This is a genomic window from Pyxidicoccus sp. MSG2, from assembly GCF_026626705.1.
Classification (GTDB): Bacteria; Myxococcota; Myxococcia; order Myxococcales; family Myxococcaceae; genus Myxococcus.
Map to the genome: position 1 here is coordinate 2,063,570 of NZ_JAPNKC010000001.1, position 57,671 is coordinate 2,121,240.

A 57,671-nucleotide genomic window follows, 5' to 3' on the forward strand; every position below is an offset into this window, starting at 1 on the left:
TCATCCACCCGCCCTCGGACTTCGCGCTCGGCGTGGAGGACCTGTCCGCGATGCCGGAATCCGAGCGCTGGGAAGAGGCTCAGCGCCGTGCGCTGAGGGAAGCGGCGATTCCCTTCTCGCTCGGAGCCGGCCCACTGCTGCGCGCCACGCTGCTGCGGCTGGCGCCCGAGGCGCACGTGCTGGTGCTGGTGATGCACCACATCGTCTCCGATGGCTGGTCCATGGGCGTGCTCGTGCGCGACATGGAAGCGCTGTACTCGGCGCTCGCGGAAGGCCGACCGCCCTCGTTGCCAGCGCTACCGGTGCAGTACGCGGATTACGCCGTCTGGCAGCGCCAGTGGCTGAGCGGTGAGACGCTGGAAGCGCAGCTGGGCTGGTGGAAGCAGCAACTGACCGAAGCGCCGTCGCACCTGGAGCTGCCCACGGACAGGCCCCGGCCCGCGGTGCTCTCGAACCAGGGCGGCACGGTGCCGGTGCGGCTGTCGCGGGAGCTCGGCACGTCGCTGGCGGCCCTGGCGCAGCGGGAGGGGGCCACGCCCTTCATGGTCCTGCTCGCGGCCTTCCAGGTGTTGCTGTCGCGCTACTCGGGCCAGAAGGACGTCCTGGTGGGCTCGCCCATCGCGGGCCGCCGGTACGCGGAGACCGAGGGGCTCATCGGCTTCTTCGTCAACACGTTGGTACTGCGCAGCCGCGTGAATGCGAGCGCGTCATTCCGGACGCTGCTGGCCCAGGTGAGGGAGACCACGCTGGGCAGCTACGCCCACCAGGACGTGCCCTTCGAGAAGCTGGTGGAAGAGCTGCGGCTGGAGCGAGACCTCGGCCGGCCCGCGCTCTTCCAGGTCCTCTTCGCCCTGCAGAACACGACCCGGGTGACGCCGCGGAAGTCCTCTCTGGGCCTGCGGCCGGTGGAGCTGGAGAACCCCACCAATCGGTTCGAGCTGGAGCTCAACCTCGCGCAGTCGGAGCAGGGCTACGAGGGTGTGCTCGGCTACAACACGGGCCTGTTCGAGGCCGGTACCGCTCAGCGGATGGCGGAGCACTTCGGCCTGCTGGTGGACGCGCTCGTGGCCCGGCCCGAAGCGCCCCTCGCGTCCGTGTCCATGCTGTCGGAAGCGGAGCGGCGACAGGTGCTGGTGGAGTGGAATGCCACCGCCTCCGAGTACCCGCGCGGCTCCACCCTGCCCGAGGTCTTCTCGCAGGTCGTGGCTCGCTTCCCGGACAAGGTCGCCGTCGAGTTCGGTGACTCGCGCCTCACGTATCGGCAATTGGATGAACGGGCGAACCCGCTCGCCTGGCACCTGCGGGGCCTGGGTGTGTCCACCGACTCGCGCGTGGCGCTTACCCTGGACCGCTCGCTGGAGCTGATTGTCTCCCTCGTCGCCATCCTCAAGGCTGGCGGCGCCTACGTCCCGCTCGACCCGAGCTACCCGCGTGAGCGCCTCGCCGCCATGGTGGAGGACGCGCGCCCCACCGTGCTCATCACTTCTCGCGCGTTGCTCGCGAAGGTGCCCACGGAAGGCCTGTCCACCGTGGTGCTGGAGGATGTGTCACTGGAGGCGCAGCCGACTTCGACGCCTCCGATGGCCGCGCTGCCTCAGAGCCTCGCGTACATCGACTTCACCTCCGGCTCCACGGGCCGTCCCAAGGGCGTCGGCACTCCGCAGGCCGCCGTGCTCCGCACCGTCTTCGGCAACGACTACGCGCACCTCGGTCCGGACGAGACGTTCCTCCTCATCGCGCCCGTCTCCTTCGATGCCTCCACCCTCGAGCTGTGGGGGCCGTTGCTCCATGGCGCGCGCCTCGTCGTCTTCCCGCCACACTCGCCTTCCGACCTCAAGGAACTGGAGTCGGTCCTGGTGAAGCACGGCGTCACCACGCTGCACCTCACCGCCGGCCTCTTCACCCAGGTGGTCGACAACCAGCCCTCCGCCCTTCGCCACGTGAAGCAACTGCTCACCGGAGGTGACGTCGTCAGCGCTCCCCACGTGCGGCGCGTGCTGGAAGGAATGTTCATTCCGGTGACGGCCTGCTACGGCCCCACCGAGACGACGCTCTTCGCCTCGTGCCACCGCATGACGGAGGTGGCCCAGGTGGGCACCTCCGTGCCCATTGGTCGCCCCATCGGCAACACGCGCGTGTACCTGCTCGACGCTTCCGGGCAGCCCGTGCCCGTCGGCGTCGTCGGTGAGCTGTTCGTCGGTGGCGACGGTGTGGCCCGTGGCTATGTCGGCCAGCCTTCCCTCACCGCCGAGCGCTTCGTCCCCGACTCCTTCTCTGGTGTTCCGGGTGCTCGCCTCTACCGCACGGGCGACCTGGCCCGCTGGCGGGGTGACGGCGTGCTGGATTTCCTCGGCCGCGCCGATGCCCAGGTGAAGGTGCGCGGCTACCGCATCGAGCTCGCAGAAGTCGAAGCCGCACTGCTCGCCTTCGACAACGTCGGCCAGGCCGTGGCCCTGGTGCGTGAAGACGTCCCTGGCGACAAGCGCCTCGTCGGCTACGTCGCTGCTCCCGAGTCGCTCGATACAGCCGCCCTACGTGCGGCGCTCAAGGAGCGGCTACCCGAGTACATGGTGCCCTCCGCCCTCGTGCGTCTGGACACCCTGCCCCTCACAGCCAACGCCAAGGTCGACCGCAAGGCCCTTCCTCCTCCGGATGCCGCGCTGACCTCCACCGAGGACTTCGTTGCTCCGCGCACTCCCACCGAGGAAAAGCTGGCAGAGCTGTTCGCGGGAGTCCTCCGGCTCTCCAGGGTAGGCGTCACCGGCAACTTCTTCGAGCTGGGTGGTCACTCCCTGCTGGCCACGCAGGTCATCTCGCGCATCCGCTCCCAGCTTGGCGTGGAACTGCCGCTGCGCGCCCTCTTCGAGGCCCCCACCGTGGCGGCCCTCGCCACGCGCATCGAGTCCGCACGGCAGTCCGCGCCCGGCACCCAGGCGCCCGCCATCGTCCCCGTTCCCCGCACCGGGCCGCTACCGCTGTCCTTCGCCCAGCAGCGCCTGTGGTTCATCGACCAGCTCCAGCCCGGCAGCGCCTCCTACAACATGCCCACCTTCGTGCGCATGGACGGGCCGCTCGACGTGGGCGCCTTGCAGCGCGGCTTCGATGCGCTGGTCCACCGGCATGAAGCCCTGCGCACCACCTTCATCCAGGAGGAGGGCCAGCCCCTCCAACGCATCTCGTCCACGGGCGAGCTGCCGCTTCAGACAGTGGACCTGAGCGACCTGGAGCCCCAGGCCGCCCGCGCCGAGCTGGAGCGGCTCCTGCGCGAGGAACTGCTGCGGCCCTTCAACCTCGCCACCGGTCCGCTGGTGCGTGCGCAGTTGTTGAGGTTGAGCGCCACCGAGCACGTGCTCGCGCTCGACATGCACCACATCGTCTCGGACGGCTGGTCCATGGGCGTGCTGGTGCGTGAAGTCGTCGCCCTCTACGAGGCCTTCTCGCAGGGTCGGCCTTCCCCCCTGCCGCCCCTGGTCATCCAGTACGCCGACTACGCGGTCTGGCAGCGGCAGTGGCTCCAAGGAGCGGTGCTGGAGGAGCAGCTCGGCTGGTGGCGTCAGCAGCTCTCGGGCAGCTCCACCCTGGAGCTGCCCACCGACAAGGCCCGCCCGCCAGTGCAGACCTTCCGCGGCGCGCAGGTGCCAGTCGTCCTGTCACCCTCCACGTCCGAGGCCCTCAAGGCACTGTGCCAGCGGGAGGGCGCCACGCCCTTCATGGCGCTGCTCGCCGCCTTCCAGGTCTTGCTGTCGCGCTACTCCGGGCAGCAGGACATCACCGTCGGCTCGCCCATCGCCGGCCGCCAGCAAGGAACGACGGAGGGCCTCATCGGCTTCTTCGTCAACACCCTGGTGCTGCGCTCCCAGGTGGACCCGAGCGCCTCGTTCGCTCACCTGTTGCGGCAGGTACGGGAGACGGCGCTCGGCGCGTATGCCCGCCAGGACGTGCCCTTCGAGCGGCTCGTCGAGGAGTTGCAGCCCACGCGAGACCTGAGCCGCGGCCCGCTCTTCCAGGTGTTCTTCGCCTTGCAGAACGCGTCCATGCCCTCGGTCGGCACGAACGGGCTGACGCTGCGCCCGGTCGAGGTGGACAACCCCTCGGCCCGGTTCGAGCTGGAGCTGAACCTGGGCGAGACCTCCGACGGCTACCAGGGCTCGTTGGGCTACAACGCCGACCTGTTCGAGGCCGGCACGGCACAGCGCATGGCGGAGCACTTCCGCGTGCTGGTCGAGGCTCTCGTCTCGAAGCCGAAGTCGTCCCTGGCATCCCTGGCCATGCTGTCCGAGGCCGAGCGCCGGCAGGTGTTGGTGGAATGGAATGCCACCGCCTCCGAGTACCCGCGCGGCTCCACCCTGCCCGAGGTCTTCTCGCAGGTCGTGGCGCGGTACGCGGACAAGGTCGCCGTCGAGTTCGGTGAGGAGAAGCTCACCTACCGGCAGCTCGACGCGCGCGCGAACCAGCTTGCGCATCATCTGCGCGGCCTGGGCGTGTCCACCGACTCCCGCGTGGCCATTGCCCTGGACCGCTCGCTAGAGCTGATTGTCTCCCTCCTCGCCATTCTCAAGGCTGGCGGCGCCTACGTCCCGTTGGACCCGTCGTATCCGCGCGAGCGCATCGCCGCCATGGTGGAGGACTCGCGTCCTCGCGTGCTCATCACCTCGAATGAGCTGAGGGCGAAGCTGCCCACCGAGGGCCTGTCCACCGTGGTGCTGGGGGAGGTGTCCCTGGAGGCCCAGCCGACGTCGGCGCCTCCGATGGCCTCGCGGCCCCAGAGTCTGGCGTACATCGACTTCACCTCCGGCTCCACCGGCCGGCCCAAGGGCGTTGGCACTCCGCAGTCCGCCGTGCTTCGCACCCTCTTCGGCAACGACTACGCGCATCTCGGGCCGGATGAGACCTTCCTCCTCATCGCGCCGGTCTCCTTCGATGCGTCCACCCTGGAGCTGTGGGGTCCGCTGCTCCATGGCGCGCGGCTCGTCGTCTTCCCGCCGCACTCGCCTTCCGACCTGAAGGAACTGGAGGCCATCCTCACGAAGCATGGCGTGACGACGCTGCACCTCACCGCCGGCCTCTTCACCCAGGTCGTGGACAACAACTTCCCCGCCCTGCGCAACGTGAAGCAGTTGCTCACCGGGGGTGACGTGGTCAGCGCGCCGCACGTCCGCCGCGTGCTGGAAGAGCTCCGCATCCCCGTCACGGCCTGCTACGGCCCCACGGAAACCACCCTCTTCGCCTCTACCCACCGCATGACGTCGGTGGAGCACGTGGGCTCCTCCGTGCCCATTGGCCGTCCCATCGGCAATACGCAGGTGTACGTGCTGGATGCGCACGGCCAGCCGGTGCCTGCTGGAGTCGTCGGTGAGCTGTTCGTCGGCGGCGACGGCGTAGCCCGGGGCTACGTGGAGCAGCCCGCCCTCACCGCCGAGCGCTTCGTCCCTGACGCCTTCTCCAGTGTCCCGGGTGCTCGCCTCTACCGCACGGGAGACCTGGCTCGTCGGCGGAATGATGGCGTGCTGGAGTTCCTCGGCCGCGCCGATGCCCAGGTGAAGGTGCGCGGCTACCGCATCGAGCTCGCGGAAGTCGAAGCCGCACTGCTCGCCTTCCCCGACGTGGCCCAGGCCGTGGCCCTGGTGCGCGAGGACGTCCCCGGCGACAAGCGCCTCGTCGGCTACGTCGCCGCTCCCGAGTCGCTCGACATGGCCGCCCTGCGTGCGGCGCTCAAGGAGCAACTGCCCGAGTACATGGTGCCCTCCGCCCTCGTGCGTCTGGACACCCTGCCCCTCACCGCCAACGCCAAGGTCGACCGCAAGGCCCTGCCCGCTCCCGACTCGGTCAGCAGCTCGGCGGACGACTCCTACCTGGCGCCGAGGACTCCCACCGAACAGCGGTTGGCCGAGGTCTTCGTCCAGGTGCTGCGCGTGCAGCGCGTGGGCCTCCACGACAACTTCTTCGAGCGGGGTGGCCACTCCCTGCTGGCCACGCAGGTCGTCTCCCGCATCCGCGCCGTCTCAGCGTGGAGCTGCCCCTGCGCGCCCTCTTCGAGGCGCCCACCGTGGCCGCGCTCACCGCGCGCATCGACGCCGTCCACGCACACGGCGTCCAGGCTCCGCCCCTGGTGGCCGTGCCCCGCACGGGCCTGCTGCCACTGTCCTTCGCGCAGCAGCGACTGTGGGTCATCGACCAGCTCGAGCCTGGCAACGCCGCCTACAACATGCCCACCGCGCTGCGGCTGCGGGGCCCGCTGGACGTGGCCGCGCTGGAGAAGTCCTTCGCTGCGCTCGTCGAGCGGCACGAGTCGCTGCGCACCACCTTCGGCCTGCACGACGGCCAGCCCATCCAGGTCATCCACCCCCCACCGCGATTCCCGCTGCCCGTGGTGGACCTGGGCGCGCTGCCCGCCGACGAGCGCGATGCTGAAGCCCGGCGACAGACGCTGCTCGAAACGCAGCGTCCCTTCGACCTGGCGCGTGGCCCCCTCTTCCGCGCCGTGCTCCTGCGCATGGACGCGCAGGACCACCTGCTCATCGGGACGATGCACCACATCGTCTCCGACGGCTGGTCCATGGGCGTCCTGGTGCGCGAGCTGGCGACGTTCTACGCGGCGCACGCCACGGGCCAGCAGGCCCGCCTGCCCGCCCTGCCGGTGCAGTACGCGGACTTCGCCGCGTGGCAGCGCTCGTGGCTGCGAGGCGAGGCGCTGGAACGGCAACTGGGGTACTGGCGCCAGCAGCTCTCTGGCGCGCCTCCCGTGCTGGAGCTGCCCACCGACAAGCCCGTGCCCTCCGTCCAGTCCTCCCGAGGCGCCTGGGTTCCCGTGCAGCTGCCTCGGGAGCTGACCGAGCGGCTGCTGGCCCTGTGCCAGCACGAGGGCACCACGCCCTTCATGGCCCTGCTCGCCGTGTGGCAGGTGTTGCTCTCCCGCTACTCGGGGCAGGACGACATCTCCGTCGGCTCGCCCATCGCGGGCCGCACCCGCGCGGAGACCGAGGGGGTCATCGGATTCTTCGTCAACACGCTCGTGTTCCGCACCCGGGTGGACCCTCGTGCCACGTTCCGCGAGCTGCTTGCCCGCGTCCGCGCCACCACGCTCGGCGCCTATGAGCATCAGGACGCCCCCTTCGAGAAGCTCGTCGAGGCGCTGCAGCCCCGGCGCAGCCTCAGTCATTCGCCCCTGTTCCAGGTGATGCTCGTCCTGCAGAACTCGCCCTCGGCGTCCATGGAGGTGGCCGGCGGCGCGGGAAGCACGTCACCCCTGAAGCTGAACGCGGTGGACATCGACCTGCCGGGCACCAAGTCCGACCTGACGCTGTCGCTGGAGCAGACGCCGGAAGGCCTGTCCGGCACGCTGGGCTACCGGACGGACCTGTTCGAGCGGCCCACCGTCTCGCGCATGGTGAAGCACCTCGCCACCCTGCTGGAGGCCGCGGTGTCCTCGCCGGAGACCCTCGTCGGAGAACTGGCCCTGCTGCGCGACACCGAGCGCCACCAGGTGCTGGAGGCCTTCAACGCCTCTCCGACCTCCTTCGCGGTCGACGGCCCCCTGCACGCGCTCATCGAGGAACAGGCCTCGCGCCACCCGTCGAAGCCCGCGGTGGCCTGCGAGGGACAGGTGCTCACCTACGGGGAGCTGGACACCCGCGCCAACCAACTGGCGTGGCACCTGCGCTCGCTGGGCGTGGGCCCCGACACGTGCGTGGCCCTGTGCCTGGAGCGCTCCGTGGAGACGGTGGTGGCGCTGCTGGGCATCTGGAAGGCGGGAGGCGCCTACGTCCCGTTGGATCCATCCCAGCCCGCCCTGCGCCTCCTGGCACTGGTGGGAGAAGTCGCCGCCCCGGTGGTGGTGACGGAGTCGCGGCACGCGGCGTCCTTCGCGGCGTCTGCCGTCCAGCAGGTGCTGATGGACACGGAAGCCGGGCGGCTCGCGAGCGCACGCAAGGACGCGCCGCCTCGCGAGGTGTCCGCGGGCAACCTGGCCTACGTCCTCTTCACCTCGGGCACCACCGGTCGGCCCAAGGGCGTGGCCGTGCCCCATGCGCAGCTCGTCCACTACGTGCGCGCGGCCACCGAGCGCCTGGGCCTGGCTGACTGCGCGAGCTTCGCCCTGGTGTCCACCTTCGTCGCCGACCTGGGCAACACCGTGCTCTTCCCCGCCCTGTGCACCGGCGGACTGCTGCATGTCCTCACCCAGGAGCGCGCCGGCAGCCCGGCGGGCGTGGCCGAGTACTTCCAGCGCCACCCGGTGGACTGCGTGAAGCTCGTCCCCTCGCACCTGTCCGCGTTGCTGACAGCGGCCGACCCCCGGCACGTGCTGCCTCGCAAGAAGCTGGTGCTGGGCGGCGAGTCCTCCACGTGGGCCCTGATGGACACGGTGCGCGAGCTGGCGCCTGACTGCGAGGTGTTCAACCACTACGGCCCCACGGAGACGACGGTGGGTGTGCTCGCGGGCCCGGTTGAGACGCCGGCCCCGGGCTCCGCGCCGGTGGCGGTGCCGCTGGGCCGGCCGTTGGCCCATACACGGCTGTACGTCCTGGACGAAGCCCTGCGGCCGGTGCCCGTGGGCGTGCCCGGAGAGCTGTACATCGGCGGAGCACAGGTGACGCGCGGCTACCTGCACCGGCCGGAGTTGACGGCGGAGCGCTACCTGCCCGACCTCTACGCTCCGGTGCCGGGCGCGCGCATGTACCGCAGCGGGGACAGGGTGCGTTGGCGCGAAGACGGACGCGTGGAGTTCATCGGCCGCGCCGACTTCCAGGTGAAGGTGCGCGGCTTCCGCGTGGAGCCGGGGGAAGTCGCCACCGTGCTGCGCGAGCACCCCGAGGTGCGCGACGCGGTGGTGCTGGCCCGCGAGGACGTCCCCGGCGACAAGCGCCTGGTGGCCTACGTCGTCCCCGCCCTGGAGGTCTCGGGCCTGCGCGCCTGGATGCGCGAGCGGCTGCCCGAGTACATGGTGCCCTCCGCTCTCGTCCCTCTGGAGGCGCTGCCGCTGACGGCCAATGGCAAGGTGGACCGCAAGGCCCTGCCCGTCCCGGAGGCCCCCGCCAGCGGGGCCAGCTACGTCGCTCCGCGCACGCCCACCGAGGTGGCCCTCGCCACCATCTGGGCCGCGCTGCTGCGCGTGGAGAAGGTCGGCGTGGAAGAGGACTTCTTCGCGCTGGGGGGCCACTCACTGCTGGCCACGCAGGTGGTGGCCCGGGTGCGAAAGACCTTCCGCGTGGAGCTGCCCATGCGGGCCCTCTTCGAGGCGCCCACCATCGCCGCGCTCGCCGCGCGCATCGACTCCGTCCGCGCGTCCGACGAGGCGGGCGGCGGGCTCGCCATCGCTCCCGTCCCGCGTGACGGCGCGCTGCCACTGTCGTTCGCCCAGCAACGCCTGTGGTTCATCGATCAGCTCGAACCCGGCAGCGCCGCCTACAACATGCCCACCTTCGTGCGCATGGAGGGGCCGCTGGATGTGACCGCGCTCCAGCACGGGCTCTCGGAATTGGTGCGGCGTCACGAGGCCCTGCGCACCACCTTCACCTGGCAGGACGGCCAGCCCGTCCAGGTCATCGCGCCGCACGTCGAGGTGCCGCTGAAGCAGGTGGACCTCAGTGGCATGCAGCCCCAGGCCGCCCGCGCCGAGCTGGAGCGGCTGCTGCGCGAGGAGTTGTTGCGGCCTTTCGACCTCGTCACCGGTCCCCTGGTGCGCTCGCGGCTGCTGAAGCTGGGCTCCGCCGAGCACGTGTTCGTGCTCAACCTGCATCACATCGTCTCGGACGGCTGGTCCATGGGCGTGCTGGTGCAGGAGGTCGTGGCGCTCTACGAGGCCTTCTCGCGGGGACGGCCTTCGCCCCTTGTTCCCCTGCCCATCCAGTACGCCGACTACGCCGTCTGGCAGCGCCAGTGGCTCCAGGGCGCGGTGCTCGACGCACAGCTCGGCTACTGGAAGCAGCAGCTCGCCGGTGCCTCCACGCTGGAGCTACCCACGGACAAGCCGCGTCCGCCCGTGCAGACACTCCGGGGCGCCAGGGTCTCCGTCGGCCTCTCGCGGCCGGTGTCCGACGCGCTCCGGGCGCTGTGCCAGCAGGAGGGCGCCACGCCTTTCATGGCGCTGCTCGCCGCCTTCCAGGTGTTGCTCTCCCGCTACTCCGGGCAGGAGGACATCTCCGTCGGCACGCCCATCGCCGGGCGCAACCGGAGCGAGCTGGAAGGACTCATCGGCTTCTTCGTCAACACGCTGGTGCTGCGCGTCCGCGTAAGCCCGAGCGCCTCATTCCTTCACCTGCTGCGTCAGGCGCGCGAGTCGGCGCTGGGCGCGTATGCCCACCAGGACGTGCCCTTCGAGCGGCTGGTCGAAGAGCTTCAGCCCACGCGAGACCTGAGCCGCGGCCCGCTCTTCCAGGTGATGTTCGCCTTGCAGAACGCCCCGAGGGCTTCGGCGGGCTCGCACGGGCTGAAGCTGCGCCCGGTGGAGCTGGAGAACACCACCCTCAAGTTCGACCTGGAGCTGACCCTGGGAGAGACGGCGGAGGGCATCCAGGGCACCCTGGGCTACAACATCGGCCTCTTCGAGCCCGCCACGGCCGAGCGCATGGCGGAGCACTTCCGCATGTTGGTGGAAGCCCTGGTGGCCCGGCCCGAGGCACCGCTAAGTGCGGCCTCCCTGCTCACGGAAGCCGAGCGCCGGCAGGTGCTGGTGGAGTGGAATGCCACCGCCTCCGAGTACCCGCGCGGCTCCACCCTGCCCGAGGTCTTCTCGCAGGTCGTCGCACGGTACGCGGACAGGGTCGCCGTCGAGTTCGGCGAGGAGAAGCTCACCTACCGGCAGCTCGACGCGCGTGCGAACCGGCTGGCCTGGCAGCTGCGCGGGATTGGCGTGTCCACCGATTCGCGCGTGGCCATTGCCCTGGACCGCTCGCTGGAGCTCATCGTCTCCCTCGTCGCCATCCTCAAGGCCGGCGGCGCCTACGTCCCGTTGGACCCGGCGTACCCGCTCGAGCGGCTCTCCGCGATGGTGGAGGATGCGCGCCCCGCCGTGCTCATCACTTCGCGCGCGCTGCTCGCGAAGCTGCCCACGGGAGGCCTGTCCACCGTGGTGCTGGAAGACGTGTCACTGGAGGGCCAGCCGACATCGGCACCTCCGGCGGCCGCGCTGCCCCAGAGTCTCGCGTACATCGACTTCACCTCCGGCTCCACCGGCCGGCCCAAGGGTGTCGGGACTCCGCAGGCCGCCGTGCTGCGCACCCTCTTCGGCGTCGACTACGCGCACTTCGGACCGGACGAGACGTTCCTCCTCATCGCCCCCGTCTCCTTCGATGCCTCCACGCTGGAGCTGTGGGGCCCGCTGCTCCATGGCGCACGGCTCGTGGTGTTCCCGCCGCACTCGCCTTCCGACGTGCTCGAGCTGGAGTCCGTGCTGGTGAAGCACGGCGTGACGACGCTGCACCTCACCTCGGGTCTCTTCACGCAGGTGGTGGACCATCACCTCTCCGGCCTGCGCTCCGTAAGGCAACTGCTCACCGGTGGTGACGTGGTGAGCGCGCCGCACGTGCGCCGCGTCCTCGAAGAACTGCGCATCCCCGTCACGGCCTGCTACGGCCCCACCGAAGCAACGCTCTTCACCTCATGTCACCGCATGACGGACGCGGCCTGGCCGGGCACCTCCGTGCCCATTGGCCGCCCCATCGGGAACACATACGTGTACGTGCTGGACGCCGCCGGTCAGCCGGTGCCTCCCGGCCTCATGGGCGAGCTGTTCATCGGCGGCGATGGCCTGGCCCGCGGCTACGTGGAGCAGCCGGCCCTCACCGCCGAGCGCTTCGTCCCGGACGCCTTCTCAGGTGTCCCCGGTGCCCGCCTCTACCGCACGGGCGACCTCGCCCGCTGGCGCAAGGATGGCGTGCTGGAGTTCCTCGGCCGTGCCGATGCGCAGGTGAAGCTGCGCGGCTACCGCATCGAACTGGCCGAAGTGGAAGCGGCCCTGCGCGCCCATGCCGACGTGGGCGAGGCGCTCGCGCTGGTGCGCGAGGACGTGCCCGGCGACAAGCGCCTGGTCGCCTACGTCGTGCCCTCCGCGAAGGCGGATGAGGCGGCTTCCGTGGAGACCGTGCAGCTCCGCGCGTTCCTCGCTGAACGGCTGCCCGAGTACATGGTGCCTTCCGCCATCGTCGTCCTGACCGCCCTCCCCCTCACCGCCAACGCCAAGGTGGACCGCAAGGCCCTGCCCGCTCCCGAGGCACCTGTCGCCGCGCACGCCTACGTCGCCCCGCGCACCCCCATGGAGCAGACGCTGGCGGCGCTGTGGGCCGAGGTGCTTCGCTTGGAGAGGGTCGGCGTCACGGACAACTTCTTCGCCCTCGGTGGCCACTCACTGCTCGCCGTGCGCCTCATGGCCCGGCTGCGCGAGCACACGGGCCTGACGCCGCCACTGTCCGCCCTGTTCCAGGCGCCCACGGTGGAGGGGCTGGCGAAGTGGGCGGAGCAGCGCAAGGCCGGCGCCGTCTCGACACCCAACCTCGTGCCACTGGCCGCGGGCACGTCCACGCGCCGGCCTCTCTTCCTCGTCCACGGTGGCGGTGGCAGCGCGCTGGCCTACACCGAGCTCGCTCGCCAGCTCGGCGGCGACAGGCCCATCCATGGACTGTCCGCTTCCGGTATCGACGGAGGCGAGCTGCCCGCCGCCTCCGTCGAGGCACTGGCCCGCGACTACCTCGCGCAGGTCCGCGCCGTGCAGCCCCGGGGGCCCTACCTCCTGGGCGGCTGGTCCTTCGGTGGACTCGTGGCCTACGAGATGGCCCGCCTGCTCCAGGCAGCGGGCGAGCGCGTGGAGGCGCTCGCCATCATCGACAGCCCCGCGCCCACGGGCCAGCCGCACCCCGAGCCGGACACCCTCACGCGTCTGGCGGGCTTCGGCCGGGTGCTCGGGCTGTCCTGGCAGGCGCTGCCGCTGGACGTGGAGCACCTGCGGCGCCTGGACGTCCGGAGCGCGCTGGCCTCCGTGCTGGAGCAGGCGCGGCGCGCTCCCTCGGGCGCGCCCGTGCTGGACCTCGACGTGGCCGAGCGCCTCCTGGGCGTCCACGAGCGGCTCCACGACGCGCAACGGCACTACGTCCCGGGCGGCACCTACACGGGCCCCACCTGGCTCTTCAAGGCCGCCACGGCCCTGGAGGGACACGCACTCCCCGCGGACCTGGGCTGGGGGCCCTGGCTCACCGAGCCGCCCCAGGTCCACGAAGTGCCGGGCGACCACTATGCCCTGATGCGCGCGCCCCACGTCCGCGCGCTGGCACAGACGCTGGCCGGCCTCCTGGCCGACCTGGAGCGCGACGGCACATGAGCCCCACGATTGGAGGGGCCCGGCGCCACCCCGGGCGAGGCTGCTATCCTCGCGCGGGCCAGGGGCCGGGCCGCCGCACTCCGGGACTTCCCACCCTGCTGGAGCATGCATCGTGATCGTCAACATCGAGGACCTCCGTCAGCGCGCGCGCAAGCGGCTCCCCAAGGCCGTGTTCGACTACGTAGAGGGCGCCGCCGAGGACGGCTTCACGGTGGGCGCCAACCGGCGTGGCTTCGACCGCTACCTCTTCCGGGCGCGCTCGCTGGTGGACGTGAGCGTGGTGGACCGCTCCACCACCGTGCTCGGAGAGAAGCTGGCGACGCCGCTCATCCTCGGCCCCACGGGCCTGGCGGGACTGCTGGCGCCCCGGGGCGAGGAGCTGGCCGCGAAGGGCGCGGCGAGCCGCGGGGCCCTGTTCACGCTGAGCACCATGTCCATCGGCACCATTGAGGAGGTGGCCGCCGCGGCGCCGTCGCCGCTGTGGTTCCAGCTCTACGTGTGGAGGGACCGCGGCGTCACGCGCTCGCTGGTGGAGCGGGCGAAGGCGGCGGGCTACCGCGCGCTGTGCCTCACGGTGGACGTGCCGGCCATGGGCAACCGGGAGAATGACAGGCGCAACGGCTTCACCATTCCTCCGCGCATCACCTTCACCAACCTGCTGGACGTGTTCCGGCATCTGGGGTGGGTGCTGCGGATGTCGTCCAGCCCGCGCGCCACGTTCGGCAACTTCGTGGACCTGCCGGAGCTGAAGCGCACGGATGCGGTCTCCGTGGCGCAGTTCACCAACAGCCAGTTCGACGCGTCCGTGACGTGGAAGGACGTGGAGTGGCTGCGCTCGGTGTGGCCGGGGCCGCTGGTGCTCAAGGGCATCTCGTGTGCCGAGGACGCGCGACGCGCGGTGGAGCTGGGCGTGGAGGCGATCATCGTCTCCAACCATGGAGGGAGACAGCTCGACTTCCTCCCCGGCGCCGTGGACGTGCTGCCGGAGGTGGTGGACGCGGTGGAGGGGCGCAGCGAGGTCATCCTCGATGGCGGCATCCGCCGGGGCTCGGACGTGGTGAAGGCGATTGCCATGGGGGCGCGGGCCTGCATGATTGGCCGGCCGTTCCTGTACGGGCTCGCGGCCAACGGACAGGCGGGGGTGGAGCTGGCGCTGGACATCCTGTCGAAGGAAATCGACAAGACGCTGGCGCTGCTCGGCCGGCCGCGGCTGGCGGACCTGGACCGCTCGGCGCTCCGTGTGGATGCGCCCGCGCTTCTCGACGCTCCGGCCTCGACTCTGCGGTTGGTGGAAGGGGCTCGCCGGCTTCCGGCGGATGACACCCAGGCGGGCTGAAGGGTTGCTTCCCGCCGCGACCCGGGACAACCTTCCAGGGTGGTAACAGCCGTGCCACCCTGGCACGTCAGACCCGGTTGATATGCCGTCCCCATGGAACCGGAGATGGGCGGCGGGGAACATGGAGCGGTCATGGAACGGAAAGCGGCCACGTATGCAGATCTGGTGGCACTTCCCGATCGATTCATCGGGGAGCTGATTGGCGGAGTGCTGCATGCCAGCCCGAGGCCGGCTGCAGCGGTCGCAATCGCTGCTTTCAACCTGTGCGCCGCAGTGGGGATGCCGTTCTCTGCGGGCAAGGGTGGACCCGGCGGCTGGGTCATCCTGAACAAGCCAGAGCTCCACCTGGGCGAGGACGTGCTGGTCCCCGACGTGGCCGGCTGGCATCGCGAGCGGATGCCCCACCCGCGAGAAGTCGTGGCGTTCACGGTGGTGCCGGACTGGGTCTGCGAGGTGCTCTCTCCCTCCACGAAGGCGCTGGACCGCAAGGAGAAGCTGCCCATCTACGCACGCGAGGGCGTGCGGCACGTCTGGCTGGTGGACCCGAGGGCCCGAGCGCTGGAAGTGTTCCGGCTGGAGGGCGCGGACTATTCGCTGCTCGCCACGCACTCCGGTGGAGGACACGTTCGCGCCGAGCCCTTCGATGCAATCGAGCTGAATCTGGCGTTTGTCTGGGGCGAGACGTAGTCGGTGGCGGTCGTTTCGCCCTGGTAGGGTTCAGGCATGAGCACGACCCGCATCAGCCGCCATGTGAATGCGCCTCGCGCGAGCGTCTATCGCGCGCTTCTCGATGCCCGTGCGGTGCAGACGTGGATGGTGCCGGACGGCATGACCAGCCACGTGCATGCGTTCGAGCCGCGCGAAGGAGGCTCGTTCCGCATCTCGCTCACGTATGACGCGCCGACAAGCACCGGCAAGACGACCGCGCACACCGACACGCACCATGGCCGCTTCGTGAAGCTCGTGCCGGACGAGCAGGTGGTCCAGGTGGTCGAGTTCGAGACGGACGACCCCGCGATGCGCGGCGAGATGACGATTACGTACACCCTCACCAATGCGGACGGCGGCACCGATATCCACGCCGTGCACGAGGGGCTCCCGCGCGGCGTGTCCCCCGCGGACAACGAGCTCGGCTGGCAGATGTCACTCGGGAAGCTCGCGGCGCTCGTCGAGGGCAGCTCGCCGTAGAAGTCCGGCGTTCTCGTTCCGACAGTGAGAACCCACGTCAGCGCGGTGCTCCCCTGGCCAGCCACTCCTGGAGCTCGGCCCTGAGGCGAGCGAGGCGCGCGCCGAACCACTGACGGAAGTCGACGGACGCGTCGTACAGCGCATCGGGCTCATCGTGGAAGCGCATGAACACGGGGGCTTCACCGGAAGCGGCTCGCTGCGCACAGAGGGCGAAGACCGCCTCCCCGTTCCTGTCGTCGGACACGTGCAGCAGCCGCCGAGGCGAGCGCGGGTCCAGCGTCACGCCTTCACGCTTCGCGACCTGAACGAACCGCTCGGCGGTCAAGGCGACATCGGCGTCGAGCGAAGCGCTCGCGGCCACCAGCCGATCCACGGGCGTCGTGGCGTCACGCCATGGGCCAAGAAAGGAGACGGAGCCCAGTTCGAGGAGAAAGGCCGCGAAGGACGGAGGAAGGGTGAAGCCCAGCGCATGTTCAGCGGCACTCACCTCTGCCCGTGTCGCCGGTGAACCCTCGAGGGCCACGGCCTGGGTCCGCTCGCCCGTCATCCGCGCGGCGAGGCCCGGCTCACGCTGGAGCCGCTCGGCGAACCACGCGTTGACCGGGGCAAGCTGCTCCCGATAGCTGCCCGTGCCTTCGGCAGAGGCTCCGTCGAGGCCTAGCGAAGCGCGGTAGGTCGCCGGGTCACGCGCCCGCTTCTCGGCATCGACGCGCTCGGCCTGTTCCTTCGTGGCGAGGCCCGCCTTCTGGAAGGCCGCTGCGAGGCCTCCGAGCGCTGGCTTCTTGTCCTTTCCACCCATGACCTGCTCCCGCGACGCCTGTCTTCGGTTCAACGATGTTGTAGCCGGGTGGCGTCACATCAAACCGGATTCTTGCACATCACGCCCCATGGGCTTGCATGACGACGACTCAGGATACAACCTCCCAGGGAGTACGAAGACGAACCACCCTGACACGTCGGACCCGGCCGTCATGCCCTCCCCATTGAATTGGAGACGGGCGGCGGGGAATAGGGGCAGCGATGGAACGGAAACCGGCCACATATGCGGACCTGGAGGCACTTCCCGACAATGTCATCGGAGAGCTGATCGGCGGCGTGCTGCACGCCAGCCCGAGGCTAGCAGGGCAACATACGCTCGCCGCTTCCCGGCTGGGAATCGAGCTGGGAGGTCCGTTCGACCGGGGAAGGAATGGGCCTGGAGGATGGATCCTCCTCGTAAAGCCGGAGCTGCACCTGAGCAAGGACGTGCTAGTGCCGGACCAGGCCTGCTGGCACCGCGAACGGCTGCCGAATGCGCGAGAGGTGGTGGCGTTCACGGTGGTGCCGGACTGGGTCTGCGAAGTGCTCTCGCCCTCCACGGAGGCCCTGGACCGGAAGGTGAAACTGCCCGTGTACGCGCGCGAGGGCGTGCGGCACGTCTGGCTGATGGACCCCGAAGCGCGCACGCTGGAGGTGTTCCGATTGGAGGGTACGGAGTATTCGCTGCTCGCCACGCACTCAGGCCCGGCCGTCATTCGCGCCGAGCCCTTCGAGGTCGTCGAGTTGGAGCTCGCATACCTCTGGGACGAGATGTAGCTGTGCCAAGGCGCCAGCGTCAGCGTCCCATCCGACTTCGTCCGGAGCACCCCTCCCCTGCAATTCAGACGACTGCGGATGCAAGCGCATCCTCGCGACGCAAGCTGAATGAATTCGCCACGTGCGTCCGCGCTCCCCAGGCCCCTTCGCCAGAGGAATCAGCTGCCTGTTGCCCCTGGCCGGACCGGCAGCGGTAAGCGGAGCCCCTCGGCGAGTTGGAGCAACTCGGCGCGGATGGACTGCCAGGGCCTGTCGAGGTCCAACGAACGCGCACGCAGCTCGTAGGCACCCAGCCGGTAACGCAGGTCGAAGTGCTCACCCGTCGAGGCGTACAGGAGGACAGCGGCATGGGCCTCCCGCTCACTCTGTCCCTCCAGGTTCTTCAGATAGGCCAGCATCTGGTAGAGGTGCGCTTCGCGCAGCTTCTTGCGGCCATCCCGACCGACACGCAGTGGGGACTGGTAGAACTTCGTGTCGACGATGACCTTCCTTCCCGGCGCCACCAGGGAGAGGTCGGTTCGCATCACGGGAAGAAGCGATTCGGTCCCCTCGACCACCGGCTCCACCTTCCACCGGATGGTCTCGACTTCGACCCTGAAGTGGCGCTGTTCGCGCTTGAGGAAGTTTCGGACGAAGCCTTCGAACAGGGCCCCCATCTCCTGCTCGTTGGCCCGGAAGTCGTTGAAGCGGTAGCCCTTTCCCTGCGCGTCGGGAACGAGGCACCGCACCGCCAGCTCACACACATGAAGCAGAAACCGGTAGTGGCCGTTGTTGCGGTGGAGCTGAACGCGCTGAAAGAGCGCGGGCGTGGGCTCGATGTCCATCACGCCACGCATGCGCCGCGCCGCCAGCAGCAGCTCACGCGAGCGGCCAGGGGAGACTCCGGCGGAAGCCAGCCGCACCAGGGACGCGCGCAGCAATCGGTTATGCAGGACGTCCGAGTCGAGCTCGTCAAAGGTGCAGGCAGCTCGCCCTGTCCGCTCCAGGCCCCGCTTCATGCTCGAAGCGAGGTCGAGCTTTCCACGCGGGGAGCGCAGCTCTTCCCGGCACTCTACATAGGCGCGGTCGAGTCCCCGTCGCAGCAACCCGGTGACGCCCGAGCTGAGCACGTGCGCCAGCAGGTCCTCGACCCGTTCACAGGCGAGTGCCCCGACGTCGGTGGCCGTGGAGTCGTCAAGGTGCTCCCAGGCGTAGCAGAGCAGGTAGTAGACGTTCTGGAGGGGAACCACCGGGTTCAGTCCTCCGCGAGGAGTAGCTCCACTGCCTCATCGGCACGCGCGGGCCGGTCGAACCAATACTCCCTGAGTAGCGGCTCGACTTCGTAATCGATGATCTGCTTGTACCAGGCGTCGTCACAGGTGCTCTCTTTTGACGCGCAGAAGTAGCTGTGGCCAACCAGGTAGCCCCGCCCCAGGCTCGGATCGCCCTCGATATGTTCGTTGAGCGTCCGCACCCGGTTCCGGATGCGCTCGATGAGCGCGGGCGAGGCGCCACGCAATGTCAGGTGCCGATGGAACGACGGCTCCTCGGTGGCAGGGCCGATATCGATGAACGCAAAGCGCCGCCTCAGCGCGTAGTCGACCATGGCGAGAGAGCGGTCGGCCGTGTTCATGGTTCCGATGATGTACAGGTTCGGAGGAACGTAGAACGGCGCGTCCTTCTCTTCTGCATAGGCGAGCGAGACACCCCACCGCGACTCTCGCTTGTCGGGCTCGATGAGCATCATCAGCTCACCGAAGATCTTGCTGAGGTTGCCCCGGTTGATTTCATCGATGATGAGGACGTAATCGTCCTCCGGGTCCTGCAGCGCTCGGTCGCAGAAGCGGAGAAAGGGTCCGTCCTTCAGCTCGAAGCCACCCGCCTTCGCGGGGCGATAGCCCTGGACGAAGTCCTCGTAGGCGTAGGACTGGTGGAATTGGACGAAGCAGACATGGTCGGGGGCATGCCGCTCGAGGATGAGGTTCGCCAGACGCGAGGCAACGAAGGTCTTGCCCACTCCTGGCGGGCCCTGGAGGACGACGTTCTTGCGGTGGCGCACCAGGGTGACGAGGTGCTCCAGCTCCGAACGAGGCAGGAAGATTTCCGCCATGGCATCGTCCAACGTGTAAGGCGGCTCGGGTGGCTTCGGCGGAGGCAGTTTGGGAATCGAGGCTCCCGCCCCCTGGCCGTCACTCCCACCCACCTCCACGGCGGCTTCCAGTTCCGCAACCAGCCCCGCATAGGCCGTGACGTTCGTCAGCGTCTTCGTCACCAGCGGCCGCTCACGGGGCTGCTTCTCACCGGACCACAGCCACTTCACCTTCCTCACGCTGTTGTAGTCGCGGCGAGTGGTGTCGTAACGATAGTCGGACTCCACCACGCCGTATCCCACGATGAGATGACGGCCCTTCTTGGCGAAGACGACATCCCCGGGCCGTATCACCTGCGCGAACTCCCAGCAGGCCAGCGCGTCGTGCCGTGGCTCGACGGCGTCGTCTCCACCCTTCTTGCGAAGCGCATCCTTGATGGAATCCAAATCCGGGTACCTGCGGAGATCTCCCAGGTCGTCCCACCCGATCGCCACGATGCCGTCGCGATAGAACTCCTCCCAATGGTCGGCACGCGGCCCCGGGGCGATGAGCCATACCTGCCGCCCGGTCGGCTGCGGCGCGGGAGCCGGAACCACGGCCCCGGGTACCATCGCGGCCTCCTCCCACTCACACACATGCTCCAACTCCCACGGGCTGATTCGGAGGGCAGCCTGGAGCTCCCGCACCTGAGCGGTGAAGCGGAAATAGGAATCGACCGCGTCTTCACTCCGCTCGAACAAGCCCTCCTCTGCGAGGCGCGTCCGCATCGATTCGTAATAGATGGGCCACTGCTCGGGCGCCTCCATGTGCCAGGCCGCGCTGACAAAGAAGGGAGTCCGCGTCGGCTGGACCGCCCTGCGGGTCGTTACCCCCTGGGCAATCAGCTCCACGAGACGGTCATGGAAGCCCATCATCCGGCTACGTGCCTCTTCATCTGACGACGGCAGGGGCAGGACCGAGCGCAGACGCACTTCGATGTCTCGCGCATATGCGGGCAGGTGCTTAACCAGGGTGTTCAGGAACATGGCCCCGGACAGGCCCTTGAGCCCGAACACGTCCCACTCGTTCCGGGTGTTCACGTCGAACGTGGAGCGGAGCGCCTCCAAGCCCACACTGCCTGCCCTGAATGCGCTGAACAGGGCGCGGATTTCCTCGCGAACCTTCTTGCGAGCCACATCCCGGTCGGCCTGGGCCTCCATGTAGGCCAGGTCATTCCGCATGGCATCGAGCCGCTGCTTCCATCGTCCAACGACCGCGTCACTCAGCATGGCTTCAAACGTTAGGCGGGAAAGGGAGCGAGAAATCAGTGGGTAGGAGACACTCCGACGCGAGGGCCTGAGCGCCCCCCTCGCAGGGCAGGTTGACGCCGGACCCCGACCGCCGTTACTTTGGAAATTCCTCCGTTACGTTGGATGCCCAGGTTGACGCCCTCCACCCCGACCGCCGCGCTGTTCCGCTGCCGCTGCTGTCGGTCGTGTGCCTGTTGTGCCCTGTCGGGCCTGGGCTGTTGACGCGCGCACCGGACCTCTTCTGAGTCCACGCGTTTCCTCCCGGCCCGGCCTCCTCTCGAAGGAGCCGGGCCGCTCGCTTTTCCGCCTCCTGCTCTCCCACCGCAGCTCCCGCGTCTCATGCCTTCCACTGCTTCCCGCTCCGCTCCGAAGTCCCTCGCGCTGACCGCCGCGAGCGGAGCGTCGTGGGCCCGGGGCGTGTGCGGCGCGTGCTGTCTGGCGTGTGCGTGTCCCGTGTGTCCGCCTCCCGGCGGGTGCCGAGCAGCGAGGAGTGGCTAGCAGTCCCTTCTCGACCTTCCCTGCTCGCGCGGCCCGCCCTCGAAAGAGGCGCGGGCCGTTTTCGTTTCCACCCTCGGAGTCCTCCATGTCGCCCCCGCTGTCCGCCACCTCCCTCGCAGTCTCCACCCCGGCCCCCCTCGACGAGGCGCGCGCATTGAAGGACGCGCCCGTGGAGGAGGTGCTCGCCTGGGTGGAGCGGCGGTTCGGCGCGCGCGCGGCCCTCGCCTCCAGCTTCGGCGTGGAGGACATGGTCCTCATCGACCTGGCGCGCAAACACGCGCCGAGTCTCCGCGTCTTCACTCTCGACACCGGCCGTCTCCCGCCAGAGACGTACGAGCTCATCGAGGTGACTCGCAACCGCTACGGCATCGCCGTGGAGACCTTCTTCCCCGAGCGCACGCGCGTGGAGGCGATGGAGTCCACGCTGGGCTACTTCTCCTTCCGCAAGAACCTCGAGGCGCGCAAGGAGTGCTGCGCCATCCGCAAGGTGGAGCCGCTGCGGCGCGCGCTCGCTGGCCGCGAGGCGTGGGTGACGGGCCTGCGCCGCGAGCAGTCCGTCACCCGCACCGCCGTCGACATCGCCGAGGTCGACGCCGAACACGGAGGCCTCCTCAAGCTCAGCCCGCTGGCCGCGTGGACCCGCCAGGACGTGTGGGCCTACGTGAAGGCCAACGCCGTCCCCTACAACGCGCTCCATGACCGCGGCTACCCGTCCATCGGCTGCGCGCCCTGCACCCGCGCGGTGAAGCCGTACGAGGACGAGCGCGCCGGCCGCTGGTGGTGGGAAGCGCGCGAGCACAGCGAGTGCGGCCTGCACCCGGTCCGCTGAGCGCGCCATGAGCCACCCCATCGACTACCCCGTCTGCCTCCGCCTGGAGGGGCGCCGCGTCCTCCTCGTGGGAGGCGGCACCATCGCCGAGGGCCGCGCCCTCGCCGCGCTCGAGGCCGGCGCCCGGCTGCGCGTCGTCGCCCCCGAGGCCACCGCCACGCTGCGCACCCTGGCCACCGAGGGCCGCCTCGAATGGCTCGCCCGCCCCTATGCCTCCGGCGACGTACGCGGGCACGACCTCGTCCTCGCCGCCGCGGACGACACGAGCGTGGGCCCTCGCGTGGCGGCGGAGGCGCGGGCGCTCGGCATCTGGGTGAACACGGCGGACGTGCCAGCGCTGTGCGACTTCACGCTGCCCTCCGTGGGACGCCGGGGCCCCATCACCTTGGCCATCTCCACCGCCGGCCAGGCGCCCGCCGTGGCCCGGCTGCTGCGCCGCGAGCTGACGGCGCGGGTGGCACCGCACCACGTGTGGCTGGCGCGGCTCAGCGGGTGGCTGCGCCGCCGCCTGCCCGCGGGCGTGGAGCGCCAGCGGCTCTTGAAGGGGCTGGTGGAGGGAGACATCGGCGCGCTGCTGGCACGGGGCGAGCGCAAGGCCGCGGGAGTCCGACTCCGCGCGGCGCTGAAGACCTTGAAGTCATCGGGAGAGACGACATGAGAGAGCAGGTGCAGGGACGCGTGTTCCTGGTGGGAGCAGGCCCGGGAGACCCGGAGCTGCTCACGCTGCGCGCGGCGCGGTTGCTGAGAGAAGCGGACACGGTGGTGCATGACAGGCTCGTCCATCCCGCGGTGCTGGAGCACGCGCGTCCCCGCGCGCGCCTCATCTACGTGGGCAAGGAAGGCGGCGGCGAGTCCGTGCGGCAGGAGGACATCCACTCCGTGCTCATCACCCAGGCCCTGCTGGGCCGTCAGGTGGTGCGCCTCAAGGGCGGAGACCCGTTCGTCTTCGGCCGCGGCGCGGAAGAAGCCCTCGCGCTGGAGAAGGCCGGCATTCCCTACGAGGTGGTGCCCGGCCTGTCCGCGGGCATCGCCGCGACGGCCTCGGCGGCCATCCCCGTCACCCACCGGGACGTGTCCGGAGAGGTGACGTTCGCCACCGCGCACCGCGTGGGCGGCGCGCCGGACTGGGACTTCCTCGCGAGGGCCCAGACGCTGGTGCTCTTCATGGCGGGAGACCGACTGGAAGCGACGGTGCGCGCCCTGGTGACGGCGGGCCGGGCCGCTTCGACGCCTGCGGCAATGGTGGAGGCGGGCACGTGGGAGCACCAGCGGGTGGTGGAGGCCACGCTGGGCAACATCGCCCTCGAGGCGCGGCGGGCCGCCATCGGCTCCCCGGCGCTGCTGGTGGTGGGCGAGGTGGTGGCGCTGCGCTCGCGGCTGCCGTCGCTGGTGGCACGCGGTTCAACGATGAATGGGCACCCGGTGCCCCTGAAGGCGGAGGGTGGCCATGAGTGAGAACACGCTGGCGAGGACCACGCACCTGGCGGAACTGGAGGCGGAGAGCATCCACATCCTGCGCGAGACGGTGGCCGAGTTCGCCAACCCGGTGATGCTCTACAGCATCGGCAAGGACTCGCAGGTGCTGCTGCACCTGGCGCGCAAGGCCTTCCACCCCGCGCCCCTGCCCTTCCCGCTCCTCCACGTGGACACCACCTGGAAGTTCCGGGACATGTACACCTTCCGCGACGCCTTCGTGGCCCGGCACGGGCTGAAACTCCTCGTGCACCAGAACCGCCGCGCGCTCGCCGAGGGCATCAACCCCTTCGACCACGGCAGCCAGAAGTACACCCACGCCATGAAGACGCAGGCGCTGCTGGAGGCGCTGGCGCAGCACGGCTTCGACGCGGCCTTCGGCGGTGCGCGCCGCGACGAGGAGAAGTCCCGCGCGAAGGAGCGCGTGTTCTCCTTCCGCGACAGGCACGGCCAGTGGGACCCGCGCCGGCAGCGGCCGGAGCTGTGGAACCTCTACAACGGCCGCGTGGACGCCGGGGAGAGCATGCGCGTCTTCCCCCTCTCCAACTGGACCGAGCTGGACGTGTGGCACTACGTGCTGCGCGAGCGCATTCCGGTGGTGCCGCTCTACTTCGCCGCCGAGCGCCCCGTCATCGACCGCAACGGCACGCTGCTGATGGTGGACGACGAGCGCATGCGCCTGCGCCCGGGCGAGAAGCCCTCGCTGAGGCGGGTGCGCTTCCGCACGCTCGGCTGCTACCCGCTGAGCGGCGCCATCGAGTCCTCCGCCACCACGGTGGAGGCCGTCATCCACGAGATGGTCAACGCCCGCCAGTCCGAGCGCCAGGGCCGTCTCATCGACCACGACGAAGAGGGCTCCATGGAGCTCAAGAAGCGCGAGGGCTACTTCTAATGGATACCGCACTGCAGACACCTCCCCAGCCCGACGTGCAACGGCTCCTCGATGAGCACTCCAGCCGCGAGCTGCTGCGGCTCGTCGTCGTGGGCTCCGTGGACGACGGGAAGTCCACGCTCATCGGCCGGCTCCTCTACGAGTGCGACGGCCTCTTCGAGGACCAGATTTCCGCCGTGAAGAAGGCCAGCGCCAAGCGCGCCGCCGCTCGCACCGAGGTGCCCCCGGAGGTGCTCGCCCAGGGCCTCAGGGCGGCAGCCGGAGCCGAGGACGAGGAGCTGGACTTCTCCCTCTTCACCGACGGCCTGAAGGCCGAGCGCGAGCAGGGCATCACCATCGACGTGGCCTACCGCTACCTGTCCACGGGCAAGCGCAAGGTCATCATCGCGGACACGCCGGGACACATCCAATACACGCGCAACATGGCCACCGGCGCCTCCACGGCGGATGCGGCGGTCATCCTGGTAGACGCGCGCCTGGGCGTGCTTCCGCAGACGCGCCGGCACGCGTACATCGCCTCGCTGCTGGGCATCCCCTACCTGGCCGTCGCGGTGAACAAGATGGACCTGGTCGGCTTCGACCGCGCCACCTTCGAGCGCATCGGCCAGGAGCTGGCGGACTTCGCGTACACGCTCGGCTTCGAGGGCGTGCGCCTCTTCCCCGTCAGCGCGAGCCGGGGCGACAACATCACCCGGCCCAGTGCGAGGACGCCGTGGAACGAGGGCGGCACGCTGCTCGGGTGGCTGGAGTCGCTGCCCCACCAGCGCCGGCTCGACAACGCCGCCTTCCGCTTCCCCGTGCAGTACGTGCTCCGGCCGCACCAGGACTACCGCGGGCTGGCCGGCCAGGTGGCCTCCGGCACCGTGCGCGTGGGTGACGAGGTGCAGGTGCTCCCCTCCGGGCGCCGCACGCGCGTGGCGGGCATCGACACCTTCGACGGACCACTCGAGGAGGCGTCCGCGCCGGCTTCCGTGACGCTGCGGCTGGCGGACGAGGTGGACGCCAGCCGGGGTGACTTGCTGTCCCACGTGGACGAGCCGCCGCTCGCGCTCCACCAGCTCGACGCGATGCTGGTGTGGTTCGGGGAGCAGCCGTTGGACGTCTCGCGCCGCTACCTGGTGAAGCAGGCCACGCGCACCGCGCCCGCGCAGGTGGAGCGCATCCTCTGGCGCAAGGAGCTGGAGGACCTGTCCGAGGTACCCGCGGAGGCGCTGTCCCTCAACGACATCGGCAAGGTGCGGCTGGTGTGCCGCCGGCCACTGCTGGCCGACCCGTACCGCGACAACCGGCGCACCGGTGCCTTCATCATCATCGACGCCCTCACGCACGACACGGTGGGCGCGGGCATGGTGCTGGGGCCGGCGGACACGGGGACTCGGGGCGCGGTGGAGGCGTCCCTCGTCTCCTCGGCCGAGCGGCGCGCGCGGCTGGGGCAGCCTGGGGCCATCGTCCTCCTGCCGTCCTCGCCGGGGGCTGCGTCGCGTGCCTTCGAGCTGGAACGGAGCCTGTTCGACCAGGGCCGGCACGTAGCCACCGTCGCGGGTGACGTGGAGGTGGCGCTCGGGCTGGCCGGCGCGGGGCTGGTGGCGCTGGTGCACACCGAGGCGCCACAGACGCGGCGAGTCCTCCGCGCGGAGGCTCGCGACGCGGGCGTGGCGTGGCTGGAACTGGATGCGTCCGAGGACGCGAAGCAGCACGTGGAGCGCGTCCTGGCGCTCGGGGAGAACGTGAAGTGAGTCCGTCGTCGGCAGGAGGGGCCTCGCGCCCCGTGGCGCCACCCTTCGTCACCCCGCTGCTGGGTGACGAGAAGGGCGCGCTGCTGCTCAAGCTGGTGGAGGGCCTGGATGCGGCGGCCCTGCACTGGCTGAGCGGCTATGCGGCGGGACTGGCCTCGCGGCCCGGTTCCGCTCCGGTCTCCGTGGCGGCGCCCGTGTCCGCCACGCCCGCGGCCGCTCCGGCGGTGCCGCTCACCATCGTCTACGGGACGCAGACGGGGAACAGCCGGCTGCTGGCGGAGCGGCTCAAGCACCAGGTGGAGTCCGCCGGGCTGCCAGCTCGACTCTTCCGCGCCAGTGACTACCCCCTGCGGGAGCTGGCGAAGGAGAAGCTGCTCTGCGTGGTCATCAGCACGCAGGGGGATGGAGACCCGCCGGACGACTCGCGCGGCTTCTGCGAACACGTGCTGGGCAAGCGGGCCCCGAAGCTGGAGGGGCTGCGCTTCGCGGTGCTGGGACTGGGCGACTCCAGCTACCCGAAGTTCTGCGAGGTGGGCCGCGCGCTCGACGCGCGCTTCACGGAACTGGGCGCCACCCGGCTGCTGGAGCGCGCCGACTGCGACGTGGACTTCGAGCCCGTGGCCACGGGGTGGCTCGACCAGGCCTTCGCCCGGGCCCGCGAGGCGCTGGAGCCCCAGGCCCCCCCCATCGCGGCCGTCGTCCCCCTGCGCGGCGCGGCTGCCACGCCGACGTCCAGCAAGGAAGCGCCCTTCGCCGCCGAGGTGCTGGTCAACCAGCGCATCACCGGCCGGGGCGCGCTCAAGGACGTGCGGCACGTGGAAGTGTCGCTCGAAGGCTCGGGCCTGGAGTACGCGCCGGGCGATGCACTCGGCGTGTGGCCGCACAACCCGCCCGAGTTGGTGGACGCGTTCCTGTCCGAGCTGAAGCTGGACGGGGACACGGAGGTGAAGCGGGACGGGCGCACGCTACCGCTGGCGAAGTGGCTGGGCGAGGAACTGGAGCTGACGAAGCTCAACCGGCCCTTCCTGGAGCGCCACGCAGCGCTGGCGGGCAGCGCGGAGCTGAAGCGGTTGCTGGAGCCATCCGGCGCGGAGGGTTTCCGTGCGCTGCTGGCCAGCCACCAGGTCATCGACCTGCTGCGCGCGCACCGGGCGCCGTGGGGTGCGGCGGAGCTCGTCGCGGCGCTGCGCAAGCTGGCGCCGCGGCTGTACTCGATTGCCTCCAGCCCGAAGCGCGTGGGCGCGGAGGCGCACCTGACGGTGTCGGTGGTGGACTACACGGCCTTCGGCACGCGGCACCTCGGCGCCGCGTCGTCCTACCTCGCCGCGCGGGCGGCCGGGACGGACAAGGTCCGCGTCTTCATCGAACCCAACGAGCGCTTCCGCCTGCCGGAGGATGGCGACAAGGACGTGCTGATGATTGGCCCGGGCACGGGCGTGGCGCCCTTCCGCGCCTTCGTGCAGGAGCGCGCGGAGCTGGGCGCGCGCGGCCGCAACTGGCTCTTCTTCGGCGAGCAGCACTTCCGCACGCAGTTCCTCTACCAGGTGGAGTGGCAGGAGGCCCTGAAGAAGAAGACGCTGCATCGGCTGTCCCTCGCCTTCTCGAGAGATCGCGCGGAGAAGGTCTACGTACAGCACCGCCTGCGCGAGGCCGGGCGCGAGGTCTACGAATGGCTGGACGGCGGCGCCTCCCTCTATGTCTGCGGTGACGCCCAGCGCATGGCCCCGGACGTCCACGCGGCGCTGCTGGACATCGTCTCCACCCACGGCGGGAAGAGCCGTGAGGACGCGGAGGCCTGGCTCCAGGGTCTGCGCGAGCAGCGGCGCTACCTGCGCGACGTCTACTGACCCTTTCCCTTCGTGAGCGACGACATGAGTCACCAGTCCAAGCCTCTGTCCGAGGTGGAGCACATCAAGACGCAGAGCCGCCTCTTGCGCGGCACGCTGGCGGAGAGCCTGGTGGACCCGGTGACGGGCGCCATCGCCACGCCGGACACCAGCCTCATCAAGTTCCACGGCAGCTATCAGCAAGACGACCGGGACATCCGCGAGGAGCGCCGGCAGCAGAAGCTGGAGCCGGCCTACAGCTTCATGCTCCGCACGCGTCTGCCCGGCGGCGTGTGCACGCCGGCCCAGTGGCTGGCCATGGACGCGCTGGCGAGGGAGTTCGCCAACCACACCCTGCGCATCACCACGCGGCAGGCGTTCCAGCTCCATGGCGTCATCAAGGACGACCTCAAGCCCACCATCGCCCGCATCAACCAGGCGTTGATGGACACGCTGGCCGCCTGCGGCGACGTGAATCGCAACGTGCTGTGCAACCCGAACCCGGTGGACTCGCGCGTCCACGAGACGGTGTACCAGTGGGCGGTGCGCGTCTCCGAGCACCTGCTGCCGAAGACTCGCGCCTACTACGAGGTCTGGCTGGACGAGGAGAAGGTGGCCGGCGGCGAGGACGAGCCCATCTACGGCGCCACCTACCTGCCCCGGAAGTTCAAGACCGCCGTCGCGGTGCCACCCCTCAACGACGTGGACGTCTTCGCGCAGGACCTGGGCTTCATCGCCATCCTGGAGGGCGGAGAGCTGGCCGGCTTCAACGTCTCGGTGGGCGGCGGCATGGGCGCCACGCACGGGGACGCGGCCACGTACCCACGGCTGGCGGACGTGGTCGGCTTCATCCCTCCGGAGAAGACGCTCGCCGTCGCGGAGGAGGTGGTGAAGATTCACCGCGACTTCGGGGACCGCGGCAACCGCAAGCACGCGCGGCTGAAGTACGTCCTGGAGGAGCGCGGCGTCGCGTGGTTCACGGCGGAGCTGGAGCGGCGGCTCGGCTTCGCGCTGCAGCCCGCGCGCGCATTCGCGTTCGAGCACAACGGCGACCGCTTCGGCTGGGTGGAGGGGCATGACGGGAAGTGGCACCTGACGCTGCACCTGGACAGCGGCCGCGTGGCGGACCACCCCGGGGCGCCGCACCTCACCGGCCTGCGGGAGATTGCCCGCATCCACCAGGGCGACTTCCGGCTCACGGCGAACCAGAACCTCGTCATCGCGAACGTACGCGCCGAGGCCAGGGAGTCCATCGACGCGCTGGTGGCCCGGTATGGGCTGGACGGCTTCCGGAGCGCCAGCCCCCTGCGAAGGAATGCGCTGGCATGCGTGGCACTGCCCACCTGCGGCCTGGCCATGGCCGAGGCGGAGCGCTACCTGCCCGCGTTCGTGGAGAAGCTGGAGGCACGGCTGGTGGCGCATGGCCTGCGGGACGCCAACCTCCTGCTGCGCATCACCGGCTGCCCGAATGGCTGCGCGCGGCCGTACCTCGCGGAGGTGGGGCTCGTGGGCAAGGCGCCGGGCCGCTACAACCTCCACCTCGGTGGCGACGCGCGCGGCCAGCGGCTGAACCGGCTGTATCGGGAGAATATCGACGAGGACGGCATCCTCGGTGCGCTGGAGCCGCTGTTCGCGGAGTACTCACGCGAGCGGAAGCCGGGCGAGGGCTTCGGTGACTTCGTGGTGCGGGCGGGCCATGTCCCGGCGGTGCCGGCGAAGGGGACCGCGACCCAGGCGGCCTGAGCACACGTGCCGGGCGCGGCGGCTCAGTCTTCGCCGCCGCGCACCGCGGTGAGCAGCAGGTCGTACTTCCCGCCAAGGAAGGTGCGGAAGCCGTGCTGGTGCAGGTAGCGCCGGTAGAAGGAGAGGTCCTTCACCAGCAGCGACAGGTCCGGCTCGCGCAGGTTGCGCACGCGCGCGCCGTAGACCACCTCTCCGTCCCGGAAGCGTGAGTTGGGGAAGCCGAGCAGGAGCGTGGCCCTCGGCTCCAGGTGCTGCTGCACCAGTCGGCGCAGCAGGGCGTGGTCATCCACGCCGGGGCTCTGCAAGGTGCCCACCGACACGACGAGGCTGAAGCGGCCCAGGTCCTCGGGCAGCGCGTTGAGGTCCGCGAGGACGAAGCGGTGGCGCGTGTCGGGAAAGCGGGCGCGCGCCTCTTCGAGCGCGCTGGCGCCATGGTCCACGCCGACGAAGCTGACGTCCGGCGCGCCTTCGAGCCATGCGAAGGCCGCGAGCTCGTCTCCCCGATTCACCCCGAGGTCGAGCACCCTCGCGCCCGGGGGCAGATGGATGCGCCCGAGCACCTCCAGCCACGGCAGGAGGAATCCCGCGTCCTCCAGCTTGCGCACCCGCGCGAACTCGGAAGCCGTCCCATACCGCTCCCGGGGCTCGAGTCCCTCTTCTACCTCCTCGCCTCCCGCGTGCCACGAGGCTTCGGAGCCGAGCCGCTCGAAGGTGAGCGCCACGTGCGTGCCATCCACCGGGCGAGGCGTGAGCAGCCGGCAAGAGAGCCCGTCAGCCAGGTCACACCAACTGCGCAGCGGCCGGTGGACGAGCCCGTCCCCTGGCCCCACGCGCTCCCCTGGATAACGCCCACGCCCCAGGTCCGGGTCGGGGACCTCGATGCGGACGCTCCCCGCCCCGAGCGCCCCTTGCAGATGACGCACGATGACGATGAGCGGCTCGTCGTGAAAGCGGCGGGGGGACTCGGCGGGGCTCGACATGGCGCCACCAGCCTACCGCCCGGAATTCGCGCAAGACGCGGGAAGACGCGGCCCTGCCGGGCGGCGGACCGGCGGAATGAACGTTCCTTCCGGCCCGCAGGCGGCCGGGTTGGCGGAAGGAACGTTCCTTCCGGTCCGCCCGGGCGACGGAACGGCGGAAGGAACGTTCCTTCCGGCTGGCGGGCGGCCGGGGGCCGGGGCTCGGCAGGCCCGGGCCAGGACTCGCACGACGGATGCGGAGGCCGGGGGGTTGACGCCCGACATGTCATGGCCATAAATAACCATCAGGTTATGAAACCAACGAGTCATGGACAGCTGACGTCTGCTCGCCTCGATGCGACCTTCGCCGCGCTCGCGGACCCCACGCGGCGGGCCATCCTCGCCCGGCTGGCTTCGGGTGAGGCGTCGGTGGCGGAGCTGGCCGAACCGTTCGCGATGAGCCAGCCCGCCATCTCCAAGCACCTCAAGGTGCTCGAGCGCGCGGGGTTGATTTCCAGCGGCATCGACGCGCAGCGGCGCCCCCGTCGCCTGGAGGCCACACCGCTCGCGGAGGCCAACGCCTGGCTGGAGAACTACCGCCGGTACTGGGAGGCGAACTTCGAGCATCTCGATGCCGTGCTGGAGGAACTGAAGACCCAGGAAGCACCAGAGCCCCACAAGCGGAGGAAGAAGAAATGACCCCACGAAACGTAGGGAAGCTGAGTCTCGCGACCGAGGGCGACCGGGACCTCGTCATGACGCGCGTCTTCAACGCGCCTCGCAGAATGGTCTTCGACGCCTGGACCCGGCCCGAGCTCCTCAAGCGATGGCTCGGAATCCAGAACGGCTGGTCGATGACCGTCTGCGAGGTCGACCTGAAGGTGGGCGGAGGCTACCGCTTCGTCTGGAGCCGACAGGGTGGCGGCAACCTGGGGATGCGCGGCGTCTACCGCGAAATCGTCCCCGGCGAGCGCATCGTGAGCACCGAGGTGTTCGACGATGCCTGGTACCCTGGGGAAGCGGTGGGCACCCTCACCTTCGTCGAGCAGGACGGGAAGACCACCGTCACCAGCACGATGCGCTACGCCTCGAAGGAAGCCCTCGAAGCAGTTCTCAAGACGCCGATGGAGCGCGGCGTGGCGGCGAGCTACGACAAGCTCGAGGAGTTGCTGGTTTCACAGGCGGCCGCATAGCCAGTGACACCGGCGCGAGGACGGGCGAAAGACAGCGGCCCGGCCACCGCGAGGTGACCGGGCCGGAGTGCTTCGAACCCGCGTGTGAATCAGGCCGCCGGGCCCGCGCCGTTGTACCAACCGGTGATCTTCTTCACGTAGTTCTGCGTCTCCTTGAACGGCGGTACGCCGTGGTACTTGTCCACGTTGCCCGCGCCGGCGTTGTACGCGGCGAGTGCCAGCCGCACGTCACCCTTGTAGCGCTTGAGCTGCTGGGCCAGGTACTTCGTGCCGCCCTCGATGCTCTGGCGCGGGTCCGTGCGGTCCTTCACGCCCAGCTCCTGCGCCGTGGCCGGCATCAGCTGCATCAGGCCCTTCGCGCCAACGCCCGAGGTGGCGTTCGGGTTGAACGCCGACTCCTGCTGGATGACCGCCTTGATGAGCCGCGCGGGCACGCCGTACTTCTTCGACATGTCGTTGATGATGCCGTCGTACTTGTTGGACGTGAAGCCGCTCAGGTCGTTGTTGCCCTTCGCCGGCCCGGCATTGTCCGTCCCCTTCGGGCCCTCGGCGGCGCCCTTGGAGGTGCTGCCGCCCACCTTGGCGCCCAGCTTCTCGAAGGCCGCGCGGGTCAGCGGGCCGTAGTAGCCCGTGTTCTTCACGCCGTTCGCCTTCTGGAAGTCCTTGAGCGCCTGCTCGGTACGCGGGCCGAACGTGCCCGGGCCGGTGTTCATCTCGGCCTGGGACATGTAGCCGCCCTTCACCAAAGCCTTCTGGAGCTGCTCCACGGCCGCTCCGTGAGCGCCCTTCTCCAAATCCCTGCCCGGCAGCGCCATGCCCTTCACCGAGCCGTGCTGCGGAGGCTTCGGGTCCGAGGGCTTCGGGCCGTCCGTGCCATCCGGCGGGCGACCACCCGGCTTCGGGTTGCCGCCGGAGAACGTCACCAGCTCGCCCGTGGTCCTGTAGGGCCTCGGGCCGCCCACCAGCTGGCTGCCGTTGGTGCGCAGGGTGATCTCCTTCCCGGTCGCCGGGTCATTGGCGTAGTAGACGGTCTTCCCGTTCTCCTTGCCGCGGCCGGTGATGGTGATCCAATGGTCGGTGCCGTTGGCGCCGCCGTTGCTGCCCGGGCTGTGGTCCACGCCCACCACCACCGGACGGCCGGCGTCGATCTGCTTGTTGATGGTGTTGAGGCTCCACGCCTGCTTGGCCGCGCCCAGGCCGCCCATCTTCGCCGCCGAGCCCCAGATGAGCGCGTTGCCGGAGTAGCCGTGGTTCTTGTCCAGGTACGCGTCCATCTCGCCGGGGTTGATGACCTTGCCGGTAATCTTGCTCACCGCCATCGCGGTGGCCGTCATCGCGCAGCCGGCGGCGGCCAGGCTGGAGCTGCTGCCCAGCCGGCGCGAGCCCCACTGCGGGTCGCCCTGGCGGTACATGGGCGTGCCGTCACGCGACGTGGGGAACTTGCGGCCGTCGTCGTCCTTCACCGGGCCCTTCTTCGCGGACGTGGCCGCGAAGTTGTCGCCGCCCGGCGCGGGCTTGGAGCCACCACCGCGCGCGGCCGGCTTCTCGAAGCCGTCGGGGATGACGAGCTTCTGGCCCGCCTGGATCTTGTTCGGGTCCGCGAGGTTGTTGGCCTTGGCCAACTTCTCCACCGTGGTGTTGTAGCGGGCGGCAATCGCGCTGAGGCGGTCGCCACGGGAAACGTTGATCGTGGTCACGGAAGGTCCTTCGTGCCCCGGGGGGTTGAACGCAGGGCTTTGGACCCGATTCTCGAAATCAGAGAGAGAAAGTTTCCGGGGGTGTCGCTCTTTCCAGGTCTCTCATCAGGATGGCTGGAAACTTCCACGGAAGCGTCCGTGGGGGCCATCAGCGCCCGGACGCAGGGTGCTTTCCGGCCCACCACGTGTGGACCTCCCTCAAGTCGTGGAATGCGCTGGTGAGGTGGTCGGGGTGCGCGTCCTTCGCCAGGGCGTCGAGGAGCGGCCCCGCTCTCGCCTGGAGGTGCACCGCGGCCAGCCGCGCGAGCGCGACAAGCAGCTTGGACCCTGGGCGCGCGTGCGAGGGGTGGAGGCGTGGCACCTGCGCGGCCAGCTCGGGGATGGACATGGGGGCCTGCCGCCACCGCTCCACCTGCTGCGTGAGGCTGACGGGAGACGGCGACGCAAGCCCGGTGAGGAACACCTGGAGCAACATCCGCGCGGCGTCATCCGTGAGGGGTGGCCTGGCGGCCTCCACGCTCCACCTGGACATGAGGAGGCGCTCGTAGAGCTCGTTGATGATGGTGGTGAGGCCGGAGAGGCGGAACCCGTGGTGGTCCATGCGCCCGAGGATGGACGCCACCTCGTCCGCGCTGGTGGTGGGGCAGCGCTGCTCCGGGATGTGCGGGGAGCTCATGGCTCCCGACCGCCACTGCCCGAACTCCTTCCCGAGCAGCTCCGAGTGCAGGCCCAGGAGCGCGCCCGCCACCGTGCGCGCCCAGAGGCTTCCGTCTCCCCCGTGCGCGGACAGGCTCACGGCGTAGTGGTGGTGCTTCGGCGTCAGGTCGAGCGCCTTCAGCTCGAAGCGGGTGCCCGTGGAGCGCGCGGCCTCGTTCGCCAGGCGCACCTGCTCCAGGACGTACCGCCGCAGCTCGCGCGAGTCCTCGGACAGCAGGCGCGACACCTCGGACGGTTCGTCCGTCTCCGCGTCGAAGAGGAAGAGGCTCTCGCCATGCCAGGGGAGGAACGCGGTGACGTCACCGCTGGCGATGGGCGTCCCCGGTCCGTGGGCCGCCAGCCCCGTCTCGCGTCCGGTGGCGGGAAGCCGGAGCGTGCGCGACGTGCCCTCGTGAAGTGACACCCGCTGGAGCGCATCGGCGGACACCTGGGTGAGCAACACGTCCTTCGTGGCGAAGGTCGGCATCGTGAGGGCGGGGAGCCCCTTGCGCTCGAAGACGTCGCGGCCGGACACGCGCCACACAGTAGCCGTCCCGTGCACGACGTCGTGCGCGACGATGCCGAGCGCATCTTCGAAGGGCGTGAGCCACACATCCCACGTGGGAGGCACCCACAGCCGGGCCGAGGCCACCACCCGCGGCGCATCGAAGTCGCGGAAGTCCGTCAGCAGCGCGTGCCCGTCCCCTCCGAGGGTGGCCACGAGCCCGCCCCGGCCCGCATGCCTGGGGCGGGACCAGCGGGGCGCATTCCACTCCGTGGACAGCAGCACGGGCTCCTCCTCCGGGAACGGGAGCGGCCGCGAGCCCGCGGGCTCTGCCTTCAGGGTGAGCCGCTCGAGCATCGAGGGCGCGCCGAGGTCCATCACCCGCAGCAGCGCTTCGCCCGAGGCGTCGAGCAACGAGGGCTTGAGCTTGAAACGGGCGTAGCGCGCCTCGCGCTCCAGCGTGTCCACCGCCACGAGGTGGCTGCGGTCATGGCTGTCGTCCCAGGCGAGCACGAGCCTGCCCGCTCCATCGGTGGACAGCAGGCCCTCGCTCGACGCGTGGATGTCCGGGTCCGACACCACCTCGTCGGGCAGGCACCACGACGACAGCGCGAGCCCGTCCAACACCACCACGTAGTCCAGCCCGTCGACCTTCGAAACGAAGTGCATGACGCTCCCCGGCCACGCCGCGGGCTCACGAGAGGGGCCATTCTGCCCGGCTGCCCTCCAGGCGGCGCGGCGGCAGGGCGCATCATGCCCGGCCCCTGGGGCGATGGGCCGATAACAATTGCCCGTCACGCTCTGTCGTAAAGCGCGCTCTCCCCCTCTCCGGGCCGTGACGCTCCCCGCGTCCGTCGGCTTTCCTGGTCCCCATGAGCACACACATCGTCGACAACCCGTACACCGGCGACGTCGCCGCGTCGGTGGAGCCCACCTCTCCCGCCCAGCTGGACTCCGTGCTGGAGCGCGCCCGGAGCGCCTCGCGCGCGCTGCGTGCGATGAGCGTGGAGGCGCGCGTGAAGCTGGTGTTGCGCGCCTGCGAGGTGATGGAGAAGCACGCCGACGCCATCGCCCGCGACATCACCCGGCAGATGGGCAAGCCGCTTTCGCAGGCCCGCGGCGAGGTGGGCGGCATGGCGGGACGGCTGCGCCACATGGCATCGATTGCCGCCGGGTCGCTCGCGGACATCGTCCTGCCGCCCAAGGACGGCTTCGAGCGGAGGATTGCCAAGGAGCCGCTCGGCGTGGTGCTGGACCTGCCCGCGTGGAACTACCCGCTGCTCACCGCCGTGAATGCGGTGGCGCCGGCCGTGCTCGCGGGCAACGCCGTGGTGGTGAAGCACTCGCCGCGCACGCCCCTGTGCGGCGAGCACTTCGCCCGCGCCTTCGCCGAGGCGGGCGCGCCCGAGGGCACGGTGCAGGCCATCTTCCTGGACTACGCCGCGACGGAGAAGCTCGTCGGGGACGCGCGGGTGGACCACGTGCTGTTCACCGGCTCGGTGCTCGGCGGGCACAAGATGCAGGCGGCGGCGAAGGACCGCTTCCTGCACATCGGCCTGGAGCTGGGCGGCAATGACCCGGCCTACGTCGCACCGGACTGCGACTTCGACAAGACGGTGGAGAACATCGTCGACGGCGCCATGTACAACGCCGGCCAGAGCTGCTGCGCGGTGGAGCGCGTGTACGTGCACCAGTCGCTGTACGCGCGCTTCGTGGACGCGGTGGAGCCGCTGGTGCGCGCGTATGTGCTGGGCGACCCGGAGTCCGACAAGACGACGCTCGGCCCCATTGCCCAGCCGTGGCACCCGGCGGAGCTGGAGGCGTTCGTCCAGGACGCCACCCGCCGGGGCGCGAAGCTCGTTTGCGGCGGCCGCCCCACGCAGGTGAACGGCAAGGGCCGCTTCTTCGAGCCGACGCTGCTCAAGGACGTGAGCGCGGATGCGAAGGTGATGCGCGAGGAATCCTTCGGGCCGCTGCTGCCCATCGCCTCCGTCAGCTCCGACGAGGAAGCCCTGGCGCGGATGAACGCATCCAGCCTGGGGCTCACCGCGAGCGTCTGGACGTCGGACAGGGACCGTGCGGACCGGATGGCGCGCCAGCTGGAGGCGGGCACCGTCTACATGAACCGCTGCGACTCGCTGGACCCCGCGCTGCCGTGGAGCGGCGTGAAGGACTCCGGGCGCGGGATGACGCTGAGTGCGCTCGGCTTCGACTCGCTGACGCGGCCGAAGTCCCTGTACTACCGGCTGCGGTTCTGAGCGGCGGCGCCGGGGCCCGCCAGCCGCGCGGGTCCCTCCGGCGCTTCCGAACGGCGCGGGTATCTCACCCCCGCGCCAGCGCCTCCGAGAGCCGGGGCAGCACGTCTCCGGCTCGCGCCTCCACGCGCACGTCCGCCAGTTCCACGCCCCGGCACTCGCCGATGTTGAGGATGGCGATGGGCATGCGGCGCTCGGACGCGCGCACGAGGAAGCGGTAGCCGGAGAAGATGGCCAGCGACGAGCCCACCACCAGCAGCGCGTCGCCCTCCTCCACCAGCGAGAAGGCCGCCTCCACCGTGGGCGCCGGCACGTTGTCGCCGAAGAACACCACGTCCGGCTTCAGCGTCCCGCCACAGTGCAGGCACGCGGGGACGTGGAAGGACTGGAGCAGCTCCGAGGACAGCTCCGCGTCGCCGTCCGGCCGCAGCTCCAGCACGTGGTGGGCGAAGTCCGGGTTGAGCGCGAATAACCGCTCCTGCAGGTCCACCCGCGCCTCCTGCGCGCCACAGTCCAGGCAGCGCACACGCGCCAGCGCTCCGTGCAGCTCGATGACGCGCGAGCTGCCGGCGGCATGGTGCAGCCGGTCCACGTTCTGGGTGATGAGCCCCGGCACCAGGCCGTTGCGCTCCATCTGGGCCAGCGCGTGGTGCGCGGCGTTCGGCTTCGCCGAGGAGAAGCGCGGCCAGCCGAGCAGGCTCCGCGCCCAGTAGCGCGCGCGAATCTCCGGCCGGGTGAGGTACTCGCGGTGCTGGATGGGGTTGCGCGCGCGGGCCCGCGTCCCCGGCCCCCGGTAGTCCGGGATGCCTGACTCGGTGCTGCACCCGGCGCCGGTGAGCACCACCGTGCGGCGGCCTCGCAGGAGCCGCACCAGGGTCTCCACGCCTTCGGTCGCTTCGGGGGCAGGCAGGGCTTCGAGCGAAGACGTCATCGCGCGAGACATATAATGATGCGGCCCTCCCGGCGCCGGACGCCCGCTCACCTGCCCCGCCCGGGCCCCTGACGGCCCGTGTTAAAAGGGGGCCTTCCCGAGCGGGCTCCCATGTACGCCTTCGTCGCCGTCGCCCTCTTCGTCGCCCAGGCCCCACCGGGAGCGGAGCCGCCGGAGCACGTCCACCGCCGCGAGGTGGTGAGGCCCATGGACGAGGCGACCCTGTCCCGCCGCCTGCTCGCCACGGGCGTCGTCGGGCAGGACGCGGTGGCCCCGGCGCCCGGCGCGGACACGGTGACGCGGCCCCCCACGGAAGCAGCGCTCACCCACCAGCGCCGCGTCCGCCTCGCGTGGCAGGTGCCGCTGGGGATGGCGCTGTTCCTCGGCCTGTCGCTGCTGGGCACCTGGGGCGCCGGGCGCGCGCTGTCGTCGGTGCAGCTCGGGCAGCTCCGCTCGGAGCATGTCCACCTGTTACGCGCGGAGCAGACGCCGTCCGAGCGACGCGTGGACCGGCTCTACAGCGCGGTGCTCTGGTACGCCTCGCTGCTGTTCTACGTGTCCGTGCCGATGCTGCTCGCGCTGACGCTGGTGATGACGGGCGGGCTCTTCTACGGGCTGCTCCGGCTGCCGGTCCTCTCCGTGAAGTTGATGGCCCTCATCGGCATCATCGGCTTCGGCGGGCTGGTCGCCATCCTCCGGGGCCTCTTCGTCAGCACCTCCGAGCCGGACGAGGGCCGGACGCTCGCCCCCGCCGAGGCCCCCGCGTTGTTCCTGGCGCTGGCGGAGGTGGCCCAGGTCTCCGGGGCCCGTGAGGTGGACAGGGTGCTGCTGTTCCCGGGCGTCGGCATCTGCGTACGCGAGGACGGCGGCCGGCTCCAGGTGCTGCTGGGGCGCGGCGAGCGCATCCTCCACCTGGGCCTGGGCGCCGTGCGCGGCCTCACCGTGTCCGAGCTGAAGGCCGTGCTCGCCCACGAGTACGGCCACTTCTCCCACGGCGAGACGCGCCTGACGCCCATCATCGGCCGCATCCAGACGCAGGTGGTGCGCACCATTCACGGCATCCAGACCCTGGGCTGGGCCGCCCTCAGCCCCGTGTTCTGGTTCCTGCGCGCCTACTTCTCCGTCTACCTGCAGGTCACCGCCGGCCATGCCCGACGCCGCGAGCTGCTGGCGGACCGGGTCTCCGCGCTGGCCTACGGCGGGGACACCTTCGCCCGGGCGCTGCTGAAGACCGTCGAGTCCGGGGACACCTTCCACCGCGGAGTGACGGTGGCCGCGTGCCTGCGCGAGGCCGGCCGTCCCTCGAAGGATTTGTACCGCACCGTCGAGGCCACGGCGCGCGGCACGCCGGCCCTGCTGCGCTCGCGCATCCAGGAGGAGCTGTTCGCCCGCCCGGTGGATGCGTACGACTCGCACCCGCCCCCGTCCGAGCGCGTGCAGCGCGTGGCGGGCCTCCCCGGGCGGCGCCCCGTGGAGGACACTCCGGCGCTGACGTTGTTCAGCGACCCGGTGAAGCTCTCGGAAGAGCTGGGAGGCGAGGTGCTCACCCTCCTGGACCACGCGCTTACCGGGCAGGGCCTCCCCGCCGGAGCGCCCGTGGCCGCGACGGACGCGGAGCAGGACCGGCTGGCGGAGGCGCTCGCCCTGCACCAGGCCTCGCTCGCCCTGCTCGAGCGCGGCCACCCGGAGGCCTACGACCTGCTCCAGGAGTCCATGGCACGCCTGGAAGACGCCGCCGGTGCCGGGAAGGCCTTCCTCGTGGCGCTGCTCCAGGACCTCTCCGGCATCCACCTGCGGCACGACAACCCTGAGGCCGCCCGCGTCGCGCTCCAGCGGGCCATCGACATCCTCCAGGCCCTTCCCGGCCACGAGCAGCGCGTGGCCGAGCTGCACGAGCTGCTCAACGGGCTGCCGCCACGACAGGCCGCGTGAGCCCGCGCGCCGACGTCACTGGGGACTGCTGGCCGCGCTCGCCGAGCCCGACGTGGGCAGGGCGCCGTAGTCCAGGACCACCGGCGTGCCCACGGGCGGGATGACCACCCGCCGCAGGCCCCGGTCCTTCCACTGCAGCAGCACCAGCGACGGGTCCTCCAGCGGCACGTCGAAGGTGTAGGCCACGCGCTTGATGCCGCGGGCATCCACCTCCATCACCTTCGCCGTCGCGCCGTCGAGCTTCACCTCGTCGCCCTGCTTCAGCATGAAGCGCTCGCTGCGGTGGACGCGCTCGGAGAGGGTCTCGAAGTACCGGTCATGCGCCAGCGCCAGCTCCAGCGAGTTGGGCCCCGTCCGGGTGAGCGTGGGCATCTCGACGGCGTAGGACAGCGTCCACCACGCCCGGGGCAGCACGTTGCCGCGCGCCCACCACGCAATGGACGTGTAGAGGGACAGGTTCGGGTTCGGCAGCGTCAGCACCGCCACGCGCTGGCCGGGCAGCGCCGCCACGTCCAGGTCGTGCTTGAGCTGCGCGTAGACGCGCTCCACGCTCCCCGTCATGTGCGCCATGGTGCCGGTGACGGTGTACCAGCCCACCGGCGCCAGCAGGACGTGCGTGACGGCCAGCAGGCCCGCGACCCCGGTGAGCACGCGCCAGCCCGTGGAGCGCGCCCGGTTGCGCCAGACATGCGTCAGCACCAGGGAGATGATGGCGGCGGCGCCCACGCTCGGCACCAGCAGCAGCCGGTCGCCCTGGATGGTGGCGGCCACCGGCAGCAGCGCCAGGAAGGCCCCGGCCAGCAGCCAGCGCGAGTGCCGGCGCTCGTCCTCCGACAGGTACGGCCACACCGCGCGCAGCAGCCCGCCCACCAACGCGGCGGCGAAGAGGCCCACGCCGATGACGAACCCATCCCCACCCTCGAACTGGAGGGTGAGCTCCGTGGAGATGCTCAGCAAGAGCCCCCAGAGCATGGCGGGGATGCGCACCGCCGCCACGGCCAGCCACGCCGCCGGCTGCGACAGCGGGTCCACGTACAGGTCCGAGCCGAAGGAGCCGTAGCCCAGCTTCTTGTAGAGGGCCAGGTAGCCCAGCGCGAGCACCGCCGCGGGCGCCACCGACAGCAGCCGCTGCCGCCACGGCCCCTTCGCGCCCAGCAATTCGTAGGCGAGCACATACGCGAGGACGCCCAGCGCCGTCTCCCCGCCCGCAAGCCCCAGGACATACGCCAGCACCGACAGGGGCGCGGCCCACCGGCGGCCGTGCTCGCGCCACTCCATGTGCAGCCACAGGCCCACCAGCGCCGGCAGCGTGGCCACCACCGCGTTGCGGTTGCACCACCAGCCCACCGGCGCCGCGTGAGAGTCGTCGATGGCGAAGAGCAGCAGCGCCACGGCCCCCACCGCCCCGGCCAGCGTGCGCCGCATCAGCAGCGCGAACACGCCCACCAGCGCCAGGTACCAGAGGATGGAGTGGACGTGGAACGCCGCCGGGTTCTCCCCGAAGAGGGCCTGGTCCAGCACCATCGTCGCGCTGCTCAGCGGCCGCCAGAAGGCGAGCTTCAGGTCCGGCTGCGTCCACCAGGGGAAGATGCCCTTCTCCACCAGCGGCATCGTGATGGCCGGGTCCCCCGGGATGAAGCGGTACAGGTCGAACGCGTGGTTGGCGAGCGGCGCCGGCGGCACCCGCCCCGACAGGATGCCGAGGTAGATGAAGTCGTCACCGAAGAGCCCCACCTGGAACACCGTCAGCGACATCAGCGCCGCCGCGCCCAGCGCGAGCCAGAAGACTCTCGGCCACACCAGCCAGCGATTGACAGGAGAAACCTTCTCTACAGGGGTAACCAGGTTGTCCATCAAGACGAATCTCAACACCAGATGGAGCCGGAAGACCATGTCTGCCTGGACCTACCTCCCCGCGAGGTCGTGCCGCGGCCGCCCGGGGAAGACGCGCGGCAGGTGGCCGGCCTGGACGGCGCGGGCGCGACACGATGTGCGAGCGGGCCCCGGAGCCCTGGCCGTGCTACACGCGGGCCCATGCTGCGCTGGCAATGGAAGACCTTCCCGGAGCTGACGCTCGACGAGTTGTACGCACTGCTCGCCCTGCGGCAGGAGGTGTTCGTGGTGGAGCAGCGCTCCATCTACCAGGACGTGGACGGGCTGGACGGTGCGTCGCTCCACCTGCTCGCGTACGAGGACGTGGCGGGGGCGCCCTTCCTCGCCGCCTACCTGCGCATCCTGCCCCCGGGCGTGAAGTTCCCCGGCGCGAGCAGCCTGGGCCGCGTGGTGACGTCGCCCCGGGCGCGTGGACGCGGGCTGGGGCGTGAGGTGGTGGCGCGCGGCCTGTCCCGGCTGGACTCGGACTTCCCGGCGGCGGACGTCCGCATCTCCGCCCAGCACTACCTCCAGCGCTTCTACGAGGGCTTCGGCTTCCACGCGGAAGGCGACGTGTACGACGAGGACGGCATCCCCCACATCGAGATGGTCCGCGCCGCCCGTCGCTGAACGCGCGCGCCGCCCGCCGCTTGTCGGAGAGCGGCCGTCACGTCAGGCTCCTGCTCCCAACCCGACGGACCGGGGCCCCCAGACCCTGGCGGAGAAGAGAGAGCCCGACGTGCGTCACGGCCTCGCGATGGGAGCGCTGCTCGCCGTCCTCGCCTCGTCCCAGCTCGCCTGCGTGGTGGGCCCCCGCTTCACCCGCTGCCCCGCCGAGGGTGGCCGCGCGTGGGTGCGGCTGGACAGCGACCACTACACGCTGGAGACGGACCTGCCGCCCGAGGAGGCGCGCAAGGCGATGGGCGCGCTGGAGCGCACGCGCGTCGCCATCCTCGCCGCGATGTGGCCCGACGCGCTGGCCCGGCCGATGGCGAAGGTGCGCGTCTACGTCCTCGCGGACCCCGACGAGTTCGAGGGCCTCTACCCCCGGCGCGTGCGCGCCTTCTTCTTCCGCTCGGAGACCGAGGCCCTCATCGTCCTGCCGGGCCCGCCCGACTCATGGGAGCAGCGCTTCACGGGGCTGTCGAAGGCCTCGTCCTCGCGGCTCAACCACGAGCTGGCCCACTTCCTGAGCACCTACGCCCTGCTGCGCCAGCCCCGGTGGCTCTCCGAGGGCCTGGCCGAGTTCCTGGAGACGCTGCGCCTGTCGGAGGACGGAAAGACGGCGGTGGTGGGCGCGCCGCACTTCGAGGCCATTCAGGACATGGGGGTGCTCCTGAATCGGGTGGTGCGCGCGCGTCCGGAGAAGCGGGACTGGACGATGCAGCGCGTCTTCTCGTGGGACTCCTCGCTGGAGTCGCGCGAGGACGACCGGCAGCTGGGCGCCATGTACGCGGCGAGCTGGCTGCTCGTGCACTGGCTCTACCACGAGCGCCCCCGCGAGCTCGCCGCGTACCAGGCCCTGCTGGCGAAGGGCGTCGCGCCCGACGAGGCCCAGCGGCAGGCGCTGCCCGAGCTGCGCTCCGCCACGCTCGACGCCGTGCTGCTCGACTACCTGAGGAACCGCCGCTACCGCGAGCACACGGTGCCGGTGCCCACCGTGGGCACGGCCTTCCTGGAAGAGGTCGTCGAGCATGCGGAGGTCCACGCCATCCGCGCGAAGCTGGCGGCGCTGGGGGCCCACATGGCCCACCGGGAGCCCTTCATCCACAACCGGCGCAAGCTGTCGCAGGACGAGCTGGACGAAGCGCTCCGGTTGGACCCGAAGGGACTGCCCGCCCTCTCCACGAAGCTGCGCGCGGCGCCCGAGGCCGAGCGGCCCGCCATCGCCCGCGAGGCGGTGGCCGCCCATCCGGACGAGGCCGAGGCCTGGCTGCTCCTGGCATCCGCGCTGGGAGCGGACGCGACGGCACAGGCAGAGCAGGAGGCGGCCTACAAGAAGGCGCTGGAACTGGAGCCGCGCAGCGCCCCTGCGGCGACGGGGCTGGCCTGGCTCTACGTCACCCAGGGACGTCTCGCGGAGGCGCTCCCGCTGGTGCAGTGGGCCGTCGCGCTCGCCCCATGGAGCACGCAGGCCCTGGACACCTTCGCCATGGTGCTGGCGGGCGGCGGAGCCTGTGACGAAGCCATCCAGACGGAGGAGCGCGCCCTGGAGCTGATCCAGGACGAGGGAAACCCCGAGGTGGAGAAGGTGCTGCGGGAGCGGCTGGCGGGCCTCACCCACGGCACGCTCTGCACGCCGGCCGCGCCGCGCCCCGACGCGCCACGCTGACCCGCCAGCAGCCCCCGCCTCGCGAGGCCGGAGCCCATGCGGCCAGGGCAGGCACCCTCCGGGACAGCTCGCCAATGCCCCGCATCACCGCCAGCGTGCCACTGCGGGCGCAGGTGCTTGCGACTGGGAGGCTCGATGGCAGACCAGGACAGGACCGTCCTTCCGACGGCGCGCCCCGAGGCCCAGCCCTTTCGCTGGAGCGAGCTCGACCAGGAGCAGCGGAAGGTGGCCAGCCTCATCCACCAATGGATGGTCAGGTTCGTCGATAGCACCCCCATCGGCCTCCCCGCGCAGGGCCCCTTCACCTGGCAGGCGGCGGACCTCCAGCGCCCCTCCAACGTCCTGCTCATCCACGGCGGGCGCGGCAGCGGGAAGACGAGCGTGATGCTCACGATGCTCGAAATCTGGCGCCGCTCCCTCATGGAGGGACTCGAATACCCGGGCGCCGACCGGCCCGCCTGCAATGACGGCCCGAGCGAAGCGGGCGACAAGGAGAAGGAGCGCTCGCTCAGATACCTCCTGGCGGGGACGCCCTTCGACGACGCGCTGGTCGCGGGCGCGCACCCCGGGTGGATCATCCCCCTCAAGCCCCTGGACCTGCAGCCGCTCCCGCAGAGCGCGTCCCTGCTGACCTGGATTGCCAGCCGCATCTTCGAGTTCGCGAGCCTGCTCGAACAGCTCGCGACCGGGACGCTGGAGGGAGAGGCGCCGCAGCCCATCGCGAGCTGGCATCCCGAGTCCCGGAACGAGGCGCCGTGGCGCAAGCCCTGGCGCGAGTTCGCCACGGCGGCCGCCTATGGGTGGGAGAGCAACCTCGACCAGCGCCGGGGGGGCCTGGACCCGGAGGCCTTCGCGGAGGAGCTCACCCAGGCGGAGCGCTCCCGGCACGACGTGGTCGTCAAGTGGCGGGCCTTCGTGAGCGCGGTCGTCAAGTACGCCCGCCAGCAATTCCCCCGCACCATCGATGGCAAGGCGCGGCTGGTGCTGCCCATCGACGACGTGGACATGAACCCCAACCGCTGCGTGGAGGTGCTGGAGCTGGTGCGCTTCCTCTGGCACCCGCAGCTCGTGTTCATGCTGACGGGCCAGTCCCGCCTGTTCGTCAAGATGCTCCGGGTCTCCTGCCACGGGCTGATGCGCGGAGGGCTCGGCAGCGGCGGCGTCAACCGCAGCGAGTTCCAGTCCCTGGACGCGCGCCCCTCCGCGCACGAGCTCGCCGTGCAGGCGTATGACCGGGTCATCCCTCCCGGACAGCGCTTCTCGCTCGCGTCCCTGGCGCCGGACGTGCGCCTCCATCACCTCCTCCGCCTCCTCCACGCGACGCTGTTCAATGCGGAGCCGACATCCGACGAGAAGCCCGGCGAGAAACCGCCCGTCGAGCAATGGCTGGAAAAGATAGGGGGCCAGTACAAGCACCTCGGCGCCTTCCTGGGCCGGTTCCACGCCCATCCCCACCTGCAGGTGGCGCTTCCCCAGTACTTCCGGCGCCTGCGCAACCTCGAGCAGGCCCTGGTGAGGGAGACCGCCAAGAACGAGAAGCTGACGCAGCCGGAGCTGGCCTATGTCCTCTGGCACGACGCCATCGAGAACCAGGCCTTCTCCCGCCTGTCCGACCGGGGCCTGCGGCATGCCGTCCAGTTCCCGCTCGTCAGCGATGATGGCCGCACCTGGAAGCACAAGCTGCGGGTGGCGTTGAACGCTCCCATCCGGCAGCGAGGCCACCTCCACTCCCGTCACCTCCGCGCGCTGCGGGACGTCAACCTGCGCTACGAGTTCAGCACCGCCACCGACTTCGCCTGGAAGGTCCGCGGGGACTTCCCACGCGAAGTCCCGGACCACCTGACGGCGTTGCTCCTCCTGGCCATCGACGTCGCGGCCGACGCCGAGGACGCGGTGGAGTGCCGACCCGAGCTGGAAGGGCGGTTCCAGTTGGATGGGCTCGTCGCCCCGCACGTGCGGGTCCTCGTTCCGGTGGAGTTCGCCTTCGGGGTTCTTCACGTGCCGTTCAGCTGGCCCACGCCGGACTGGGTCGGCGCCAGACATGCCGCGTACTTCAACGCGTACTGGAACCAGGGGCTGAGCGCCGCGCTGGCCCGGGGAAAGGAGAAGCGGAAGAAGAAGAAGACGGAGCAGGGGCAGGAACTGGAGGAACTGCTCGCCCTCTTCCTGCGCGGCATCCTGTGGGCACACCAGGACCTCCGCGAGCCGGAGGAGGCGCCCGGTGCCTGGCAGGACCGGCTGGAGGACTGCACCCGCGCGCACGAGAGCCTCGAGTCGAACGCGTCGCGGACCGTGCATGAGCAGGCGTTCCTGGAGTGGTTCGACGAGCGGCTGCCCCTCCTGGCGGAGCCTGAATCGGGGCTTCCCCCGCACATCGTCGCTGAGCTCCGGCGCACGTTGCTCGAGACGCAGAAGCAGCAGGCCCCGGCGCTCAAGCTGAAGGCCGCCCGGCTGACTCGCGCCGAGCGGGCCCTGGAGGAAGCCAAGCCGCCAGACCTGAAGCTCAGCGCGAAGCGGCTCCTGCGGAGGGTCGACGCGCAGCTCCGGCGAGCGGCAGCGCCGCGGAGAGCAGAAGCGCGAAAGCGAGCAGAAGCGCGGCAGCCCTCCCGCCGCAAGCCGCCTTCCGCCCCGCGCCCCACCCACGCCCACCACTAGCGACGGGCCCGCGCCATGACCACCGTCGCGAACACGCCCCACCTCGAAGCGGAGGTCCTGTCCTGGCCCTTCGCGTCCGCACTGTCCTTCGAGCTGTCGCTGTCCGCGTTGGAGCGCAACGCGCACGGGCTCTATGTCGGTGACTCACAGCGAATCGCGGACACCCTCATCGACCGGCTGCGGCCCATCTCGCGCGGGCTGTCCCTGGAGGTGCTCCGGCAGATTCGCGAGCACGCCTGGTTCGAGCTGTCGGTGCGGGTCTCCGCGGACGGGGCCCGGAAGATTCCCCTGGAGGCGATCCTGCTCCACATCGCGCGCAAGCACCTGCTCGCGCTCGGGCACCAGGTGACGCTGATTCACGGCGACGAGCAGTCCGTCGAGCGGCTGGCGGAGCACTGGCGCTGGATTTCCCTCGTGCTCCCGCCGGACCTGTTCATCGCCGCCATCGCCGCGGCGAGCCGGACCGAGCCCACCACGGACTTCATCAGCCTGGGCACGGCCCACCTGGGGCACTTCTTCCAGGAGGAGGGAATCGCCCAGGCCCACCTGCACCTGGGCGCGGCCGTGCCCTTCGAGTGGCTGTGGACCCACCTCATGGCTCGCATCGGCCCGCGCGCGCCCCCGGCCTCGAAGCTCGGCTCCCGGGGCGGCGTCCCCTTCGGCTCTCCGAGGAGCTTCCTGGACTGGCTCGTCACCGCGGCACTGGCGCGGCTCACCCTGGCCTCCTTCCTCTGGCATCTGGACCTGGGGCTGGTGGAGCAGGACGGGGTGCCCGCCTTCATCCCCTTCGTGAGGAAGCTCGTCGCGCGGGGACAGGATGCCACGCTGCACCTGAAGGCCCTGGCCGCGCTGGCGGAGGGACGGGGCCCCGTGGGCAGCACGCAACTGCGTCCCGTGCTCCGCCGTCTGCAGCAGCCACTGGGGCCCGGCCCGCATGCCAGCGCGCGGCGCCCCCAGTGCCTGGAGGACATCCGGAGCGCGGACCCGCTCCACGCCTGGTTCAGCATGGGGCAGGGCTCGCTGCCAGAGACGCGGCTGGCGGCCCGCGCGCTGGGCTTCATCCTGGACCACCCGAACGAGGAACACTTCGCGCGGCTCTTCTGGCAGTACGAGCGCATCCGCAACCTCACCTACCGCCACCTCGTCCAGCAGCCGGGGACGGCCGGGCTGGACTGGTTCACCATCCACTACGCGCGCATCTCCGCGCTGCGCCTGGACATGGACACGCGGGTGTTGATGAGCTCGGCGCTCGCCCTGGAGTCGCGCGGGCTGCCGCTCAAGTCGCTCGAGGTGCGCACCGCGCCGGAGCGGCTCTGGCACCTGAACCGCCAGCTCATCCGGGACATCGCCACCGCCCCGGGCCCGGCCCACGGCGCGCCCGAGCGGGGCCTGATGCTGCACTTCGTGAAGATGGAGGACCGGGAAGCACGGGGCAGCGGAAGGATGCGCCACGCGGACCCGACCGACATGGTCTACGGCTGCCGCTTCGGCAGCTACTACCGGCGGCGCCACCACGAGATGGTGGCCATCGAGCGTGCCCTGCGCCGCAATCCGGAGCTGCTCATCTACCTGCGCGGCATGGACACCTGCAACCTGGAGCTGGCCATCCCCACCTGGGTCTTCCTGCCGCTCTTCGAGCGCCTGCGTGAGGCCTCGCGCGAGACGGCCCGGCTGCTGGCCCCCCATGCGCGCATTCCGCCCTTCCGGCTGACGCTGCACGCGGGCGAGGACTTCCGGCGGCTGGCGGAGGGGCTGCGCCGCATGCACGAGCCGCTCGAGTTCGGCGCGCTCCAGCCGGGAGACCGGATGGGCCATGCCTTCGCGCTCGCGCTGGACCCCGAGCAGTGGGCCCTGACGGCGCCCTCCATCTGGCAGCCCCGGGAGGAGTTCCTGGACGACCTGCTCTGGGAGCTGTCCCGCTACCGCGCCGGCGACATGCAGGGCGAGGCGGGACGGGTGGACTGGCTGCACGGCCGCATCGACCGACTGGCCCGCGCCATCTACGGAGACGCGTACCGGAACGTGGAGGAGCTCATCCTCGCCCGGCGGCTGCGCCACAGCCCCGGGTTCCTCCTGGACACGATGCGCTTCCCGTTCATGCTCGACGCCCCGCTCCCGCGCGTCACGGGGAGCGCGAGGGATTTGCTCTTCCTCTACCTCACGGACCCGGGCATCTACGTCCGGGGGCAGTTCCCAGAGGAGGTGGTGGTGGACGCCCCCGAGCGCCGGATGCTGCACGAGGCCCAGCGCTTCCTGCGGCGGCTCTTCTCGCGGCTGGGCATCACCGTGGAGGCCAACCCCTCCAGCAACATGCTCATCGGAGACGTCTCCCTCGAGGAGCACCCCCTCTTCCGCCTGCAGCCGCTGCCGGGCCAGCCCATGCCGGAGGGCGGCCCCGTGCTGGTGGCCATTGGCGACGACGACCCGGTGACGTTCGCCAACAGCCTGCCGGACGAGTTCTGCCACCTCTTCTTCACCCTCCTGCGCCGGGGGCTGGGCGTGCAGGAGGCCCGAGCGTGGCTGGACCAGATTCGGATGAATGGCCTGCGCGCGCGCTTCACCGTGCCGGAGTCGGTGCTGGGCCCCCCGTCTCTTCGGTAGCGGCGGGCGGCTACTGCTTGCGCAGCCGCACGCGCTTCACCTTGTGGTCCGGCCCCTTGGTGAGGATGAGCCGCGCGCGCGAACGGGTGGGCGCGATGTTCTGCGCCAGGTTGGGCCCGTTGATTTCCGCCCACACGGACTCGGCGAGCGCGACGGCCTGCTCCTTGGTGAGCTCGGAGAAGCGGCGGAAGTAGCTGCGCTCGTCGCGGAACGCCGTCTGCTGGAGCTGGAGGAAGCGATTCACGTACCAGTGACGGATGTCCTGCTCGTGCGCGTCCACGTAGATGGAGAAGTCGAAGAAGTCGGAGAGGAACGTGCCCGGCATCCGGTTCCCCTCGACGCGGCCCGACTGAAGGACGTTGAGCCCCTCCAGGATGAGGATGTCCGGCTGGCGAATGATTTTCGCCTCGTCGGGGACCACGTCATAGACGAGGTGCGAGTACACCGGCGCCGTCACCTCCGCGCGCCCCGCCTTCAGCTCCGCGAGGAAGCGCACCAGCCCGCGCCGGTCATAGCTCTCCGGGAAGCCCTTGCGCTTCATCAGCCCGCGCTCGGTGAGGATGCGGTTGGGGAACAGGAAGCCGTCCGTCGTCACCAACTCCACGCGCGGGTGGTCCGGCCAGCGCCCCAGCAGCGCCTGGAGGATGCGGGCCGTCGTGCTCTTGCCCACCGCCACGCTCCCGGCGATGGCGATGATGAAGGGCACCTTCCGCGCCGAGCCTCCGAGGAACGCCTGCTGGTCCGCCCACAGGCGCTGGGCCGCGGCGACCTGGAGGTTGAGCAGCCGGGAGAGCGGCAGGTAGACGTCCACCACCTCTTCCAGGTCCAGCTGCTCCCCCAGGCCACGCAGGCCCTCGAGGTCGGCCGACGCGAGCGGCAGCGGAGTCGAGGCACGCAGTGCCCGCCACGCCTCGCGCTCCAGGTCGATGAACATGGAAGCAGCCGTGCTGCCGGGTGCGGACATGTTGAGATGCTCCTCCAGGAGAATGTTCACACCGCTGTCCGTCGCCTACCATAGCCCGGAGGGCGGCGCGCGGGACTTCAGGTGCCCGTGGCCGGGTCCCAACCGTAGAAGCGCTTCAGCTCCTCATACAAATCCGGCGTCTTCTCCCGCATCTGCCGGGGCTTCTCGAAGAAGGACTCGGTGGCCACGGCGAAGAACTCCGCCTCGTTGAGGCCGCCGTAGTCGTCCAGCACCTGACGCTCCTGGCTGCTCCCGTCCTGGAGCTTCCGGAAGTGCTCGCTCATCACCGAGGCCCACGCCCGGTAGTGCGAATACGCCCGCAGCTTCGGCGTCCCGTCGAAGGCGCCGTCCGCGCGGTCCAGCACGTGGGCGAACTCGTGCGCGGCGGTGTCGTGGCCGTCGCCCGGGTTGCGCAGGCCTGCCAGCACCGCCTGCCACGAGAGGATGACGGAGCCCCAGTGCTTCGCCTCGCCCAGCACCACGCCGGTGCGGTCCGGCAGCTTGAAGGCGTCCGGATAGACGATGACCTCCCGGAGCCGGTCGTAATAGGACAGGTCCAGGTGCACCACGAGCTGCACCGCCGTGGCGGAGACCACCACGCGAATCTCGTCGGTGATGGTGAGCCCCCCGGCCCCGATGAACTCCTTCTCCCAGGCGAAGACCTTGAGCTTGTCCAGGAACGTCTCGCGCAGCGCGGGCGACAGCGTGCGGAAGAAGGGCACCCGCGCGTCGAGGTACGCCAGCCACTCCGCCGGGAAGGGCCGGCGCAGCAGGCTCCGGCGCCGGAGGTGGCGGAGGAGTGAAATCATGACGAAGGGCATAGCAGATGTCCGGCGGGCCGGCGTCTGGAGGTAGGGTGGAGGCCGTGGCGAGAAACGTGAGCGGAAGAATGGTGACGTGGTGCGTGGCCCTGGTGCTGGGGCTGCTGGCGCCACGCGCGGGAGCGCAGGACACGGGGCCGGTGCAGGTGGTGGACGAGGTGGTGGTGCGCGGCCCGGAGAAGACGAAGCCCGGGACGGTGCAGGCGTACGCGCGCATCGACGCGGGCGACACCCTCACCCCCGAGGAGCTGACGCGGGTGGAGCGGCGCCTGGTGGCGACGGGCCTCTTCCAGGAGGTGCGCGTGAGCACCGAGCCCACGGGGCCGGACCACGTGCGCCTCATCCTGGAGGTGGAGGACAAGGCCTCCTGGGTGGTGGCGCCCACCTTCGCGCTGTCCGCGGCCAACGTCGGCGGCGGGGTGCTGTACGCGGAGAACAACCTGTGGGGCCGCAGCAAGAAGTTCGCGGCGGCGGCACAGGTGAGCACGGCGGAGAGTGGCCTGTTCGCCGGCTACCTGGACCCGAACCTCTTCGGCCTGCCGCAGCTCCGGCTGAGCCTGGAGGGTCAGCTTCGCAGTGACCGCGTGGACGAATACGAGCCCGGTGCGGGCCAGGAGGACCCGGAGGTGGTGCGCAGCACGCGCCTCAACTCGGCGTCCATCTCCGGGGAGCTGGGGGTGATGCTCTTCGAGCGCGTGCGCGCGGCCGCGAAGTACCGGCTGATGAGCATCGACGCGAAGCCGCCGAGCGACGACGAGGAAGTCACGGAGGAGGCCTTCTCGACGGGCCCGTCCCAGCGGGACACGTCGCTGCGGCTGATGGTGGGCGTGGACACGCGGCAGAACCTGCATGCGGTGATGGAGGGCCTCAACATCGAGGCCTCGTACGAGGTGTCCGGCCCTGGCGTATGGAGCGAGTTCTCCTACCGGCGCTTCGGCCTGCTGTACCGGCATGGCCTGCGGCTGGTGGGCGAGCACAACCTGGTGCTGCGGGGCGAGGCCGTCGCCGGCATGGACCTGCCCTTCCACCAGGAGCTGACGATGGGCGGCAACTCGCTGCGCGGCTTCCTCCACCGTCAGTTCCGCGGCGACACGCGGGTGTCCTTCACCGCCGAGTACCACTTCCCCCTCTTCACGGTGCGGTCTCTCTCTTTCCGGGGCGTCGGGTTCTCCGACACGGGGCTGATGCTGTGGCGGGACATCCCCGAGGACCGCCAGCTCCGGGACGCCAACGGGCGCGTGGTGCGCGGCTACCTGCCGGACGCGCAGGAAGGGCTCAAGGGCGCCACGCTGGCCCAGGGCGTGGGCGCCGGACTGCGCCTGTACCTGCGCAACGTCATCCTGCCGCTGGTGGGCGTGGACGTGGCGTACGGGGTGAACTCGGGCGAGTTCCGCTTCTACCTCGTGGCGGGCGTGAGTCCGTCCTGAGCCCTCCGGGCGGGTTGTCGCGCGTTGCCGCCATGCCCATGTGTTGGACATGGCGGCCACCGACGTCTCGCCTCCGGAGAACCCGCTGCCCGCGCTCCTGAGTCACGTCGGTCTGCGAAGGCGGCGGAGCAGGCACGGCTCGGCCACCCAGTTGCTCTGGAACAAGCTGGAGAGCAACGCCTCGCTCTTCAGGCTGTGTCAGGCGCGCGTGGATTTGACGAACGAGGACCGGGCCACCCTGGAGCAGTGCCGCCAGAAGCTGGAGGTGGCGCGGCGCTGCATCGACAAGGCCTGGTGGCGCTGGTCCTTCTCCTTCTGGGAAGTCATCCACGAGGTGGACGGCCTGCTGGTGCTCGTCATGCCCCCGGCCATGCTGCTGCCGCAGGCGCTGGACATCCAGCACCAGTTCGAGCGGAGGGTGACGGACTCCGTCATCCGCACGCTCTGGCTCGGAGCGGATGGCAGGGGTGGCCCGCTGCCCCAGAGCACCCGCCTGCTCTCCCGCCTGGGCCGGCCTCCGGGAGAAGCCGCTGCCTCCCCGGCTCCCAGCAAGGAACAACTGGCGCGCTGCCGCCACGTCCTGCGGGGGGCGCTGGGGGTGATCAACGGGCAGGGGGACAAGACGTTCTGGCAACTCTCCATCAACGTCGCCATCCAGGTCCTCAGCACGGTGCTGCTGCTCGCGATGTTCGTCCTCGCGTTCCAGGGCTTCCGCTCGGACGTGGTGGGGACCTGGCCCGAGCAGGTCATCCCCACGGGGATGCTCCTGCTCAGCCTCGCCGGAGCGGCGGGCGCCGTCCTCTCCAACATGCTCTCGAAGGAGCGCTTCGTCGTCGCGACGGGAGCGACGAGCCGATACTTCGCCTACCACCTGCTGGTGAAGCCCGTCATCGGGGGCTTCGCGGCCCTGATGGTCCTCTTCCTCGAGCAGTCCAACCTGCTGCTGGCGGTGATTCCTCGCGATGCCTCGGTGCCCGCCAGCGTCTCGGCGCCCGCCGCGCAATCCACTGAGGCCCGTACCCTGGAACCTTCCGAGGCTCCCGCGCCCGCCGATGCCGGACCACCCGCCAGGGATACGGGGACGGGAGGCGCCGACACGAACAACCCCGCCATCCTCCACCTCGTCGTGAGCACGCGGAAGGCGGCCTTCTTCACCATGGTGGCGCTGGCGATTGCCGCCGGGTTCTCCGCGGACCGGCTGTTGGGCTCGGTGATGGACAACGTGCTCGGCAGGCTCCTCAAGCAGTCGGAGAAGGTGCTGCCTCCCGCCACCCCGCCGGTGGCCGGTGCGCCTCCAGGGCCAGGCCCGGCGGAGCAGCGCTGACGGGTTGGCGGCCTGTGTCAGCCCGGGAGGGGGGCCGTCGTCAGGTGGCTGCACGCGAAGGGCCCCGTTTCCGGGTGGCCCGCGCGTGTACGCTTCCCTGACTTCTCACCTCCGGTGGCCGCCATGTCCCAGGAACGCTTCACGACCAGCCGCGAGGTGTACCACCGCATCCGCTGGGACCCGCGGCTCGACGCGCGCGAGTTCTCCATCGGCTACGACGCGCACCTCGAACAACTGGAGGAGATGCCCTTCGAGGCGTTCGTCCCCGACGGGGAGATTCCCTGGCACCGCGTCTGGTACTTCAAGCGCGGCCGCCAGGTGGTGTGGGACCGCAGGCAGCGCATCGACCTGCTCGACTCCCTCACCCCGCCCGCGCCGGTGACACCTCCGGCGCGGGAGACGCAGGCGCCCGCCCCGGCAGCTCCACCGGCCGGTGCGGGTGCGGCTCATGAAGCCGCGCCCCGCTTCACTCCCCTCCCCGCGTACCGCTTCGATGCGGCGGCCCGTGAGTGGGTGGCCTCCCCTTCCGCCGCGACCGACACCGCAACCCTTCCCGCCTCCGAGCGGCTCACCGTCACCACGCTCAACGTCCTGTTCGATGTCTACGACGGGGAGATGCTCGCCACTGAGCGGAGGACACCCGCGGTCCTCGCCCTGCTGCGCGACACCGACGCGGACGTCATCGCATTGCAGGAGGTCACCCCTCCCTTCCTCCGCGCGCTGCTCGATGCGCCGTGGGTTCGCGAGCGCTACTGGCTCTCGGATGGCCCAGGCGCGGCGACGGTGACGCCCTCCGGGCAGTTGCTCCTGTCGCGGCGGCCCTTCGCCTCGTTGAGCCAGCGCATCTTCTCGCGCGACAAGCGGGTCATCGCGGGCGAACTGGCCCTGAGCGACGGCCCGCTGTGGGTGGCCACGCAACACCTGACGAGCAACCGCACGGCCGCGGGAAGCGCCGCACGGGCGGCCCAGGTCCGGGCGCTCACCGAGTGGACCCGCTCGCTCGCCACCCCGGGACAGGACGTGGTGCTCGCGGGCGACTTCAACTTCGGCGACGGCGACCCCGAGTTCAACGCCTTCGCCCAGGCGGGCTTCGTGGATGCATGGCCGATGCTGCGGCCCGCGGAGGGCGGAGAGACCTACGCCCCCTCGCGGAACGCGCTCGCGGCGCTCACGACCACCTCCGGCCGGAATCAGCGGCTGGACCGGGTGCTGGTGTGCTCCCCTTCGGGGCGGCTCGTTCCGGAAGCCGTGAGTCTCTTCGGGGAGTCCCCGCTGGAAGGGCCTCCGGGACCGACCGGAGACGCGCTCTACCCCTCGGACCACTTCGGCGTGCGCTGCGTCCTGCACCGGGGCGCCGCGGCACGGCCCCTCGCCACTCCGGCCCCCGTCCGCGCGCACAAGGCGCCGCTCGTGCACCACACGGCGGTGGTGCTCATCCCGCCCGACGCGGTGTGGGAGCCCATCCAGGCACTGCGCCGGAAACATGACTCCAAGTTCAACCGGTGGATGCCGCACGTCACCCTGCTCTACCCCTTCCTGCCGGAGGAGTACTTCGACGAGGCGGAGGACCTGCTCGCTGAAGCGCTCCTGGGCGTGAAGCCGTTCGAGGTGACGCTCACCGGGTTCCACCACTTCGAGCACCGCGCCAACGTCACCGCCTGGCTCCGCCCGGAGGACCGGCCACACGGAGCGCTGAAGGCCCTGCACGCGGCGCTGGAGCAGGCCATGCCCGAGTGCGACGACCAGGGCCGCAAGTCGGAGCGCGGCTTCACGCCGCACCTGTCCGTCGGACAGCTTCCCCGCGCCAGCGCCGCCGACATCGCACGCACGCTCGCCGGGTGGGAGAAGCACTGGCGCCCGCTCACCTTCGAGGCACGCGACGTCTGCATCATCCGCAGGAAGGGCGACACCCCCTTCGAAGTCGTGCGGAGGCTTCCGCTCGGAGGGAGGGACGGCGGCCCCGGCCGAGGCACCCCGGCCGCGAGTGGGGGCGGTCAGGCCGCATCGCCTCGGGCCGCGAGCACCGCGCGGGAAGCGGGCCGTGCGCGCCCTGCTCACACGCGCCAGGAGGACGAAGTCCTCCGCGCCGTGCTGTCCACCCACGAGGCCGCCGACGCCTCCGGGGCCCGACGAGCGCGCACCGCCGCCGTCGAGCGACTCCAGGCGCTCTGTGCGCGCGTGGAGACGGAGCTGCACCCGTATGGCTCGTACCTCCTCGGAACGGACGGCGCGGGCAGCGACGTGGACGCGGTGGCCATCGGCCCCGCGCACCTGTCCCGCGAGGACTTCGCGCGCGCGTTCCTCGACGAATTGGCCCAGGAGTCCTCCGCCTCCGGCCGCTTCGTGGCCGACGCCGCCATTCCCCTGGTGAAGCTGTCCCTGGGCGGAGTGAGCTTCGACCTCTCCTATGCGAGCCGTCCGGAAGGCGTGGCGTCCTGCCCTCCCGAGACGCTGCTCTCCCAGCACGGCGACGCACTGGACTCCGCGGGCCTGCGCTCCGTGCTGGGCCTGCTGGACACGCAGCGCCTGCTCGACGAGGTGACGCGCGCGGGTGCCGGGCCCGAGCGCTTCCGCACCCTCCTGCGCACCGTGAAGGCCTGGGCGAAGGCCCGTGGCATCTACTCCCACGCCCTGGGCTACATCGGCGGACTGTCCTGGTCGGTGCTGGCGGCCTGGGCCTGTACGCGAGCCCCACAGGAGGACACGGGCTCCGACGCGGCGCTGCTGGTCCACTTCTTCGAGACGTTCTCCCGCTGGCCCTGGCCACAGCCGGTGACGCTCACGCCCGAGACGGCGCGCTACCGGCCCGACGGCAAGCGCGACCTCCTGCCCGTCATCGCGCCCGCGGCCCCGGTGCGAAACACCGCGCGCAACGTGTCGCGCTCGACGTTCCGCGTGCTGCGCGACGAGCTGACCCGGGCCCGGACCCTGGTGGAGAAGGCACGCGCCGACGGGGCACCGAAGTCCTGGGAGGCCCTCTTCGAGCCGCTGGCCGAGGAGCTGCCCACGCGGCTCGTGCTCACACTCGAGGCACCGACTCCGGAGACACGCGAGGTGGCCGCGGGCTGGGTGCTCGGACATCTCACCGCGCTGGTATACCGGCTGGAGGGAGACCGTCGCGTCTTCGCGCGGCCCCTGCCCCCGGCCTCACCCGAGGGCCCCTTCATCATCGGCCTGGACGCCCGCTCTGCCCCGCGAGGAGAGCTGGCCCGGACGGTGGAGGAGTTCCAGGCCTCGTTCCAGGAATGGACCCACCGCCCCGCCGGGGCCTCGCTCCGTGTGGACCTGCCGCACGTCTGAAGCCCACCGTGACGGCTTTCACAGCATGGGCAGCCACCGCGTCCTGGTGACACGTGCGATGCTGGACGGTGAACTTCCACGTGGAGGCCATTCATGGCGGAGACCTATCGCGTCGCACGTCTGCCCATCCGGTTGCGCGGCTTCGTCCAGCCGGACACGAACTCGCAGTTCGAGGGCTACGTCGAGCCGGGCGATTACCATGTGCTCGAGGAGCGACGGAGCTTCCCGACACCCGACACCGACTACGCGCGGCTGGAGGTGCCCACCCTGGGCGCGCTCGACACGTGGGTCTGTACGCGCTGGCGCACCCAGCAGTACGCCCGGCTCCTGGACCTGGAGAAACCTCCCGCCGTGGCGCGGCTCTCGTTCAGCGTCGAGCCCCTCGCCGTGGACGAGTCGCGGCTGACGTCGCTGCTCGGGGCGTTCCGCGACTTCCGCTACGAA

At 70.7% G+C, this 57,671-nt stretch carries 34 protein-coding genes and 1 pseudogene (2 of these 35 running past the window's edge); 25 read left to right on the plus strand and 10 right to left on the minus strand.

Going from position 1 to position 57,671, the window contains the following annotated elements:
* The 5 genes and pseudogenes from OV427_RS07320 to OV427_RS07340 form a co-directional block, all read left to right on the plus strand.
* Window positions 1-5,942, plus strand: a pseudogene (locus OV427_RS07320) (non-ribosomal peptide synthase/polyketide synthase) (its annotated part extends 9,781 nt beyond the left edge of the window); the annotation flags it as partial.
* A 104-nt stretch (window positions 5,943-6,046) separates the two neighbouring features.
* The gene (locus OV427_RS07325; protein ID WP_267855385.1) at window positions 6,047-13,309 is read left to right on the plus strand and encodes an amino acid adenylation domain-containing protein; all 7,263 of its coding nucleotides are present in this window, start codon (window positions 6,047-6,049) and stop codon (window positions 13,307-13,309) included.
* Window positions 13,310-13,421: 112 nt separating this feature from the next.
* Window positions 13,422-14,645 carry an alpha-hydroxy acid oxidase gene (locus tag OV427_RS07330; RefSeq protein ID WP_267855386.1) on the plus strand — a complete coding sequence of 408 codons (1,224 nt, stop codon included), beginning with the start codon at window positions 13,422-13,424 and terminating at the stop codon, window positions 14,643-14,645.
* Between the two features lie 132 nt (window positions 14,646-14,777).
* Window positions 14,778-15,332: a Uma2 family endonuclease gene (locus OV427_RS07335; RefSeq protein WP_267855387.1), complete on the plus strand. Its 555-nt coding sequence runs from the start codon at window positions 14,778-14,780 to the stop codon at window positions 15,330-15,332.
* Between the two features lie 36 nt (window positions 15,333-15,368).
* Entirely contained in the window at window positions 15,369-15,833 is a 465-nt protein-coding gene (locus tag OV427_RS07340; RefSeq protein ID WP_267855388.1) for an SRPBCC family protein, read from the plus strand.
* Between the two features lie 37 nt (window positions 15,834-15,870).
* Here OV427_RS07340 and OV427_RS07345 read toward each other — a convergent pair whose 3' ends face one another.
* Entirely contained in the window at window positions 15,871-16,632 is a 762-nt protein-coding gene (locus OV427_RS07345) for an SMI1/KNR4 family protein (protein ID WP_267855389.1), read from the minus strand.
* Window positions 16,633-16,853: 221 nt separating this feature from the next.
* Between OV427_RS07345 and OV427_RS07350 the strand changes: the two genes are divergently transcribed.
* Entirely contained in the window at window positions 16,854-17,408 is a 555-nt protein-coding gene (locus OV427_RS07350; protein WP_267855390.1) for a Uma2 family endonuclease, read from the plus strand.
* Window positions 17,409-17,566: 158 nt separating this feature from the next.
* Here the strand turns inward: OV427_RS07350 and OV427_RS07355 are convergent, their stop codons facing one another.
* A complete protein-coding gene (locus tag OV427_RS07355) occupies window positions 17,567-18,637 on the minus strand; it encodes a 5-methylcytosine restriction system specificity protein McrC (RefSeq protein ID WP_267855391.1) in 1,071 nt (356 codons plus the stop codon).
* 5 nt (window positions 18,638-18,642) lie between these two features.
* Window positions 18,643-20,745 carry an AAA family ATPase gene (locus OV427_RS07360; protein ID WP_267855392.1) on the minus strand — a complete coding sequence of 701 codons (2,103 nt, stop codon included), beginning with the start codon at window positions 20,743-20,745 and terminating at the stop codon, window positions 18,643-18,645.
* Window positions 20,746-21,349: 604 nt separating this feature from the next.
* Between OV427_RS07360 and OV427_RS07365 the strand changes: the two genes are divergently transcribed.
* The 7 genes from OV427_RS07365 to cysI are packed head-to-tail and all read left to right on the plus strand — an operon-like array spanning window position 21,350 to window position 29,763.
* The gene (locus tag OV427_RS07365; RefSeq protein ID WP_267855393.1) at window positions 21,350-22,093 is read left to right on the plus strand and encodes a phosphoadenylyl-sulfate reductase; all 744 of its coding nucleotides are present in this window, start codon (window positions 21,350-21,352) and stop codon (window positions 22,091-22,093) included.
* 7 nt (window positions 22,094-22,100) lie between these two features.
* On the plus strand, window positions 22,101-22,751 hold the full coding sequence (locus OV427_RS07370) for a precorrin-2 dehydrogenase/sirohydrochlorin ferrochelatase family protein (RefSeq protein ID WP_267855394.1): 651 nt from the start codon (window positions 22,101-22,103) through the stop codon (window positions 22,749-22,751).
* Window positions 22,748-23,548 (plus strand): uroporphyrinogen-III C-methyltransferase, encoded by an 801-nt coding sequence (cobA, locus tag OV427_RS07375; RefSeq protein WP_267855395.1) that lies wholly within the window; start codon window positions 22,748-22,750, stop codon window positions 23,546-23,548. The genes OV427_RS07370 and cobA overlap by 4 nt, the downstream gene beginning before the upstream one ends.
* Window positions 23,541-24,458 (plus strand): sulfate adenylyltransferase subunit CysD, encoded by a 918-nt coding sequence (gene cysD / locus OV427_RS07380; RefSeq protein WP_267855396.1) that lies wholly within the window; start codon window positions 23,541-23,543, stop codon window positions 24,456-24,458. Before cobA ends, cysD begins: the two co-directional genes overlap by 8 nt.
* A complete protein-coding gene (locus OV427_RS07385) occupies window positions 24,458-26,194 on the plus strand; it encodes a GTP-binding protein (RefSeq protein ID WP_267855397.1) in 1,737 nt (578 codons plus the stop codon). Before cysD ends, OV427_RS07385 begins: the two co-directional genes overlap by 1 nt.
* Window positions 26,195-26,226: 32 nt before the next feature.
* Entirely contained in the window at window positions 26,227-28,041 is a 1,815-nt protein-coding gene (locus OV427_RS07390) for an assimilatory sulfite reductase (NADPH) flavoprotein subunit (RefSeq protein WP_267855398.1), read from the plus strand.
* A gap of 24 nt (window positions 28,042-28,065) precedes the next feature.
* A complete protein-coding gene (gene cysI / locus OV427_RS07395; RefSeq protein ID WP_267855399.1) occupies window positions 28,066-29,763 on the plus strand; it encodes an assimilatory sulfite reductase (NADPH) hemoprotein subunit in 1,698 nt (565 codons plus the stop codon).
* Between the two features lie 23 nt (window positions 29,764-29,786).
* On the opposite strand, the gene OV427_RS07400 is transcribed toward cysI, so the two are convergent.
* A complete protein-coding gene (locus tag OV427_RS07400) occupies window positions 29,787-30,743 on the minus strand; it encodes a class I SAM-dependent methyltransferase (RefSeq protein ID WP_267855400.1) in 957 nt (318 codons plus the stop codon).
* Window positions 30,744-31,034: 291 nt separating this feature from the next.
* On the opposite strand from OV427_RS07400, the gene OV427_RS07405 reads away from it, so the two are divergent.
* Together OV427_RS07405 and OV427_RS07410 are read left to right on the plus strand one after the other, a co-directional pair.
* Window positions 31,035-31,421, plus strand: a complete 387-nt coding sequence (locus OV427_RS07405) for an ArsR/SmtB family transcription factor (RefSeq protein ID WP_267855401.1) — start codon at window positions 31,035-31,037, stop codon at window positions 31,419-31,421.
* Window positions 31,418-31,915, plus strand: a complete 498-nt coding sequence (locus OV427_RS07410) for an SRPBCC family protein (protein ID WP_267855402.1) — start codon at window positions 31,418-31,420, stop codon at window positions 31,913-31,915. Before OV427_RS07405 ends, OV427_RS07410 begins: the two co-directional genes overlap by 4 nt.
* An 89-nt stretch (window positions 31,916-32,004) precedes the next feature.
* On the opposite strand, the gene OV427_RS07420 is transcribed toward OV427_RS07410, so the two are convergent.
* Both OV427_RS07420 and OV427_RS07425 read right to left on the minus strand, forming a co-directional pair.
* Window positions 32,005-33,612, minus strand: coding sequence for a transglycosylase SLT domain-containing protein (locus OV427_RS07420; protein WP_324289943.1), 1,608 nt, complete (start codon window positions 33,610-33,612; stop codon window positions 32,005-32,007).
* Between the two features lie 148 nt (window positions 33,613-33,760).
* Window positions 33,761-35,482: a hypothetical protein gene (locus OV427_RS07425; RefSeq protein WP_267855403.1), complete on the minus strand. Its 1,722-nt coding sequence runs from the start codon at window positions 35,480-35,482 to the stop codon at window positions 33,761-33,763.
* Between the two features lie 203 nt (window positions 35,483-35,685).
* Here OV427_RS07425 and OV427_RS07430 point away from each other — a divergent pair, with 203 nt between their 5' ends.
* Entirely contained in the window at window positions 35,686-37,071 is a 1,386-nt protein-coding gene (locus tag OV427_RS07430) for an aldehyde dehydrogenase family protein (protein ID WP_267855404.1), read from the plus strand.
* A gap of 64 nt (window positions 37,072-37,135) precedes the next feature.
* Here the strand turns inward: OV427_RS07430 and OV427_RS07435 are convergent, their stop codons facing one another.
* Window positions 37,136-37,999: an NAD-dependent protein deacetylase gene (locus tag OV427_RS07435; RefSeq protein ID WP_324290053.1), complete on the minus strand. Its 864-nt coding sequence runs from the start codon at window positions 37,997-37,999 to the stop codon at window positions 37,136-37,138.
* A 111-nt stretch (window positions 38,000-38,110) separates the two neighbouring features.
* On the opposite strand from OV427_RS07435, the gene OV427_RS07440 reads away from it, so the two are divergent.
* A complete protein-coding gene (locus tag OV427_RS07440; protein WP_267855406.1) occupies window positions 38,111-39,931 on the plus strand; it encodes a M48 family metalloprotease in 1,821 nt (606 codons plus the stop codon).
* Window positions 39,932-39,946: 15 nt separating this feature from the next.
* On the opposite strand, the gene OV427_RS07445 is transcribed toward OV427_RS07440, so the two are convergent.
* Window positions 39,947-41,785, minus strand: a complete 1,839-nt coding sequence (locus tag OV427_RS07445) for a hypothetical protein (protein WP_267855407.1) — start codon at window positions 41,783-41,785, stop codon at window positions 39,947-39,949.
* Window positions 41,786-41,965: 180 nt separating this feature from the next.
* Between OV427_RS07445 and OV427_RS07450 the strand changes: the two genes are divergently transcribed.
* The 4 genes from OV427_RS07450 to OV427_RS07465 all read left to right on the plus strand — a co-directional run bounded on the left by OV427_RS07450 (window position 41,966) and on the right by OV427_RS07465 (window position 49,391).
* Entirely contained in the window at window positions 41,966-42,433 is a 468-nt protein-coding gene (locus OV427_RS07450; protein WP_267855408.1) for a GNAT family N-acetyltransferase, read from the plus strand.
* Window positions 42,434-42,542: 109 nt separating this feature from the next.
* Entirely contained in the window at window positions 42,543-44,135 is a 1,593-nt protein-coding gene (locus tag OV427_RS07455) for a tetratricopeptide repeat protein (RefSeq protein ID WP_267855409.1), read from the plus strand.
* Window positions 44,136-44,270: 135 nt separating this feature from the next.
* Window positions 44,271-46,790, plus strand: a complete 2,520-nt coding sequence (locus OV427_RS07460; RefSeq protein ID WP_267855410.1) for a hypothetical protein — start codon at window positions 44,271-44,273, stop codon at window positions 46,788-46,790.
* Between the two features lie 15 nt (window positions 46,791-46,805).
* Window positions 46,806-49,391, plus strand: a complete 2,586-nt coding sequence (locus OV427_RS07465; RefSeq protein ID WP_267855411.1) for a hypothetical protein — start codon at window positions 46,806-46,808, stop codon at window positions 49,389-49,391.
* A 10-nt stretch (window positions 49,392-49,401) separates the two neighbouring features.
* Here the strand turns inward: OV427_RS07465 and coaA are convergent, their stop codons facing one another.
* Window positions 49,402-50,355: a type I pantothenate kinase gene (coaA, locus tag OV427_RS07470; protein WP_267855412.1), complete on the minus strand. Its 954-nt coding sequence runs from the start codon at window positions 50,353-50,355 to the stop codon at window positions 49,402-49,404.
* A 77-nt stretch (window positions 50,356-50,432) separates the two neighbouring features.
* A complete protein-coding gene (locus tag OV427_RS07475; RefSeq protein WP_267855413.1) occupies window positions 50,433-51,164 on the minus strand; it encodes a M90 family metallopeptidase in 732 nt (243 codons plus the stop codon).
* A gap of 68 nt (window positions 51,165-51,232) precedes the next feature.
* Here OV427_RS07475 and OV427_RS07480 point away from each other — a divergent pair, with 68 nt between their 5' ends.
* The 4 genes from OV427_RS07480 to OV427_RS07495 all read left to right on the plus strand — a co-directional run.
* Window positions 51,233-52,603 (plus strand): BamA/TamA family outer membrane protein, encoded by a 1,371-nt coding sequence (locus OV427_RS07480; protein ID WP_420718250.1) that lies wholly within the window; start codon window positions 51,233-51,235, stop codon window positions 52,601-52,603.
* 49 nt (window positions 52,604-52,652) lie between these two features.
* Window positions 52,653-53,927, plus strand: a complete 1,275-nt coding sequence (locus tag OV427_RS07485) for a hypothetical protein (protein WP_267855415.1) — start codon at window positions 52,653-52,655, stop codon at window positions 53,925-53,927.
* Window positions 53,928-54,050: 123 nt separating this feature from the next.
* A complete protein-coding gene (locus OV427_RS07490) occupies window positions 54,051-57,227 on the plus strand; it encodes a poly(A) polymerase (protein ID WP_267855416.1) in 3,177 nt (1,058 codons plus the stop codon).
* 93 nt (window positions 57,228-57,320) lie between these two features.
* A protein-coding gene (locus OV427_RS07495; RefSeq protein WP_267855417.1) for a hypothetical protein crosses the window boundary here: on the plus strand, window positions 57,321-57,671 show its 5' portion. The gene runs 570 nt beyond the window's last position; the window shows 351 of its 921 coding nt (coding positions 1-351); its start codon is at window positions 57,321-57,323; the stop codon falls past the right edge of the window.

Coding starts and splice junctions, on each gene's coding strand:
- OV427_RS07335 (WP_267855387.1), top strand. CDS start 14,778: ATGGAACGGAAAGCGGCCACGTATGCAGATCTGGTGGCACTTCCCGAT.
- OV427_RS07340 (WP_267855388.1), top strand. CDS start 15,369: ATGAGCACGACCCGCATCAGCCGCCATGTGAATGCGCCTCGCGCGAGC.
- OV427_RS07345 (WP_267855389.1), bottom strand. CDS start 16,632: ATGGGTGGAAAGGACAAGAAGCCAGCGCTCGGAGGCCTCGCAGCGGCC.
- OV427_RS07350 (WP_267855390.1), top strand. CDS start 16,854: ATGGAACGGAAACCGGCCACATATGCGGACCTGGAGGCACTTCCCGAC.
- OV427_RS07360 (WP_267855392.1), bottom strand. CDS start 20,745: ATGCTGAGTGACGCGGTCGTTGGACGATGGAAGCAGCGGCTCGATGCC.
- OV427_RS07365 (WP_267855393.1), top strand. CDS start 21,350: ATGTCGCCCCCGCTGTCCGCCACCTCCCTCGCAGTCTCCACCCCGGCC.
- OV427_RS07370 (WP_267855394.1), top strand. CDS start 22,101: ATGAGCCACCCCATCGACTACCCCGTCTGCCTCCGCCTGGAGGGGCGC.
- cobA (WP_267855395.1), top strand. CDS start 22,748: ATGAGAGAGCAGGTGCAGGGACGCGTGTTCCTGGTGGGAGCAGGCCCG.
- cysD (WP_267855396.1), top strand. CDS start 23,541: ATGAGTGAGAACACGCTGGCGAGGACCACGCACCTGGCGGAACTGGAG.
- OV427_RS07385 (WP_267855397.1), top strand. CDS start 24,458: ATGGATACCGCACTGCAGACACCTCCCCAGCCCGACGTGCAACGGCTC.
- cysI (WP_267855399.1), top strand. CDS start 28,066: ATGAGTCACCAGTCCAAGCCTCTGTCCGAGGTGGAGCACATCAAGACG.
- OV427_RS07400 (WP_267855400.1), bottom strand. CDS start 30,743: ATGTCGAGCCCCGCCGAGTCCCCCCGCCGCTTTCACGACGAGCCGCTC.
- OV427_RS07405 (WP_267855401.1), top strand. CDS start 31,035: ATGAAACCAACGAGTCATGGACAGCTGACGTCTGCTCGCCTCGATGCG.
- OV427_RS07410 (WP_267855402.1), top strand. CDS start 31,418: ATGACCCCACGAAACGTAGGGAAGCTGAGTCTCGCGACCGAGGGCGAC.
- OV427_RS07425 (WP_267855403.1), bottom strand. CDS start 35,482: ATGCACTTCGTTTCGAAGGTCGACGGGCTGGACTACGTGGTGGTGTTG.
- OV427_RS07430 (WP_267855404.1), top strand. CDS start 35,686: ATGAGCACACACATCGTCGACAACCCGTACACCGGCGACGTCGCCGCG.
- OV427_RS07435 (WP_324290053.1), bottom strand. CDS start 37,999: ATGACGTCTTCGCTCGAAGCCCTGCCTGCCCCCGAAGCGACCGAAGGC.
- OV427_RS07440 (WP_267855406.1), top strand. CDS start 38,111: ATGTACGCCTTCGTCGCCGTCGCCCTCTTCGTCGCCCAGGCCCCACCG.
- OV427_RS07445 (WP_267855407.1), bottom strand. CDS start 41,785: ATGGACAACCTGGTTACCCCTGTAGAGAAGGTTTCTCCTGTCAATCGC.
- OV427_RS07450 (WP_267855408.1), top strand. CDS start 41,966: ATGCTGCGCTGGCAATGGAAGACCTTCCCGGAGCTGACGCTCGACGAG.
- OV427_RS07460 (WP_267855410.1), top strand. CDS start 44,271: ATGGCAGACCAGGACAGGACCGTCCTTCCGACGGCGCGCCCCGAGGCC.
- OV427_RS07465 (WP_267855411.1), top strand. CDS start 46,806: ATGACCACCGTCGCGAACACGCCCCACCTCGAAGCGGAGGTCCTGTCC.
- coaA (WP_267855412.1), bottom strand. CDS start 50,355: ATGTCCGCACCCGGCAGCACGGCTGCTTCCATGTTCATCGACCTGGAG.
- OV427_RS07475 (WP_267855413.1), bottom strand. CDS start 51,164: ATGATTTCACTCCTCCGCCACCTCCGGCGCCGGAGCCTGCTGCGCCGG.
- OV427_RS07485 (WP_267855415.1), top strand. CDS start 52,653: ATGGCGGCCACCGACGTCTCGCCTCCGGAGAACCCGCTGCCCGCGCTC.
- OV427_RS07490 (WP_267855416.1), top strand. CDS start 54,051: ATGTCCCAGGAACGCTTCACGACCAGCCGCGAGGTGTACCACCGCATC.